Origin of the sequence: Photorhabdus cinerea, from assembly GCF_011189575.1 — a bacterium.
GTDB lineage: Bacteria > Pseudomonadota > Gammaproteobacteria > Enterobacterales > Enterobacteriaceae > Photorhabdus > Photorhabdus cinerea.
Genome location: NZ_PUJW01000023.1, coordinates 1 through 57,671, shown reverse-complemented (window position 1 = coordinate 57,671; position 57,671 = coordinate 1). Strand labels below are relative to the sequence as shown.

50 protein-coding genes and 4 pseudogenes (1 of these 54 running past the window's edge) are annotated in these 57,671 nt (G+C 43.4%); 27 read left to right on the top strand and 27 right to left on the bottom strand.

Annotated elements, in window-relative coordinates:
• From slyD to kefG, 4 genes are all read right to left on the bottom strand, one after another.
• Positions 1–259 carry the start of a peptidylprolyl isomerase gene (gene slyD / locus C5469_RS18325; protein WP_166309681.1) on the bottom strand. Its footprint begins 320 nt before the window's first position, so only the first 259 of its 579 coding nucleotides appear in the window; its start codon is at positions 257–259; the stop codon falls past the left edge of the window.
• Positions 260–346: 87 nt separating this feature from the next.
• Positions 347–550, bottom strand: a complete 204-nt coding sequence (locus C5469_RS18320; protein WP_054481083.1) for a YheV family putative zinc ribbon protein — start codon at positions 548–550, stop codon at positions 347–349.
• Positions 551–562: 12 nt separating this feature from the next.
• Positions 563–2,368: a glutathione-regulated potassium-efflux system protein KefB gene (gene kefB, locus C5469_RS18315; protein ID WP_166309679.1), complete on the bottom strand. Its 1,806-nt coding sequence runs from the start codon at positions 2,366–2,368 to the stop codon at positions 563–565.
• Between the two features lie 3 nt (positions 2,369–2,371).
• Positions 2,372–2,923 (bottom strand): glutathione-regulated potassium-efflux system ancillary protein KefG, encoded by a 552-nt coding sequence (gene kefG / locus C5469_RS18310; protein ID WP_054481078.1) that lies wholly within the window; start codon positions 2,921–2,923, stop codon positions 2,372–2,374.
• 121 nt (positions 2,924–3,044) lie between these two features.
• On the opposite strand from kefG, the gene C5469_RS18305 reads away from it, so the two are divergent.
• Positions 3,045–4,970: an ABC transporter ATP-binding protein gene (locus C5469_RS18305; RefSeq protein ID WP_166309677.1), complete on the top strand. Its 1,926-nt coding sequence runs from the start codon at positions 3,045–3,047 to the stop codon at positions 4,968–4,970.
• A gap of 387 nt (positions 4,971–5,357) precedes the next feature.
• On the opposite strand, the gene C5469_RS18300 is transcribed toward C5469_RS18305, so the two are convergent.
• The 5 genes and pseudogenes from C5469_RS18300 to C5469_RS18280 form a co-directional block, all read right to left on the bottom strand.
• Positions 5,358–6,260, bottom strand: a complete 903-nt coding sequence (locus C5469_RS18300; protein ID WP_166309675.1) for a LysR family transcriptional regulator — start codon at positions 6,258–6,260, stop codon at positions 5,358–5,360.
• 402 nt (positions 6,261–6,662) lie between these two features.
• Positions 6,663–6,953: a DUF1240 domain-containing protein gene (locus C5469_RS18295; RefSeq protein WP_339414578.1), complete on the bottom strand. Its 291-nt coding sequence runs from the start codon at positions 6,951–6,953 to the stop codon at positions 6,663–6,665.
• 124 nt (positions 6,954–7,077) lie between these two features.
• Positions 7,078–7,480 (bottom strand): annotated as a pseudogene (locus C5469_RS18290) (DUF1240 domain-containing protein).
• A pseudogene (locus tag C5469_RS18285) lies at positions 7,470–8,107 on the bottom strand (hypothetical protein). The pseudogenes C5469_RS18290 and C5469_RS18285 overlap by 11 nt, the downstream one beginning before the upstream one ends.
• Before the next feature lie 274 nt (positions 8,108–8,381).
• Complete coding sequence (locus C5469_RS18280; RefSeq protein WP_166309673.1) at positions 8,382–8,582, bottom strand: hypothetical protein; 201 nt, start codon at positions 8,580–8,582, stop codon at positions 8,382–8,384.
• Between the two features lie 391 nt (positions 8,583–8,973).
• Here C5469_RS18280 and C5469_RS18275 point away from each other — a divergent pair, with 391 nt between their 5' ends.
• Complete coding sequence (locus C5469_RS18275) at positions 8,974–9,453, top strand: Hcp family type VI secretion system effector (protein ID WP_166309671.1); 480 nt, start codon at positions 8,974–8,976, stop codon at positions 9,451–9,453.
• Between the two features lie 595 nt (positions 9,454–10,048).
• Here the strand turns inward: C5469_RS18275 and C5469_RS18270 are convergent.
• Both C5469_RS18270 and C5469_RS18265 read right to left on the bottom strand, forming a co-directional pair.
• Positions 10,049–10,762: a hypothetical protein gene (locus C5469_RS18270; protein WP_166309669.1), complete on the bottom strand. Its 714-nt coding sequence runs from the start codon at positions 10,760–10,762 to the stop codon at positions 10,049–10,051.
• Positions 10,763–10,804: 42 nt separating this feature from the next.
• Positions 10,805–11,005: a hypothetical protein gene (locus C5469_RS18265; RefSeq protein WP_166309668.1), complete on the bottom strand. Its 201-nt coding sequence runs from the start codon at positions 11,003–11,005 to the stop codon at positions 10,805–10,807.
• An 872-nt stretch (positions 11,006–11,877) separates the two neighbouring features.
• Between C5469_RS18265 and murQ the strand changes: the two genes are divergently transcribed.
• Positions 11,878–12,783, top strand: a complete 906-nt coding sequence (gene murQ, locus C5469_RS18260) for an N-acetylmuramic acid 6-phosphate etherase (protein WP_166309666.1) — start codon at positions 11,878–11,880, stop codon at positions 12,781–12,783.
• Between the two features lie 30 nt (positions 12,784–12,813).
• On the top strand, positions 12,814–14,265 hold the full coding sequence (murP, locus tag C5469_RS18255; RefSeq protein ID WP_166309664.1) for a PTS N-acetylmuramic acid transporter subunit IIBC: 1,452 nt from the start codon (positions 12,814–12,816) through the stop codon (positions 14,263–14,265).
• A 15-nt stretch (positions 14,266–14,280) separates the two neighbouring features.
• On the opposite strand, the gene C5469_RS18250 is transcribed toward murP, so the two are convergent.
• Positions 14,281–14,889: a LysE family translocator gene (locus C5469_RS18250; protein ID WP_166309662.1), complete on the bottom strand. Its 609-nt coding sequence runs from the start codon at positions 14,887–14,889 to the stop codon at positions 14,281–14,283.
• 102 nt (positions 14,890–14,991) lie between these two features.
• On the opposite strand from C5469_RS18250, the gene C5469_RS18245 reads away from it, so the two are divergent.
• The 3 genes from C5469_RS18245 to C5469_RS18235 are packed head-to-tail and all read left to right on the top strand — an operon-like array spanning position 14,992 to position 17,077.
• Complete coding sequence (locus C5469_RS18245; protein WP_166309660.1) at positions 14,992–15,972, top strand: hydrolase; 981 nt, start codon at positions 14,992–14,994, stop codon at positions 15,970–15,972.
• Complete coding sequence (locus C5469_RS18240) at positions 15,969–16,187, top strand: YheU family protein (protein WP_166309658.1); 219 nt, start codon at positions 15,969–15,971, stop codon at positions 16,185–16,187. The genes C5469_RS18245 and C5469_RS18240 overlap by 4 nt, the downstream gene beginning before the upstream one ends.
• A 20-nt stretch (positions 16,188–16,207) precedes the next feature.
• Positions 16,208–17,077, top strand: a complete 870-nt coding sequence (locus C5469_RS18235; RefSeq protein WP_054478477.1) for a phosphoribulokinase — start codon at positions 16,208–16,210, stop codon at positions 17,075–17,077.
• A 125-nt stretch (positions 17,078–17,202) separates the two neighbouring features.
• Here the strand turns inward: C5469_RS18235 and C5469_RS18230 are convergent, their stop codons facing one another.
• A complete protein-coding gene (locus C5469_RS18230; protein ID WP_054478475.1) occupies positions 17,203–17,610 on the bottom strand; it encodes an OsmC family protein in 408 nt (135 codons plus the stop codon).
• A gap of 321 nt (positions 17,611–17,931) precedes the next feature.
• Between C5469_RS18230 and crp the strand changes: the two genes are divergently transcribed.
• Positions 17,932–18,564, top strand: coding sequence for a cAMP-activated global transcriptional regulator CRP (gene crp, locus C5469_RS18225; protein ID WP_004240730.1), 633 nt, complete (start codon positions 17,932–17,934; stop codon positions 18,562–18,564).
• A 49-nt stretch (positions 18,565–18,613) separates the two neighbouring features.
• Here crp and argD read toward each other — a convergent pair whose 3' ends face one another.
• The gene (argD, locus tag C5469_RS18220; RefSeq protein WP_166309656.1) at positions 18,614–19,825 is read right to left on the bottom strand and encodes a bifunctional acetylornithine/succinyldiaminopimelate transaminase; all 1,212 of its coding nucleotides are present in this window, start codon (positions 19,823–19,825) and stop codon (positions 18,614–18,616) included.
• A 123-nt stretch (positions 19,826–19,948) separates the two neighbouring features.
• Entirely contained in the window at positions 19,949–20,524 is a 576-nt protein-coding gene (locus C5469_RS18215; RefSeq protein WP_166309654.1) for an aminodeoxychorismate synthase component II, read from the bottom strand.
• A gap of 242 nt (positions 20,525–20,766) precedes the next feature.
• Here C5469_RS18215 and C5469_RS18210 point away from each other — a divergent pair, with 242 nt between their 5' ends.
• Positions 20,767–21,117, top strand: a complete 351-nt coding sequence (locus C5469_RS18210; protein ID WP_166309652.1) for a YcgJ family protein — start codon at positions 20,767–20,769, stop codon at positions 21,115–21,117.
• 115 nt (positions 21,118–21,232) lie between these two features.
• Here C5469_RS18210 and ppiA read toward each other — a convergent pair whose 3' ends face one another.
• Positions 21,233–21,802, bottom strand: coding sequence for a peptidylprolyl isomerase A (gene ppiA / locus C5469_RS18205; RefSeq protein WP_036772934.1), 570 nt, complete (start codon positions 21,800–21,802; stop codon positions 21,233–21,235).
• A gap of 306 nt (positions 21,803–22,108) precedes the next feature.
• On the opposite strand from ppiA, the gene yihA reads away from it, so the two are divergent.
• On the top strand, positions 22,109–22,741 hold the full coding sequence (gene yihA, locus C5469_RS18200) for a ribosome biogenesis GTP-binding protein YihA/YsxC (protein ID WP_166309650.1): 633 nt from the start codon (positions 22,109–22,111) through the stop codon (positions 22,739–22,741).
• A gap of 79 nt (positions 22,742–22,820) precedes the next feature.
• Here yihA and spfP read toward each other — a convergent pair whose 3' ends face one another.
• From spfP to C5469_RS18180, 5 genes and pseudogenes are all read right to left on the bottom strand, one after another.
• Positions 22,821–22,868 (bottom strand): small protein SpfP, encoded by a 48-nt coding sequence (spfP, locus tag C5469_RS24705; protein ID WP_438361642.1) that lies wholly within the window; start codon positions 22,866–22,868, stop codon positions 22,821–22,823.
• Between the two features lie 726 nt (positions 22,869–23,594).
• The gene (polA, locus tag C5469_RS18195) at positions 23,595–26,384 is read right to left on the bottom strand and encodes a DNA polymerase I (protein ID WP_166309648.1); all 2,790 of its coding nucleotides are present in this window, start codon (positions 26,382–26,384) and stop codon (positions 23,595–23,597) included.
• A 378-nt stretch (positions 26,385–26,762) separates the two neighbouring features.
• Positions 26,763–27,386 carry a thiol:disulfide interchange protein DsbA gene (gene dsbA, locus C5469_RS18190; protein WP_166309646.1) on the bottom strand — a complete coding sequence of 208 codons (624 nt, stop codon included), beginning with the start codon at positions 27,384–27,386 and terminating at the stop codon, positions 26,763–26,765.
• Between the two features lie 20 nt (positions 27,387–27,406).
• Positions 27,407–28,399, bottom strand: a complete 993-nt coding sequence (locus C5469_RS18185; protein ID WP_166309644.1) for a serine/threonine protein kinase — start codon at positions 28,397–28,399, stop codon at positions 27,407–27,409.
• Between the two features lie 21 nt (positions 28,400–28,420).
• Positions 28,421–28,558: pseudogene (locus C5469_RS18180) on the bottom strand (DUF1040 family protein); the annotation flags it as partial.
• Between the two features lie 239 nt (positions 28,559–28,797).
• Here C5469_RS18180 and mobA point away from each other — a divergent pair.
• Positions 28,798–29,388: a molybdenum cofactor guanylyltransferase MobA gene (gene mobA, locus C5469_RS18175; protein ID WP_166309640.1), complete on the top strand. Its 591-nt coding sequence runs from the start codon at positions 28,798–28,800 to the stop codon at positions 29,386–29,388.
• Positions 29,385–29,906, top strand: coding sequence for a molybdopterin-guanine dinucleotide biosynthesis protein MobB (gene mobB / locus C5469_RS18170; RefSeq protein WP_166309638.1), 522 nt, complete (start codon positions 29,385–29,387; stop codon positions 29,904–29,906). Before mobA ends, mobB begins: the two co-directional genes overlap by 4 nt.
• 106 nt (positions 29,907–30,012) lie before the next feature.
• On the opposite strand, the gene C5469_RS18165 is transcribed toward mobB, so the two are convergent.
• The 6 genes and pseudogenes from C5469_RS18165 to C5469_RS18140 form a co-directional block, all read right to left on the bottom strand.
• Positions 30,013–31,404 carry an amidohydrolase gene (locus C5469_RS18165; RefSeq protein ID WP_166309636.1) on the bottom strand — a complete coding sequence of 464 codons (1,392 nt, stop codon included), beginning with the start codon at positions 31,402–31,404 and terminating at the stop codon, positions 30,013–30,015.
• 383 nt (positions 31,405–31,787) lie between these two features.
• A pseudogene (locus C5469_RS18160) lies at positions 31,788–32,174 on the bottom strand (hypothetical protein); the annotation flags it as partial.
• A gap of 134 nt (positions 32,175–32,308) precedes the next feature.
• Positions 32,309–33,235, bottom strand: a complete 927-nt coding sequence (locus C5469_RS18155; protein WP_166309634.1) for an Rpn family recombination-promoting nuclease/putative transposase — start codon at positions 33,233–33,235, stop codon at positions 32,309–32,311.
• Between the two features lie 165 nt (positions 33,236–33,400).
• On the bottom strand, positions 33,401–34,753 hold the full coding sequence (gene gorA, locus C5469_RS18150; protein WP_166309632.1) for a glutathione-disulfide reductase: 1,353 nt from the start codon (positions 34,751–34,753) through the stop codon (positions 33,401–33,403).
• A 111-nt stretch (positions 34,754–34,864) separates the two neighbouring features.
• Positions 34,865–35,707, bottom strand: coding sequence for a 23S rRNA (adenine(2030)-N(6))-methyltransferase RlmJ (locus tag C5469_RS18145; RefSeq protein WP_166309630.1), 843 nt, complete (start codon positions 35,705–35,707; stop codon positions 34,865–34,867).
• Between the two features lie 676 nt (positions 35,708–36,383).
• Positions 36,384–36,902 carry an Hcp family type VI secretion system effector gene (locus tag C5469_RS18140; RefSeq protein WP_036772379.1) on the bottom strand — a complete coding sequence of 173 codons (519 nt, stop codon included), beginning with the start codon at positions 36,900–36,902 and terminating at the stop codon, positions 36,384–36,386.
• Positions 36,903–37,825: 923 nt separating this feature from the next.
• On the opposite strand from C5469_RS18140, the gene tssB reads away from it, so the two are divergent.
• The 15 genes from tssB to C5469_RS18065 are packed head-to-tail and all read left to right on the top strand — an operon-like array spanning position 37,826 to position 57,559.
• Positions 37,826–38,323 carry a type VI secretion system contractile sheath small subunit gene (gene tssB / locus C5469_RS18135; protein ID WP_036772378.1) on the top strand — a complete coding sequence of 166 codons (498 nt, stop codon included), beginning with the start codon at positions 37,826–37,828 and terminating at the stop codon, positions 38,321–38,323.
• Positions 38,324–38,346: 23 nt separating this feature from the next.
• Positions 38,347–39,825, top strand: coding sequence for a type VI secretion system contractile sheath large subunit (tssC, locus tag C5469_RS18130; protein WP_166309628.1), 1,479 nt, complete (start codon positions 38,347–38,349; stop codon positions 39,823–39,825).
• A 6-nt stretch (positions 39,826–39,831) separates the two neighbouring features.
• Positions 39,832–40,272 (top strand): type VI secretion system baseplate subunit TssE, encoded by a 441-nt coding sequence (gene tssE, locus C5469_RS18125; RefSeq protein ID WP_166309625.1) that lies wholly within the window; start codon positions 39,832–39,834, stop codon positions 40,270–40,272.
• 1 nt (position 40,273) lies between these two features.
• Positions 40,274–42,103, top strand: coding sequence for a type VI secretion system baseplate subunit TssF (gene tssF, locus C5469_RS18120; protein WP_166309623.1), 1,830 nt, complete (start codon positions 40,274–40,276; stop codon positions 42,101–42,103).
• The gene (gene tssG, locus C5469_RS18115) at positions 42,067–43,116 is read left to right on the top strand and encodes a type VI secretion system baseplate subunit TssG (RefSeq protein ID WP_166309621.1); all 1,050 of its coding nucleotides are present in this window, start codon (positions 42,067–42,069) and stop codon (positions 43,114–43,116) included. The genes tssF and tssG overlap by 37 nt, the downstream gene beginning before the upstream one ends.
• Before the next feature lie 6 nt (positions 43,117–43,122).
• The gene (gene tagH / locus C5469_RS18110) at positions 43,123–44,409 is read left to right on the top strand and encodes a type VI secretion system-associated FHA domain protein TagH (RefSeq protein WP_166309619.1); all 1,287 of its coding nucleotides are present in this window, start codon (positions 43,123–43,125) and stop codon (positions 44,407–44,409) included.
• Positions 44,409–44,969, top strand: coding sequence for a type VI secretion system lipoprotein TssJ (gene tssJ / locus C5469_RS18105; RefSeq protein ID WP_166309617.1), 561 nt, complete (start codon positions 44,409–44,411; stop codon positions 44,967–44,969). Before tagH ends, tssJ begins: the two co-directional genes overlap by 1 nt.
• Before the next feature lie 2 nt (positions 44,970–44,971).
• Complete coding sequence (gene tssK, locus C5469_RS18100) at positions 44,972–46,324, top strand: type VI secretion system baseplate subunit TssK (protein WP_166309615.1); 1,353 nt, start codon at positions 44,972–44,974, stop codon at positions 46,322–46,324.
• Complete coding sequence (gene icmH / locus C5469_RS18095) at positions 46,324–47,094, top strand: type IVB secretion system protein IcmH/DotU (RefSeq protein WP_422615868.1); 771 nt, start codon at positions 46,324–46,326, stop codon at positions 47,092–47,094. Before tssK ends, icmH begins: the two co-directional genes overlap by 1 nt.
• Positions 47,095–47,104: 10 nt before the next feature.
• Positions 47,105–49,744, top strand: coding sequence for a type VI secretion system ATPase TssH (gene tssH / locus C5469_RS18090; RefSeq protein ID WP_166309613.1), 2,640 nt, complete (start codon positions 47,105–47,107; stop codon positions 49,742–49,744).
• Complete coding sequence (locus tag C5469_RS18085) at positions 49,741–50,541, top strand: Fis family transcriptional regulator (RefSeq protein ID WP_166309611.1); 801 nt, start codon at positions 49,741–49,743, stop codon at positions 50,539–50,541. Before tssH ends, C5469_RS18085 begins: the two co-directional genes overlap by 4 nt.
• Complete coding sequence (gene vasI, locus C5469_RS18080; protein ID WP_166309609.1) at positions 50,538–51,185, top strand: type VI secretion system-associated protein VasI; 648 nt, start codon at positions 50,538–50,540, stop codon at positions 51,183–51,185. Before C5469_RS18085 ends, vasI begins: the two co-directional genes overlap by 4 nt.
• Before the next feature lie 5 nt (positions 51,186–51,190).
• Positions 51,191–52,618, top strand: coding sequence for a type VI secretion system protein TssA (gene tssA, locus C5469_RS18075; RefSeq protein ID WP_166309607.1), 1,428 nt, complete (start codon positions 51,191–51,193; stop codon positions 52,616–52,618).
• A complete protein-coding gene (tssM, locus tag C5469_RS18070; RefSeq protein ID WP_166309605.1) occupies positions 52,615–56,160 on the top strand; it encodes a type VI secretion system membrane subunit TssM in 3,546 nt (1,181 codons plus the stop codon). The genes tssA and tssM overlap by 4 nt, the downstream gene beginning before the upstream one ends.
• A 52-nt stretch (positions 56,161–56,212) precedes the next feature.
• Positions 56,213–57,559 (top strand): VasL domain-containing protein, encoded by a 1,347-nt coding sequence (locus C5469_RS18065; protein ID WP_166309603.1) that lies wholly within the window; start codon positions 56,213–56,215, stop codon positions 57,557–57,559.
• Positions 57,560–57,671 lie beyond the last annotated feature (112 nt).

The following is a 57,671-nucleotide window of genomic DNA, read 5'->3' as shown; positions in this document are numbered from 1 at the left end:
CACCAACAAAGACATCTTTTGGCACACGTTGAACCAGATTGTCATCATACTGACCATAGGCATCATCAGCTTGCACGCTGACATCAAAACTCTCACCAGCCTCACGACCTTCCAGCGCTTTTTCCAAACCACTGATCAACGAACCACGGCCATGCAGATAATCCAACGGTGCACTCACCGGTGACTCATCAACTAAAACACCCTCTTCTGTTCTTACTTGATAAGCCAAGCTGACTACCAAGTCTTTTGCTACTTTCATTACATCTCCTACCCGTGGGTCTAAAAATTTTACCGATTGTAGCGGAATTCTAAGCCCCTGTACTCACCGGCATTAAAATTCACACCATTATTGTGGTGTAAAAATACCAATAACCTGCTCTTGCTTTCTGATATGAGAGGTTACTTTATCATCAGTCTGACGTTGCTGATGACCACAATGGACGCATTCCACCACATCCACCTGATCTTCCTGCCACATTGCCAATGTGTCCTGAGAATGGCATTCCGGACAGACAGCACCAGCAATAAATCTTTTTCGGCTTATTGACATGATTCGCTCCACTTATTCATATTCATTCCAACCATCCGGTTGGCGACGCTCATTCAGCATTTCCCGTTCAAACAGCTCTTCTAATTCTCGCCGTGCCTCTTTTATACGGGATATGTGAGCCACATCACCCTGTAGCTGTGGCATCAGTTCTCTCAACATCCGCATATCTAATCGCTGAAAGTGTTGTTTTGCACGATAAGCCTTATGTGGATGCATTCCCAACCCGACCAACGTTTTACGGCCCAATTCCAATGCACTGGAGAAAGTTTCACGAGTGAAGTTTTCTACCCCACTTTGCAACAGTTCATGCGCTTCCAAGCGCCCTCTGGCCCGCGCCATAATATGCAGATTCGGGAAATGTTTCTGACATAAATGAACAATCATCATGGTATTTTCCGGCTCATTACCAGTGATAACAATCGCCTTAGCTTTATCTGCACCTGCCGCACGTAGCAATTCTAATTCAGCCGCATCACCATAATAAACCTTGTAGCCATAACGTCGCATGGTACTGATAACACTGACATCACGTTCCAACACTGTTATGCGGATTTTATTCACCATCAGAAGACGGCCGATTACCTGCCCGAACCGACCAAAACCCACTAAAATCACTTGCGGATCATTATCTTCCACAAATGGCTGTTCATCCATCTCATCCTGGGCATTATAACGGCGTGCCAGAATAGCATCTATCAATTGCATCACCAGCGGCGTTGTCATCATTGATAGTGTTACCACTACTAACAACAAAGCCATCTGCCCGCTATTAAGGACATTTTGACTCAGTGCAGCAGAAAACAGCACAAAGGCAAATTCTCCGCCCTGGCTGAGTACACCGGAAAATTGCAAGCGAGATGAATTCCTTAAACCAGCAATCAACGCGATGAGATAAAGAACGATGCCCTTTACGACGACCAAAACCAGCACACCAAGTAACACATCTGTCAGATGTATCAGTAGTACTCCCAAATTTAAGGACATACCTACCGAAATAAAAAACAGCCCTAACAGCAAGCCCTTAAACGGCTCAATGGATATTTCCAGTTCATGGCGATATTCACTATCAGCCAGTAACACTCCGGCGATAAAAGTCCCCAGTGCCATGGAAAAACCGAGCACCTCCATAAACAGCGCCGAGCTGAGTACAACCAGTAATGCTGCCGCAGTAAATACCTCACGTACTCCGGATCTTACAACCAGACGGAACAGCGGGCGTAACAGATAACGACCTCCCAGCAACATGCCAGCAAAAGCGGCAATTTTCAGCATGATCCGATACCAGTCACTGGATGCGGTTTCACCGGCCAGAAGCGGGATCAATGCCAAAGCCGGGATCACCGCGATATCCTGAAACAGCAAAACTGAGAAACCAAGCTGCCCGCCCTCATTGCGGTTCATCCCCTTCTCTTTCATCAGCTGCAAAGCCATTGCTGTTGAGGACATCGCCATACCGATACCACCGATAACCGCCGCCTGCCATGCAAAATCTGTCAGATATAAAAGCGCGGCCAGCACTCCCGCCGTCAGAATAACCTGAGCCGCACCGACACCAAAAATAGATCGCCTGAGTTGCCAAAGTTTGGAAGGGTTAAGCTCAAGGCCGATGATAAACATCAGGAAAACAATCCCAAGCTCGGAGAAATGAAGAATATCATCAACATCTCTGATAAAGCTCAATCCCCATGGACCCAGAACGATCCCTGCCAATAAATAACCTAATACTGCACCAATCCTGAATTTCTGTGCGATTGGCACTGCCACTACAGCAGCAAATAAAAACAATATACTGGCGCTTAGTTGCGCTGAATGCTCCATAAGCTATAGCCCTCCGAATGACAATGGCGATTTGAGCCACTCACGATAAGCATTAGCATGGATGGCAAGAAGTTCAGGTTTTTGACGACGAGCCCAATAAATCACTATTGGCGGTAGCCAATGCATACGGCACATAGATGCTGTTTGTTCAAAAGGGCGAAGAATCTCTTCCATCGGATAGAGGTTATAACCATCAGGCTGGAAAGCCCCTTCTGGCTCTCCGGTTGTGATCACTGAACGCCAGTATTTCCCCTGTAACGCCAACCCGGTAATACCACTGGCAAATCCCCGTGTCAGCACACGATCCATCCACTCTTTTAATAAAGCTGGACAACTGTAAGTATATAGTGGATGTTGAAAAACAATCACTTGGTGCTCACGCAGCAGCTGTTGTTCATAATGCACATCAATAAAAAAATCCGGATAAGCTCCGTATAAGTCGTGAACCGTAACATGCTCTAAATCCAGCACAGGTTGTAACAAAACGCGGTTTGCAACTGAATCCTGTGACTCTGGATGGGCATACAGCAGCAGGACTTTAGGCGGCTGTAACATCATTACCCCCTGAAGAACGTGTCAGAACACGTATTTTCCGTTACCATGCATACAAAGTTATAAAACCGGACACTTATTGTCCGTTATTCCTAATTTAACATATTATATACAAACGGCACTTATGATTGTTTTCTCTTCATTACAAATTCGTCGCGGAACTCGTGTTTTGCTGGACAATGCCAGCGCCACTATCAATCCCGGACAGAAAGTTGGTCTGGTAGGGAAAAATGGCTGTGGCAAATCTACCTTACTCGCATTACTAAAAGATGAGCTTCAGGCTGAAGCAGGCACATTCACGTTTCCCAGTAACTGGGCATTGGCTTGGGTGAATCAGGAAACACCCGCACTAGAAACGCCAGCGCTGGAATATGTCATTGATGGTGATCGAGAGTTCCGTCAATTAGAACAGCAATTGCAGCTAGCCAATGAAAAAAATAATGGCAATCTCATCGCCCATCTACACAGTCAATTGGACACGATTCAAGCCTGGACTATCCGTTCAAGAGCATCCAGTCTGCTTCACGGTCTGGGTTTCTCTCAAGAACAACTTGATCAACCTGTGCGTGCATTCTCTGGTGGATGGCGTATGCGCCTCAATTTGGCTCAGGCACTACTCTGCCGTTCTGATTTATTATTGCTTGACGAACCCACTAACCACCTTGATCTGGATGCGGTTATTTGGTTGGAAAAATGGCTGACAAGCTATCCCGGCACATTAATCCTCATCTCCCATGACCGGGATTTCCTGGACCCAGTTGCCGACAAGATCCTCCATATTGAGCAACAATCTCTGTTTGAATACAGCGGTAATTACTCCTCTTTCGAACGCCAACGTGCTACCAAACTGGCACAACAACAGGCGCTTTATAAGAGCCAGCAGGAGAAAGTCGCCCATCTGCAAAGTTATATTGACCGTTTCCGAGCCAAGGCCAGTAAAGCCAAACAAGCTCAGAGTCGTATCAAGATGCTGGAGCGAATGGAGTTAATCGCTCCTGCTCATGTTGATAACCCATTCCATTTCAGTTTCCGTAAACCGGAAAGTCTGCCAAATCCACTACTAAAAATGGAAAAAGTCAGTGCAGGCTACGGCGAACGGACAGTTTTAAGTTCGATCAAATTGAATTTGGTTCCCGGTTCACGCATCGGTCTGCTTGGACGTAACGGTGCCGGCAAATCCACCTTGATTAAACTACTAGCTAATGAACTGAAATCCCAGAGTGGAAAAGTAGAATTAGCCAAAGGCATCAAACTGGGATATTTCGCCCAACATCAGTTGGAATATTTGCGTGCTGATGAATCGCCATTACAGCATATAGCACGTATTGCGCCACAAGAAACAGAACAGCAACTCAGGGATTATTTGGGTGGTTTTGGTTTTAAAGGCGATCAGGTAACTGATCCAAGTGGACGTTTTTCCGGGGGGGAGAAAGCACGTCTGGTTTTGGCATTGATGGTTTGGCAACGCCCTAACCTTCTGTTGCTTGACGAACCAACCAACCACCTCGACCTGGATATGCGTCAGGCACTAACAGAAGCATTGATTGACTTTGATGGTGCGCTGGTTGTGGTTTCCCATGACAGACATTTACTACGTTCAACAACAGATGAGCTATATTTGGTTCACGATGGCCGGGTAGAATCTTTCAATGGTGATTTAGAAGACTATCAACAATGGCTGACGGATCAACAGCGCCAACAAAATCAGCAATTGCGTGAAAACAATGATAAGGAAAGGGAACCTTCCAGCCAAAGTGCTCAAGAGAGAAAAGATCAAAAACGGCGTCAAGCTGACTTCCGTAACCAAACGCAGCCATTGCGCAAACAGCTTACTCATCTGGAAAAACAAATGGAGAAACTGAGTGACGAATTGGTTACATTAGAAAATCAGCTTTCAGACAGCGCTATTTACGATAACAGCCGTAAAGCCGAATTGACTGAATTTCTACAAAAACAAAATCAGGCAAAATCAAAATTAGAAGAAACTGAATTAGAATGGATGGAAATTCAGGAACAACTAGAGCAAATGACACAGGAATTTAATGGATAAATATTCTCATCAATGATACTTAATAAAGCGGAGGAAATAATCCGCTTTATTTTTCAATAATATCAATATATTACCTAAAATTTCCATATTACCCCCTTAAATCTACAGTTTATAATTACATTTCATTCAATCTAAATATCTTTGTTATTAACACCACTTATTTTCACTGTATTATATAATAAATCCACCTAAAACCCTCTATTTAATCTCCCATCTATATTGATATTTCCCGCTATAAGATCTTATTATTATCAATTAATAAATAACATTTTAACTTATTATATGAAGATATTATCCGGGATAATCTTTATATTTAAATAAACAGCCAAAACATCTTATTTTCACAAGTTTTATAAAAATAAATTTAAATTCATAACAAAAACAACATTATATCTTTCTCACATTATCAATTAATGAAGAAAATAGTTCTGCTTCATTTATTAATTCACAATCGATCACTGGACTCCATAAGATACCAAAATCAATCTCCATATCGGTTTCTAACACCTCTAATAAATTCAAGTATTGTGATGGAATTGAACGAATCACCTTTTGCGGAATTAATGAAAAACCATTATGTTTAATTATCAACTCAGTCATTACCATAATATCATTAGTTTTCAATATTAAGCTCATATTACTATTATCATAAATAGAAAATATATTAATACCATCGGCAAGGCCAATAGACATATTATTCTCATCCATATCAACAAGCTGATACAACGAGGCTATTTCCGCATTCAATTCAGAAAATTTCTGATTAAAATCAATGCCTTTTTTAAAAAGGTAAACAAGTTTTTCAGTGAAAATCTTCTTTGGTATAAGTGATGAAGTTAATGGTAAAGGAACGATCGCAATATGTAACAAGCCAGAGTTTAACAGACTCATTTGCTGTTCAAATGTCAGACCAGTAATTAATACAAGCACGACTTTTTCCCGTTTACCTAAACAAAGCTGTTCTTTCATTTTCCCAGAATCATAAATAGGAAAACAAGAGCTAATATAAAGATAATGTGGCGAATCATCTTGCAAATCATGATTAACCTGAATCTGAAACTGTTCAAAATGACCCAGTAATTTCTGAGCATTCTCAAAAGTTTTTTGTCCAAAATCAGTCAACCTGGTACCATTTGGTCCTCTGGAAAACAAAAGAGCACCAAACTCCTCTTCCAGTGCATTAATTTTCTTAGTCAACGCAGGTTGTGAAATATGTAATATTTGAGAAGCCTTATGATAATTAAGTGTTTCGGCTAACACGACAAAAGCTTTGAGATTACGTATATCCATATCTCCACCGTTCAGGTTTATTTTGCATATTTTCTTACGTTACTATTTCATAAATAAACTAATTTATTTAAACTAAATTTGATTAAATAGAGATTAAACAACAATTATAAGTTGATCAATTAATTTATTATAAAAACGTTAGCGACATATACAGCATTACATTTGTTACCATACATTCCGTCTATTCTCTAAGATAAATGAGTAAGTAATCCACTTAAATAAGATGTATTGAAGATAATAAATTTTCCGATTTTTAGGTATTTTCCTATCCAAATTATTATGCCCCCTGTGACATGAGTCTGTCAGAAATTCATCTTATGAAAATCAATTTCAAAAGTTCAGTAACAATGCCTCTTCCGATAAGTAATAGATAAAATGGCTAAGGTCAATCAAGCAATAATATTAGTCACATAGCTTAATATCTTTTACATAGGTATTTGGGGACATCCAGGATATTCTTGGACATACCAAATAATTATCACTTTTCAGTTTATAGTCCACATAGAAGGAGACGGGAAAACTCAAAAAAACTGAAGCAGTCGTTATCACAAATAAATATTTTGCACAGGTGTCATAGTGTTTTGGAAAACACTTTGCTAAAGAAAGATAAACAGCCGAGACCACAAAATAAAAAACAAAAGGAAATGAAAAAAATATCATAACACTACCTGAAAATGTTATTTTTTCATCCATTAAAATCAACGAAAGCAAATATTCACTTACTATATACATAGAAAACGACATCAAAGACAATATGAAAATCGCGCAAATAATGTGTATTATTTTTCTTTTATTATCTATGGCTATCTCGCTCATATTAATCACACAACTTAACATCTTTTACATAGGTATTAGGCGACATCCAGGATATCCTTGGACATACCAAATAATTATCACTTCTTAATTTATAATTCACATATAAAGATGTGGGAAAACTAAAAAAAAAACAAAAAAACCCATATCGAACCTAAATATTTCACAAAACCATCATGATATTTAGGATAATAACCAGTTACATTAACAAAAACAATAAAAAATATAGCATAAGAAATTAAAGGAAAAGAACAAAATACAATAAATACACTGCTCGAAAATGTTATTTTCTCATCCATTTTAACTAAAGAGATCAAATCATTTCCTGAAAAGAAGAAAGACACTAACGTTAAAATAAAAATAGCAAGAGCACCGATAATGCGTACAATCTTTCTTTTATTTTCCATAACGACCCCAATTATGAAGAAATTGATTGAAATTAGCTTCTGGTATTCTCGGTTTTCTCTCCATTTCTTTTTTAATTAAATTAATAATAGTTTCGCTAATTTTGAATTTTGTATCCAAAACATTAAGTTCGTATACCGTTATAAAACCTACACCAACCACAACACCGGCTACAAAAATTACGCTAGCACCAGCGGCAAATGTGATCATTACCAAAGACCCAATAGTCCAAGAAACAAAGGCTGCTACTGCTGTCTTAGCCAGATCTACCGCAATATTACCTAAGAAATCAGCCAGTTTGTATTCGTCCTTAAATATAAGTTCAACCGTTCGATAAGCTGCGGAAAATAATATACTGAATTTTATTCCCTTAACTATGCCACTATTTAATCCTTGTTGTCCTATCCCCATAGATATTATCTTCATGTTAGAAGCTTTGTACCTTGAAGCAGTAATAATCTTTCTAACGCCTGCATGACCTGAAATTTTAATATATTTTTCACCATTCTGCCAACATACTCTGTGGCTTTAATACCTAATCTTTTAAACTCTATTACTACATTTGTAAAGTCAAAAGCATCATGTATATTACCTGCATATGATGATATTGGATCTGCGACTGAGAACACTTTCTTCATAAATGGGCTTTGGGGTTTTGGCGAATCAATATCTTCCAAAACATTTTTCGCTTCTTCTAATGATAGCAGGGCAATATAAACGTCATTCTCTCTTAACTGCTTCTCAAGACCAATAGCATCAAAGAACTCATGTTGGGGTTTTAATTGATTAGTCCCAACATGACCTCTCAGGAAATCCCCCATCTCACCTTCCCAAGAGGGGTTGTATTTTCTATATGTCATCGTGAAACTTCCTCTAATATTCTTAAAATAAAAAATCGTCACATCAGTGTTTAACGGACGGTATTCCCAATTGGAGTGAAAGAGTACGACCATCTGAAGCTCTCATATTGATCATATGAGTTTCAGTTGACGACATCAATTGAAAACATAGCATCATCATTAATGCCAGTTTTTCCTCTGAAACTAACGGGCTATTCACTAATGCATTATCTAGTTGTTGTAATAACTGTTCTCTCTCGTCCATACGGTTAAACCCATTAATTATTAAGAATTAGAGTACAACACTATATTACATAAGAAATAGCCATGTCTATTATATAATAGCAAAACGTTAAATAAACGCGGAGTACCCGAAGCTGGTGCTGCATAATACGAAAATAACGCCTAATTTATAAGTATGATAATGATAAATATAAAGCGATTGGAATATTTTAAATTTCGTTTTCTAAGAACTGCTACAGCACAATCCATTCCATAAAATAAATATGTAAATCGAGTAAATCCTTCGTGATTTGGGAAATAAATTCGATATTGAACTATTAGTTTTTTTATATTCTAATGCTACAGTTATACTTCCGTAGCCTAGGCAAATAGCTTCAGGTCGTTTAGACAAAGCACTTGTATGGTAATTATTTATGTCTTATATGATTTACTTATCGTTAAACGGTAAGAAACAAGGTTTAATTTCTGCTGGTTGTTCAACTCTGGACTCTATAGGAAACCGATACCAAAAGGGGCACGAAGATCAAATACAGGTCTTGAGTTTAAATCACATGCTAACTCGAGAACAACATATCGATCATCACCCGATTCAGTTCATCAAACCTGTAGATAAATCATCCCCATTATTATCAGTCGCAATCTCTTCAAACGAACTACTGAATGCGATTTTTCTCTTTTATAGAACAAACACCGCTGGTCAGTTAGAACTTTTTTATGAGGTCAAATTAACAGAAGCAAGCGTTGTTGACCTGTCTTGCACCTATCCGAATTCGATAAATAATAATGAAATGATGCCGTATGAAAAGGTCCTTCTCAAATACAGATCCATATCCTGGGATCACGTAATCGCAGGTACATCAGCCTATAGTATATGGGACGATAGAATTTATTAAAAACAAACCGAGTTAAGCATATATATGCTTAACTCTTACTAATACGCAAAAAAACAAAAATAGTAACAACAACAATACCCAATAATGTCAATCGACCCCACATATCTGGAAAAAAACCTGCAGCCATAGCCGACCAAGATATAATCACCATAAAAGGAATTGTGCTCCACAAGAGATCCTTAAACCATATTAAAAAAAGATCCTTGAACCATGCCTTACTAAAAAGTTTTTTACTCATATACTAATCGCATTCGATAAACAATAATAAAATGATGCAGAATGAAAAAGTACTTCTTAAATACAAATCTATATACTAGGATAACATAATGTCAGACACCTATAACATTTACTAAAAACAAACTAAGATAAGCATATATATTTATATATGCTTAACAACGTTTACCAATAAACCACATAGCAATGAAAACAACAAAAATACCAACCAAGGTTAAACTAAACCATATGTCTGGAAAAAATATACCAGATATAAATGCCCAAATAACAATAATCCCAAAAGGAATCACCTCCCACAAGAGATCCTTAAACCATATTAAAAAAAGATCCTTGAACCATGCCTTACTAAAAAATTTTTTACTCATACATTAATTACTTTGATAATTGTAGAAACAATATCATCTTCACTGCTTTTTGTTCCAATAAGACCAACGCCTTTTGACAATCCTGGTTCAACTAAAAAATATAGCATTTCCAGTCTCTTACTATACAAAACCCAGTAAAAATACGGGTGCTCCCTCTTTAATTTATCTGCTGACACAGCAGCTTTTTCAAAAAGACCATATGATTGAAAAGCCGTTAGAATAACATTACCATATCTTCTAATACCTTCCCTTATAATCACATTCATAATTAAAGATTGATATATAACCTCTGCTACCGCAGTAGCTATAGAGTTTTTTGCAGTTCTAGATGCCACGAATGTTGATGAAAAATTTAATGACTTTTCCACTAACTTAATATATATCCTTTCTTTATCTTCATCACCTTGGTTCTTTAATAACTCTTCAGAAAACACCTTTGTTATTTCCTTTATAACATTTCGTCCTTTGACCATACTCCATACAGCCGAAATAAACCTCTCATCTTCACTATTTATTTTATCATTTATATCACGATAACCATCAAAGAAATATGACCCTCTCCTGACGAATCTATCGAACCCATCTTCCATTGTATTTACTGTATCTTCCGCTACTTCTCTTACTCCATCAACAGCCTTTTCTAGCCTTAAAGCCAGAATTCGGTCAGCCTCAAGTTTCATTCTTATATAATGTTCAATATAGTCTGCCATTTTTTATTTTCCTAAAAAACCAATTCGTCAAAAATCGTCACATCAGTGTTTAACGGACGATATTTCCAATTTAAGTGAAAGAGTACGACCATCTGAAGCTCTCATATTGATCATATGAGTTTCAGTTGACGACATCAATTGAAAACATAACATCATCATTAATGCCAATTTCTCCTCTGAAACTACTGGACTATTCACTAATGCATTATCCAGTTGTTGTAATAACAGTTCTCTATCGTCCATACGGTTAGACCCATTAATCATTAAGAATTAGAGTCTAACACTATATTACATAATAAATAGCCATGTCTATTATATAATAGCAGAACGTTAAATAAATTCGGAGAGCCAACAGTTGGTACTGTATAACACTAAAATAACGACTTTCTTTATAAGTATGATAAAGATAAAAAACGAGAAAAATATTTTAAATTCCATTCCATAAAAACTGATATAGCAAAATCCATTCCATAAAATAAATATGTAAATCGAGTAAAGCCTTATAAATATATATGTTTAATGCTTAACCTTTACTCTTTTGACTTATATATAAAGAAACAAAAATAACTATTACAGATATCGTTAACCAAAAAAAATCCTTAAACCACATTAGAAAAAGTGCTTTAAACCACCCTCTACTAAAAATTTTTTTATTCATATTCATACTTATATCCATACTAATATACTGATTACTTTAATAATCGTAGAAACAACTCATCCTCACAGTTATTTTTATTTCCCTCAATATAGTCTTATTATAACCTTTATTTCCTATACAACGCAGATTTTTAGCATTTTCATTTTCTCCGCTGCCTAAGAAATAATAAAGACAAATAAATTAATCGTTTCATAAAATTATTATAAAATTAAGATATAATAAAAAATTTAATATGTCTTATTTATTTGATTGATAAATCTTTTATTTATTTAATAAATGTGATAAATATCGAAAAATATTTTTGGATAATTCATCTAAATATTCACCTTACTTTAGCTAAAAAAGAATTCTATTGAACCGACTCGTATTTCCTGATTCATGGCCAAATTTGCTCTTTATGACAAAGAAGAGTAAATAACTATTTATCATTTCAAGAATATTCCATCAGGAACACAATATGAAAATCAATCTCAACAATATGGTCACCGAAAGCTGCAACCCAGCCAGCGCCAACATTGATACTTTGCCAACCCTTGAAATGCTAAAACTCATTAATGATGAAGATAAAAAAGTCGCACTGGCCGTAGAGCAAACTTTGCCGCAAGTCGCGGAAACAGTAGATAAAATTGCCGAAGCTTTCCATCAGGGAGGCCGTTTAATTTATAGCGGTGCCGGTACATCAGGCCGGTTAGGGATTCTGGATGCCAGTGAATGCCCCCCCACTTATGGCACCAGACCGGAACAAGTGGTTGGCTTGATTGCCGGAGGGCATCAGGCCATCTTAAGGGCCGTTGAAAATGCAGAAGATAACCGGCAACTGGGCGCAAACGATCTTAAGGCGCTACACTTTAACTCAAAAGATGTACTGGTTGGTATTGCCGCAAGTGGTCGTACACCTTATGTATTGGGTGCAATGGAGTATGCGAAATCAGTTGGCGCCACCGTCGCCTGTATCAGTTGTAACCCTGACAGCCCCATGACACAGGCCGCCGATATTGCTATCACACCTGTCGTTGGACCTGAAATTGTCACCGGTTCATCACGCATGAAAGCGGGTACTGCACAAAAGCTGATCCTGAATATGCTGACCACCGGTGCTATGATCCGCACAGGTAAAGTTTACGGCAACCTGATGGTGGATGTAGAAGCGACAAATGCCAAGCTGGTTGAAAGGCAGAAAAATATCATTATGGCCGCTACAGAATGCAACCGTGAACAAGCTGAGCGAGCATTAGCTGAATGTGATGGACATTGTAAAACCGCCATTGTGATGATTCTGGCAGGCATAGATGCTCAACAAGCAAAGGCGTTACTGGACAAAAATCACGGTTTTATTCGTCCGGCAATCTTAACCGTTCGGTAACAAACTCTCTTCCGTGAAGGAATAAATAAGATGGCTAAGATTAATCAGGTAATAGTTGTTCAGATCCTTAAAGCTATCGGCAATGCAGATAATGTTATCCAATGTGGCAACTGTATGACTCGCCTACGACTAACCCTGCGTGATCATACTCAAGTGGATAAAGCCGCACTGAAACAGATCCCCAGTGTGCTGGGTATTATTGAAAGCGATAATCAGTGTCAAATCGTACTTGGACCAGGAAAAGCTCAAACTGCGGCTGACATAATGAACAAACTGCTGGAATCTTCCGACCATCCACAACAATCAGAACAGGATAGCGCTGATTTAACCAATATTGCCTCCGCTAATAAAAAGCAGCTTAAAGAGAAACAAGTTAGTGCTATACATAAATTCCTGACGAAATTTGCCACTATTTTTACCCCACTTATCCCCGGTTTTATTGCCGTCGGTCTACTTCTGGGCGTTGCCACCTTACTTGAACAGATAGCCATTCAGGGCGTTGAACACCCTAACTCTGTTTTGGTTGAAATCATCGGCTATATGAAAGTGTTCAGTAAGGGAATGTTCAGCTTCCTTAGTATTTTGATTGGCTATAACGCGCAAAAAGCCTTTGGTGGTTCTGGCATAAACGGCGCGATTATCGCCTCGTTGTTTGTGCTGGGCTATAACCCGGATGCCACTAGCGGGTTCTACTCCGGCATTTCCACTTTCTTTGGTTACAGTATCGATCCACGCGGTAATATTATCGGCGTTCTGATCGCCGCTATTCTGGGAGCATGGGTAGAACGACAGGTTCGTAAGGTCATTCCAGACAATCTGGATATGATCCTCACTTCCGCGATCACCCTGCTGATTATGGGAGCCATTGCCTTTATCCTTATCATGCCGCTGGGAAGTTATCTGTTTAACGGCATGTCATGGTTGTTCCTTCATCTCAACGGTAATCCTTTTGGCACAGCGATATTGGCAGGGCTGTTTCTACTCGCTGTGATGTTTGGTGTTCATCAGGGGTTTGTTCCGGTCTATTTCGCGCTTATGGATGCACAGGGCTTTAATTCTCTGTTCCCAATCCTTGCCATGGCAGGAGGTGGACAAGTTGGCGCTGCACTGGCGCTGTATATAAAAGCTAAAAAAGATTCTCTGCTACGTACTCAAATAAAAGGCGCCATTATTCCAGGCTTTCTCGGTATCGGTGAGCCGTTGATTTACGGGGTAACACTGCCACGAATCAAACCTTTTATTACCGCTTGCCTAGGAGGCGCTGCCGGTGGTTTCTTTATCGGTCTGGTCGCTTATTTAGGTTTACCCATTGGACTGAATACGGTTTTTGGTCCATCTGGATTGGTCGCACTGCCGTTGATGACCTCCAACAACGGAATTTTTGTCGGCATGGCAATTTATGCAGCGGGGCTGATGGTTGCTTATCTCAGTGGTTTTGTACTGACGCTGCTATTTGGCTGTAAAAATGTCAATTTAACCTAGAATTAATGGATTGAATTACCCAATCCAAATCAATGGCACACAAGCTGCCGTCAATATTCCCATCATGATATTGAAAATAAACCAAGCATTACGACTACGAAGTAATGTTCCAATCAACGAACCAAAACCCGCCCACACGATACTGCTCAGGAAACTTATTAATACCATTGCGCCACTAATAACGATGATGGAATAGAGATACTGTTCACCAGCAATACTGTAACTGCCAACCGATCCTAATCCCATTAACCAGGCTTTAGGATTCAGGAACTGCAATAACCAGCCCTGATACCACCGCACCGGCTTTATAACAGCGCTACCTTTGGTATCCAGACGCCGGTAACTGGCGGTTACCGTTTTCCATGCCAACCACAGCAAATAGAGGCTACCCGCAATTTTCATTATCGTGTGAATAGCTGGATAAACCAATAGTAACGCAGCTATACCGAACGCTGCCAAATACAAAATAGTCTGCATTCCCAGAAGAATACCGAATATCAGTCCCAAAGAGCGAATAACACCAAAATTAGCGCCCGATGACGTCAGCAACATGTTGTTTGGACCAGGCGTAATGGAAGAAATAAACAAAAAAGTTGTTAATGAAAAAATCAGGCTTGCTGTCATGAATAGTTACCTTTCATCCTGAATAATGGCGTTTCCCTTTCACAGAAAATATCAGTATGTTATTCATCATACAATATAACTAATCATTAAATCGGAACCGTTATGTCTGATATCTTTCGTCCTCTAACCGGAGCCAGTAATCCACATTTGCAAACATTACTTCCGCGTTTGATGCGGTGGTATCCTACATTGCAACCCTACTGGCAACGACTTAATCTGCCAGATAACGATTTTGTTGACCTGGCATGGAGTGAAGATCCAACAACTGCGACCCACAAGCCACGGTTGATCCTGTTTCATGGGCTGGAGGGCAGTTTCAATAGCCCTTACGCCAACGGCTTGCTCCATATCTGTCAGAAAAAAGGCTGGCTTGGTGTTGTTATGCACTTCCGTGGGTGCAGTGGTGAACCAAACCGCCAGAAACGTCTCTATCACTCAGGCGAAACAAACGATGCCCGTTATTTTTTAAACTGGTTGAAACAGACCTACGGTGATGTACCAACCTCAGCTGTGGGTTATTCAATTGGTGGTAATGTACTGGCCTGTTATTTGGCAGAAGAAAAAACAAATGCTCAAGTCAATGCCGCAGTCGTTGTCTCCGCTCCTCTGATGCTGGAAGCCTGCTCCAACCGGATAGAAAGAGGATTTTCCCAAGTTTATGAGCGCTATCTGCTTAACAGCCTGAAACGTAATATTACTCGCAAATTGCTACGCTACCCAAATTCATTGCCAATCAATCTATCTCAGGTAAAAAGATTGAAACGTATTCGGGAATTTGATGAAATTGTAACCGCAAAAATCCACAATTTTAAAGATGCAGTAGACTACTATCGCCAGTGCAGTGCACTGCCACGTCTGCCTGACATTACTGTGCCACTGCTGATTATTCATGCCAAAGACGATCCCTTTATGTCTCCGGAAGTCGTCCCTGATCTCAAAACTCTGCCTAAGAATATTGAGTATCAAATGACAGAACATGGTGGACACGTCGGCTTTGTCAGTGGTTCACTGAAGAAACCACAAATGTGGCTGGAACAACGTATTCCAAGCTGGCTGTCATCTTATCTGGAGCAACCGCAATGATTATTCCATGGCAACAACTGGAACCAGAAACTTTGCTAAATTTGATAGAGAGCTTTGTCCTGCGGGAAGGTACTGACTATGGCGAACATGAAAAATCGCTTGAGCAGAAAGTCGCTGACATACGCCGTCAGTTAGAACGAGGGGATGTTATGCTGGTGTGGTCTGAACTGCATGAAAGCATCAATATTATGCCGAAAGAAATGTTCCATTTTTAATACTATGGAGTTTACTGTTTATGTCAGCCAAACATCCGATTATCGCTATTACCGGCTCCAGTGGGGCCGGAACAACAACAACGAGTTTAGCTTTCCGTAAAATTTTCCAGCAACTTAACATCAGTGCGGCACAAATAGAAGGAGACAGTTTCCACCGTTACACCCGCCCTGAAATGGATGCAGCAATTCGTAAAGCCAAAGAACAAGGCAGACATATCAGTTACTTTGGGCCAGAAGCCAATGATTTTGGCATGCTGGAAAAAACCATGATTGACTATGGTGAAACGGGTGAAGGTCGTCGTCGGAAATATCTTCATACTTATGACGATGCCGTTCCTTACAACCAGCTACCCGGTACATTTACTCCATGGGCATCCTTACCCAAGCAAACCGATGTGCTGTTCTATGAAGGTCTACATGGTGGCGTTGTAACACCACAACATAACGTTGCCAGCCATGTCGATCTGCTGGTAGGAGTAGTGCCGATTGTCAACCTTGAATGGATACAGAAACTTATTCGTGATACCGGGGAACGAGGACATTCACAAGAAGCGGTGATGGATTCCGTTGTTCGTTCTATGGATGATTATATCAATTACATTACGCCACAATTTTCGCGAACACATATCAACTTTCAACGTGTCCCTACCGTTGATACCTCCAACCCCTTTTCAGCCAAAGCCATTCCATCACTGGATGAAAGTTTCATTGTAATCCGTTTCCGTGATCTGACTCAGATTGATTTCCCGTACCTGTTATCAATGCTACAAGGCTCATTCGTTTCCAGTATTAACACCATTGTGGTTCCAGGCGGAAAAATGGGATTAGCAATGGAATTAATTATGACGCCATTAGTACAACGATTGCTGGAAGGGGAAAAGATTTGCTGATCAGAACCTGGGATAAATGTAAAAAATCCAGTCTCTGAATTCACATCTTTACATTATTCAGTTAATAAAACAGGTAACTGAAATGTTAGTTACCTGCCGTTATTTTTTAATCAATAAATAATATCTTAATCTGCATCTTTAATTTCAAAACTGTGGGTGATTTCAACTGACTTGCCCAGCATCAACGAAACAGAGCAATATTTTTCTGCGGAAAGTATAACTGCACGTTCAACCGCTTTATCTGTTAAATCTTTGCCTGTCACAATGAAATGCAGATTAATATGAGTAAACAAGCGTGGCGCTTCTTCACGACGGCGGGAAGTTAATTTTACCTCACAATCTATTACGTCATATCTACCTTTCTGCAAAATAGAAACAACATCAATCGTACTGCAACCACCGGCTGCCATTAATACCATTTCCATTGGGCTTGGTGCCTTATCGCCGGCATTTCCATCCATCATTATCTGATGACCCGAAGACGACTCCCCCAAAAGAGATAACCCTTCAACCCATTTTACCCGCGCTTGCATAATCCCCCCTTAAACCATTTTTTGCATTAAAGCCTACCCTTTCGGTATTAAACTGGCAATCTAATGCTCAGTTCATTATGCTGAAACAATACAAGACAAGACAGAAACCTTTTCCTGTGCTACAAACAGAAGCAGGTCAGGTATATATTAGGTTAGGATCAATACTCAGGGTTCAAATTTCAGATAACCTATATAAAACTTTCACCTGTCGGTTTTTCAACAAACTAATATGTTAAGCTAGTGTCTTTATAAGCCAGCCTGATGAGAAATTTTTAGATTCTCATGTTATTTAGGCAGCGATAACAACAGAGGATGAAGCGAATGGTTCTCGGCAAGCCACAAACAGACCCCACTCTTGAATGGTTTTTGTCACACTGCCATATTCATAAATATCCATCTAAAAGCACGCTTATTCATCAAGGCGAAAAAGCAGAGACGCTTTACTACATCGTAAAAGGCTCTGTTGCAGTTTTGATTAAAGATGAAGAAGGCAAAGAGATGATCCTCTCCTATTTAAATCAGGGAGATTTCATTGGCGAACTTGGATTATTTGAAGAAGGGCAAGAGCGTACAGCCTGGGTACGGGCTAAAAGTGCCTGTGAAGTGGCTGAAATTTCCTATAAAAAATTCCGCCAACTGATTCAGGTAAACCCGGATATTCTAATGCGTTTATCTGCCCAAATGGCAAGCCGTTTGCAAACGACTTCTGAGAAAGTCGGTAATCTAGCCTTTCTGGATGTTACCGGCCGTATTGCTCAGACCTTGCTGAATCTGGCAAAACAACCAGATGCTATGACCCACCCGGATGGGATGCAAATCAAAATCACACGTCAGGAAATTGGCCAAATTGTTGGCTGTTCCCGTGAAACGGTTGGTCGTATCCTGAAAATGCTGGAAGATCAAAACCTGATCTCCGCACACGGCAAAACAATTGTTGTTTACGGTACACGTTAATACCTGATGAATCAGCGCATTATATTTGCGCTGATTTTTCTTGTACTCGTTATACCAACTGGCTAATCGTCTTTTCCAACCGTTCCATTCCCTGGGCAATCTCTTCTTCATTGATAATCAACGAAGGTGTGAAACGCAGTACATCACTGCCAGCACTCAGTAACATCAACCCATTTTCAGCAGCCAGTTGCAGGATATCTTTAGATTTCCCCAGATACTGCCCTTTTAGTTCCGCACCAATCAGTAATCCTTTTCCACGGATCTCACCAAATACGGAATATTGCTGATTAATACCGTTCAAAAAATTCACAATTAAATTGTGACGTTTTTCAACCCCATCCAGAACCTCTGGTGTATTAATAATATCAAACGCAACATTTGCAACTGCACAAGCCAGCGGATTACCACCGTAAGTCGTACCGTGAGTTCCCGGCACCATAACTGAGGCAATATTCGCGGTGGTCAGCATAGCACTGACAGGAAAACCATTTCCTAGTGCTTTCGCTGTGGTGATAATATCCGGTGCAACATCATAATACATATAAGAAAACAGTTTGCCGGTACGTCCCATCCCACTTTGTACTTCGTCAAACACCAGCAGCACCTGATGCTTATCACAAAGCTCACGCACCCCATGAATAAACGCAGATGTTGCAGGAGTTACTCCCCCTTCTCCCTGAACAGGTTCCAATACAACAGCACAAGTATGGTCATCCATGACTGCCTTTACCGCCTCTAAGTCATTAAAAGGCACATGAATAATATCTGCGGGTTTTGGCCCAAAACCATCAGCATATTTTGGCTGACCACCAACAGAGACAGTAAAAAGGGTACGACCATGAAATCCCTGATGGAACGCAATAATTTTGGTTTTATATGGGCTGTGACGGGTAATTGCATAGTGACGAGCCAGTTTAAATGCAGCTTCATTCGCTTCTGCACCTGAATTAGCAAAAAATACCCGTTCAGCAAACGTAGCATCAATTAATTTCTGCGCCAGTATTAAAGCCGGTTCATTGGTGAAAATATTACTGATATGCCAAAGTTTCTCCCCTTGCTGCTTCAAAACATCAACCAACTCAGGGTGACAATGTCCCAAAGCCATAACAGCAATACCACCCGCAAAATCAATGTATTCCTTCCCTTGTTGATCCCATACACGACTACCTTGCCCTTTCACCGGTATAAACTGTGCCGGTGAATAGATTGGCAACATGACTTGATCGTAGGTATTTCTATTTACTGCGGCATATTCTGTCATTTTCCCACCCGATTTTTATATATACATTATTTAAAAGTGAAAATATAATCACAAAATACGCATGAAAAATCAAAGATGGGCCAATGAAAAAGATGAATAAATGAAGAAATTATTGGTATCTGGTTAATATCTAAGGAAGTTTCTCAGTAGCTGATGCCCTTGCTCGCTGAGAATGCTTTCTGGATGGAACTGCACACCTTCCAGAGGCAACGTGCGGTGACGAATTCCCATGATTTCATCTACATTGCCGTCATGCTGGCTCCATGCAGTAACCTCAAATGAAGCAGGTAATGTTTCCGCAGCAATCACCAATGAATGGTAACGGGTAACCGTTAATGGCCGATTAAGACCTTTAAACACACCTTGCTGATTATGATGAATAGCAGAAGTTTTCCCATGCATGACTTCTCTGGCTTTTACTACACTGGCACCAAATGCTTGTCCAATTGCCTGATGTCCAAGGCAAACCCCCAAAATCGGCAACTGCCCCGCAAAATGCGAAATCACAGTCAAAGAAATTCCTGCTTCATTTGGCGTACAGGGGCCTGGGGAAATAACAAGATGAGTGGGAGCCAATCTCTCAATATCCTCAAGCAGTAATTCATCATTGCGCTTAACTAAAACATCTGTTCCCAATTCACAAAAGTATTGATATAAGTTATATGTAAAAGAATCGTAGTTATCTATTATTAATAACATAGGAGACTATCCTACTCATTTATCGCTGTATTTGCTGTCCTGCCACTCCTGCAATTTATTTATCATGAACAACATGATTTTCAGGTAAAACGGCCTAACGACAACGGGGCGGCTATCATAGCACATCAATATTTGTAGCATAGCACAACAAAATTAATGGCTATCTTTTCCTCAATCAACTTACCCTCGCACCTACAAAATATATGCTCTATTTTGATATTCCATAAGTAAAGGTAACTGTTATGAAGACAAAACTGATTATAGCATCTCTTCTTTTGCTGTCCTTCCCCACGCTGGCTGTTACTAAAAATGCCAACATCTTCTTCCCGGAAAAAGGAGTTATTTGTGATAAAAAAGGAAAATATTGCGCTGATCAACAAAGTGTATCGCTAAAATTAACCGAAAGATATTTAGGGAAAAAAGCAGCAGAGCACCTGAAAAAAGAGTTTGGTGATGGGAAAAATATTGACTTTTCATCCTTCACTTTAAGTAACAGCGTACACTGTGAGAGTAAAGAGAAGAAGTGCTACAAAGATAGATATTTTCCACGAACCGAAGTGAATAAAGAATTTACCCAAAAGATGTATGAATAATGGCGAAACCGGCCTTCATTCATTCAATGAAGGCCACATTTTTAATCAGATGTAAGTTAACCAAAAGACTAAAAACTGCCGCAACCACCGTAATAGTTCATGTCTCAGAAAAAAATCAGGGGATAATTTCAGCAGATAGGATAACCACGGGTTTAACTGGTACATTCTGATATGGACCAACATTTTCAGTCTTCACCTGAGAAATTTTATCTACAACGTCCATACCTTTTACGACCTTACCAAATACTGCATAACCAAAATCACGCTGACCATGATCAAGAAAAGCATTATCCGCTACATTGATAAAGAATTGGCTAGTGGCACTGTCTTTATCGGCGGTACGCGCCATAGAGATAGTTCCACGTAAATTACGCAGCTTATTATCTGCCTCATTTTTAATTGGTGCTTTCGTCGCTTTCTGCTGCAAGTCTTTGGTAAAACCGCCACCCTGAACCATAAATCCTGGGATCACCCGATGGAAAATTGTATTGTTGTAATAACCCTCATTAACGTATTCAATAAAGTTTTTTGTTGTAATCGGTGCTTTCTGACTATTTAATTCCAGTTCAATATTACCCTCTGTTGTCGTCAGCTTTACATGAGTTTCACCCGCAGCCAAAGCCAGAGGTGCCATTGCGCTCAGAGAACATGCAGTTACAAGCGTCACTAAAATACGTTTAAACATTCTGGGTTCCTATACTATTAAGGTCAACAACACAAGCTGAATCAATTCTAATAATCTCCTCAGCATCGTGCTCAATATTTACTTACATTTACGCTATCAATCGGATGGTGCTTTAGATAAGAATTAATCTTCTCACAATAGGTCAGATTTTATTTCCCAAATAGAGCAGTCACTGACGGCAAAATAGCGGGTTTAACTCAGTCCGCCAGAAATATGTCATTATTTTTAATTCTGTCAACAAGCAGCGGCTATCGGTATAATCCTCTTTGCCATATATTCAGCGCATTTCTCAGGGAGATAATCATTTTGACCATCAAAAACTACAACTATCATATGACCCGTTTTATCACGAGCGCACCTGATATTCGCCATTTGCCTCAGGATGTGGGCATTGAAGTCGCGTTTGCCGGTCGCTCGAATGCAGGTAAATCCAGCGCTCTGAATGCCCTGACGAAACAAAAAAGCCTCGCTCGTACCAGTAAAACACCAGGCCGTACTCAACTGATCAATTTATTTGAAGTCGAGGAAGGCATTCGCTTGGTTGATTTGCCAGGTTATGGTTATGCTGAAGTACCAGAAGAGATAAAGCGTAAATGGCAAAAAGCACTGGGTGAATACCTGCAAAAACGTGAATGTCTACTTGGACTCGTCGTGTTGATGGATATCCGTCACCCACTGAAAGATCTTGATCAACAGATGATCCAATGGGCGGTGACAATGAATGTACCGATCATGGTGCTGCTGACTAAAGCCGATAAATTGACATCCAGCGCCCGTAAGAGCCAGTTGATTAAAATACGTGGAGAATTGGCAAATCTTAATGGGGATATTCAGGTGGAATACTTCTCTGCCTTGAAAAAGATCGGGATTGATAAGTTACAGCATAAACTAGACATATGGTTCAACCAAGCAGCTGTTCAGATTGAAAGTGACATCTAATCCAACCTTTCCTTATCCTAATATAATTAAATGCAGATAAAAAAACGCCCCAGTCAAAATTGACTGGGGCAGCTAATATTCAGCTAAATCCGATTACGTGAAGTAAAAGGTCTGAAAGATAGAACATCTTACCTCTGTACCCTACGCCGACAACTCTACCCTATTTTATTTCTCAGAAAAAGCTTTTTTGTAATTTATTTTCAATGATTATCTCGATTCAGCTTAGGTTTTTGATTCTTTTACCGCCATTAATTGTAGTTTAATTACATATTTATGCGATCTGGATCTAATATGTATCGAACGACACAATGGCCTACATCTTGCAAGTACAAAAATCATTACATTAGTTATATTTAGTTTACAGAAACACCAATACACATCCCATCTAATGACGACTTTACATTACCCATACATACACCTAACGAGTAATATTACGTAATGAAAAAATGGAAATTGCCCTGTTTCATCTACAGCTGAAGCCATTTTTCACCGTTGTTAATGAAACAATGAATAATGTACAAAAAATATTCCAAAATATGGAATATCTGTGGATTCCAGTCGAAATTTGCAGGCTTTCAGAATAAGCATATTAATTCAGGGTGTCCTATCATATTTCCGCACTATTACAGACCGGGTGGTTATTTTCGATACAGAAATACACCATCAACCGTTCCCGATATGCCGCCTTCTATCAGTATGAGATGGCAAGAGAGTCGCTTGGGGAGGCGGGGATACCAGCGCACATAGTCACTATGATTAACAGAACTATTGAACACTGTTGTTTATTATGAACAAATTAAAAAAGGCTGAACCAAATACCTCGGCTCAGCCTATCGCTTATTAAGCTGGCATATTAGTGTGCCTGATCCCAGTTGTCACCGATACCCACGTCTACTTTCAAAGGAACATCAAGAACCAAACTCTTCTCCATCAATTCACGAATTTTCTGTTCCGCATTTTCAAGTTCTGATTCATGAACCTCAAATACCAGCTCATCGTGAACCTGCATGATCATACGAACTTTTGGCTCTTCACTCATAATCCAGTTATCCACCGCAATCATTGCTTTTTTGATGATATCCGCCGCCGTCCCCTGCATTGGCGCGTTAATGGCTTCACGCTCTGCTGCCTTACGACGCATACCATTGCGAGATTTGATATCTGCCAAATAAAGACGACGACCATCTAGCGTTTCAACATAACCCTGTTCTTCTGCCTGTTCACGGGTACGCTCCATATACGCCAATACACCCGGATAACGCTCAAAATAGAGATCCATATAGCGCTGAGCTTCGCCTCGCGGAATACCCAACTGGCGGGAAAGACCAAATGCACTCATACCGTAAATCAAACCAAAGTTAATCGCTTTAGCACTACGACGCTGCTCGCTAGTTACCTGCTCCAATGGTAGACCGAATACTTCCGCCGCCGTTGCCCGGTGAATATCTTGCCCTTCGGCAAAAGCCTTCAATAATCCTTGATCCTGAGACAAATGGGCCATAATCCGTAGTTCAATCTGAGAGTAGTCAGCAGCCATAATTCGATAACCTTCAGGAGCCACAAATGCCTGACGAATGCGGCGGCCTTCTTCATTACGGACAGGAATATTTTGCAGATTAGGATCACGTGAAGAGAGACGCCCGGTTGCAGTTACCGCCTGATGATAGGAAGTATGAACCCGTTTAGTCAGCGGATGGACCATCTGCGGCAATTTATCTGTGTAAGTGGATTTCAGTTTCGCCAACCCACGATGCTCTAAAATCACTTTCGGTAATGCATGGTTATCCGCCAACTCTTCTAGCACCTCTTCATTAGTAGATGGCGCACCACCTGGCGTTTTCTTCACTACCGGCAAATGTAATTTTTCAAATAATATCGCTTGTAACTGTTTTGGCGAAGCCAGATTGAAAACCTCACCTGCCAATTCATGTGCTTCTTTTTCCAACTCATCCAAACGAATAGTAATCTCTTTTGAATGCTCAGCCAGAATATTTGAATCAATCAGTACGCCTGTACGTTCCATACGGGAAAGTACCATTACCAGTGGCATTTCTGTTTTCAGGAATACTTTTTCTAACGTCGGCGCTTGCTGCAATTGCGGCCACATCGCCTGATGTAGCAACAAAGTAACATCTGCATCTTCGGCGGCATACATTGCGGCCTGTTCCACCGGGACCTGATTAAAAGTGAGCTGATTTTTACCTTTACCAGCAATCTCCTCAAAAGTCGTGGTCTTATGATTCAGATGACGTTCAGCCAGACTATCCATATCATGTCGGCCCATACCTGCAACGCTGTTGAGCACATAAGATTCCAGCATAGTATCATAAGCAATACCTTGCAGTTCAATGCCATAGCGAACCAGAACACCACGATCAAACTTAATATTTTGACCGATTTTCAGTAGGTTGCTATCTTCAAGCAGCGGTTTTAATGCTGCCAGTACCACATCTCTGTCAAGCTGTTCTGGCGCACCCAGATAGTCATGTCCCAGAGGCAGATAAGCCGCATCCCCGGCAGTAATCGCAAATGATATACCCACCAGATTCGCTGTCAAAGTATCCAGGCTGTCAGTTTCAGTATCAAAAGCGAAAACCGGCGCTCTTTTAAGCTTCTCAATCCACTCATCAAAGCTTTTCTGATTGAGAATAGTTTGATAATTATCGGTAGAGAGTGTGGTCGAAACAGATGTATCCTCAGTCGGAGATGATTCATCATTGCTAGTCGATGCTGGTTTTTTACCTTTAACTGCCAACCAATCGCCATTTACCACATCACTCAACCAACGTTTGAATTCATAACGGGAAAACAGCTCATGTAGTTTCTCTGTATCCGGTTCTGCAACTGATAGAGCAACACAGGTTTTATCCAATTCAACATCGGTTTTAATTGTTGCTAATTTATAAGAGAGATAAGCCACATCTTTATACTGTTCCATCTTATTCGCCAGCGTTTTTGCCCCCCGGAAACTCAGCCCTGCAATTTTATCCAGATTGGCAAAAATATCATCCATGCCACCAATCCCTTGCAGTAATCCCAGTGCAGTTTTCTCCCCGACGCCGGGTACACCAGGAATATTGTCTGAAGAGTCCCCCATCAGTGCCAGAAAATCGATAATCAATTCTGGCGGCACACCATACTTCTCAACGACTTCTTCCGGTCCCAGAATGGTGTTATTCATGGTATTGATCAGCGTGATATTCGGTGTTACCAATTGCGCCATATCTTTATCACCCGTGCTAATAAGCACCGCACGGCCCTCTTTTTCCGCCTGTAACGCCAGAGTCCCAATAACATCATCAGCTTCTACTCCCGGAACCACCAGCAATGGTAATCCCATAGCTTCTACCATCTGATGCAACGGTTCTATCTGCGCACGCAAATCATCCGGCATAGGAGGACGATGGGACTTATACTCAGCAAACAATTCATCACGAAAAGTTTTACCTTTGGCATCGAATACCACCGCTACATGGCTCGGTTTATATTGCATGACCATACTACGCAGCATATTCAATACGCCATACATAGCTCCGGTAGGTTCACCTGCACTATTGGTTAGTGGAGGGAAAGCATGATACGCACGATAAAGGTATGAGGAACCATCAACCAAAATCAGGGGATTGTCTGCTATCTGAGCCATAAGTCTTCTTCATTTATCTGTTACAGGTGTAAAAGAATAGGATGCCACAGCAAGGAGCAGGAAACGAATTTTGTATGAACTTTCTTTACTGAGAACAAATTCAGATATTCATATCTTGCTATAAATTCTGTGGATAACTTTGTGTATAGATATTATAGGTTTTATTTTAATATTGATCGTTGATAAAAAATACTTATCAACTGCGTGTAAAAATCAATGACTTATAACCTGAGTCATTAAATTGTCATATTACCTTATAGATCACGGAGTTGTGGATATAACCAGAGTTTGTCTTATGAAAAAGTCTTTCTAACCTGCATTGTGCCAAAGCTTCTCACTTTGGCACATACCCATGTTATTCTATTTCAGTCGTTAACATTATTTCTTATTTAACAAAAAGTTAACAACGTCTGAATATGATTTTGCATAATGATCATCAGAAGTTGCATCGATACCGTTATTTCTCACCATATATTTGCCGTTAACAAACATTGCTGGTACACCACGCAGTTGCAAATCCTGAGCAGCTTTTTGCTGCTTAACAACTAAGGATTTCACAACAAAACTGTTCATAGCCGCATCATAGTCTTCAGCCGTCACCCCAACGTTGATAAAAGCATTGCGAATATCGTTCGGAGTTTTAATAGCATGAGTTTTCTGAAGGCCCTCAAACAGTGCCAGAGTCACTTTATCTTCAACACCCATTGCCATTGCAACTGCCCAAGCTGTCGTCAATTCTTTACCCAATGGCCCTAAAAAATCCACATGATAACGGACAAGTTTTGTTCCTGCCGGCAAATTCTGTTTCACAGTCTGAGGAACTTTAAAAATCTCTTCAAATTGATAACAATGAGGGCAATAGAAAGAAAAGAATTCCAGAACCTGTGGTTGATCTGCCACCGGCGATTTTAATTCAACAAACTGTGTCCCTTCAGTGAAACTAACAGCTGATGCACTAAATGCCATTACCATTCCTACTAAAACTAACCAAAATTTTTTCATAACTATCTCCATGATAAACATTAATACATTGGGCTAAGCTGCAAAGGAGGCTCCTGTAACAACTTAATCTGTTCAGAAAAAAGTGACGTCTGTTTTAACCAAAAATCGGTGTCTGCCATCCAAGGAAATGCCTTGGGAAAAGCAGGGTCCTGCCAACGGCGAGCTACCCATGCCAAATAATAGACCATTCGCATAGCCCGCAGAGGTTCTATTAATGACAACTCTCTTGGGTCAAAATTCGTAAACTCACTATAAGATTCCAGCAGAGTATCTAACTGTAATAACTGTTCCTGACGGGAACCATGAAACAACATCCATAAATCCTGCATTGCGGGGCCATTACGCGCATCATCAAGATCAACAAACCAGGCTTCGTCACGCCACAGGATATTACCCGGATGGCAGTCACCATGAAGCCTCAATATTTGCCAATCCTCACGCCAATTTGATTCCACGATGTTTATCAGATCATCCAATATCGCTAAAAATTGTACTTTCTGTTTCGAAGGAACTAATTCACATTCAGCCAAGAAATGTCGTGGCTGATACAGATACTCATTTAACCCGATAGTTGGGCGAGTTATGAATTTTTGCTGGTAGCCAATCTGATGAATTCTACCCAGCAAACGCCCTACATCTTCTAACTGAAAGAGATTATCGGATTCATACTGGCGGCCACCGATGCTTGGAAAAACAGCAAAAAAGAAATCTTTAAAAATCAGTACAGTTTGTTGATCAAATACCAACGGTGCCGCAACCGGTAAATCAGCCTGTTGTAGTGCCAGGGAGAAATCATGTTCTTCCTGAATCTGCGGCCGATCCCAGCGCAATGGCCGATAAAATTTCACAACATAACGTTTACGCTCTTCATCTGTAAATTGATAAACACGGTTCTCATAACTGTTTAGTTCTGTCAGCCCGGAATCTATATATAATCCAGTCTGCGTCAATGCATCCATAATCAAATCCGGTGTTAATTCCCGGAAATTAAAAGCCGCCTGATTTGTTAGCACACTCTACTCTCTTGATTTTGATTAATCTGTCATAATGCCACGAGCATGCAATAACGCGGTTTTAAAATCTACTTCATCATCTTTTTTTAGCCCCGGAATTTCTGCCGTTGCCTCCAAACCGCGCATTTTCAAGTGATAAATCAAAACATCATCGGTCAAAGCTCATTGATTTCATTAAGCCGACGAGATTGCATATCAAATTTCTTATAAACAACCTATACAAATTAGCAGGGATAGCTCCCCAGAGAAAGAATTGCTCTGTCAATAAGCGTAAAGGTCGCTCTTTTATCAGTAAGTTATACAGTAATGATCGTTTTAAAAACGCTAAGTTAAACTCAGATAACCAATCCGAAAAAGGTTATATTGGTGGCAATAAGCGCATTATTGATAGAAACATTATGCAACCAAAAATAAGTGGTGTGATCCTCGCAGGTGGTCGAGCGACTCGTATGGGCGGAAATGATAAAGGACTCATTCTTTTAAATGGGCTACCTCTGTATCAACATATTGCAAATAAGCTGCACCCACAGGTAGATGAATTAATTATCAACGCTAACCGGAATCTGGAAATTTACCACCAAAGTCGTTACCAGGTTGTCACTGATCTAACGCCAGATTTCTCTGGGCCATTAGCTGGAATGTTAGCAACATTGAAATCAGCCAGTCACGATTGGGTGGTATTTGTTCCTTGTGATGTGCCGGATTTCCCGGCTGATTTAGTCGCCCGCTTATGGCAAGGCAAGCAACACGCATTGGCAGCCTATGCAGATGATGGCAACCGCCCTCACCCTACCCTCTCTTTACTACACCGCAGTTTGTTATCCCAATTGGGAAATCATCTGACTAATGGTGATCGTAAGCTGATGTTATTTATGCATAAGATCGGGGCAGTAACCGTTCAGTTTGCTGATAATCCAGCTGCTTTTGCCAATCTGAATACTCCGGAAGAATGCCAAAATTGGGAGCATATACAGGAGATCAAAAAATGAGCGCAAAACCACCTCTTCCACTACTTGGTATCACAGCATACAGCGGTACAGGAAAAACCACGCTTCTCAAGAAAGTAATCCCATTATTACGCCAACAACAAATTCGAGTTGGTCTGATAAAACACACTCATCATGATATGGATGTAGATAAACCGGGCAAAGACAGTTATGAACTGCGCAAGGCCGGTGCAGAACAAACCCTGGTCGCCAACCAACAACGCTGGGCGTTAATGACAGAAATATCAGATTCGCGGGCATTGGACTTGAGCTATCTTGCCAACCGCTTTGACTCAGATTCTCTGGATCTGATCTTAGTAGAAGGCTTCAAAGATGAGCCAATTAATAAGATCGCGTTATACCGCCGTATTATTAACCGACCATTAAACGATCTTCTTGATCAACATGTGATTGCTGTTGCCAGTGATGAAAAATTAGAGACAACCCTGCCACAACTGAATATCAATCAACCTGAACAGGTAGCTGATTTTATTGTGAAGTGGCTGAATATAGAACGTTAAATGGTTTCCACCTGTGATAAGGAACATAACAGTACGCTAAAACACAGGCAGAAGACCAAAAACAACCATTGCATAGTAATTATCAGCTTACTTCATCCTCTCAGGCTCAAGCCATGACTACCGTACCCGCCACCAGACGTCCTTGATGGAATGTTGCTTGACGGACTGGTAACCGCGCCACCGCTTCAGCAGAACAACTGGCTGCTACCAGAACAAATTCAGCCTTATCACCCGCCTGCGGCCAAACACGCTGGCCCCGATCGTCAAGCGGTAACACACCACCAGTAGCAATAGCCATAGCACGAGAAAGATGATATTCATCTGAACCACGGTATAACTGCGCGTATAGATTAGCCTTTTCTAACATGTCACCAGTGCCGAATGGCGACCAGTGATCAATCACACTGTCAGTACCGGTCATAATAAATACTCCTTTGGATCTGAGTTGCGGCAATGGCATCATCAAGCTTCCGATCGGCACTGTAGAGGCAATAGTGATTTGCTGCTCTGCTAAACGAGAAGCAGTTTCTATCAACTCACTTTCATCCAGAGTGGTCAACGCGAAGGCATGACTAATTGTCACCTTGCCACGCAAACTTGGCGTTTTTTCCACTATATCAATCATGTAGTTAATGGCAGCAACACCTGCCGGGCTGATCTCATGCAAATGAATGTCTACACCAGCGTTATTGTCCAACGCGATCTGGAACATAGTATCCAGTGATTTCTCCATCGCTGCATCCACGTTAGTCGGGTCCAATCCACCAACGTATTGCACACCCATTTGCATCGCCTCGCGCATTAACTCTTCTACTCTGGAATGCAACAGACCATGCTGCGGGAAGGCAACGATCTCACAAGTGAAATCATCACGATGGTTCTCCAACGCATACTGCAAATGTTCTAGACTTTTCAAGCCACTAACTGGATCGATATTGCAATGGCTGCGCGCCACTGTGCTCCCCTTAGATTGCAGTAGGGCAATTAGGCCCTCCGCCCGCTGCTGCGAAGTGGGTAGCAGTTTGGGGATCAACGTTTGCTCCTGGGTAATCATATCCATAATAGTTTTACCCTGGCTCAGTCGCGGTGCCTGCCACGGACCACCGTAGAAAGTCTTATCCAAATGAATGTGCATATCGCGAAAGGCGGGCAACAGCAACTTCCCTTGTGCCTGATAGCACAGCAGATTCATGTTAAACAGCGTACCAGCAGCATGAATAGCAGCTATCCGACCATCTTTAATTTCCAACGTATAAAGCGCAGTACGAGTGCCAATCACAGTATCGCCCTCATACTCAAATCCCTCCTCCAACAGCACATCACTCAAATAGTAATGGCGATCAGTAAGGGTAGTCTGCACCTGTGATGTACTAGATAAAGCGGCTGGCGGCATTGCCTGCGCGATCCCTCCTGTTAGAGAGATGACCGCACAAGCGGTGGTAAGTTTACCTGTTTGACCAAGAAAATCCCTGCGGCTTTGATGTTGAAGTTTTTCCACATTCAATTCCTTACTTAAAAAAATCGCCTCAAAAAATGCCAGGCAAGTGCGAGTTTTGAAAGGATATTTTCCAGAATTTAAAACATATATATAGACAAGTTTCCAACAATATCACAACCCATTCTTACAAAATTGCTGTGTAACAATGGAAAGCTCGATGAGTCATATGGATAAGGAAGCGTTTATTCTGGTTTTCCAGAAAATGAATACAGAGGATGGTGCTTGTAACAGAGTTTTGTGGAGATTCTCCAAATACTGCTTTTAGTATAACCCGGCGAACATATTATTATTTTCATCGGCTTGTAATAGGAGTTGATAAAACCTTCTATTCTAATGTCGACCGTAGTTGGCCAAACAAGCCCTTAAATCTATGCAGTGCGCATTTACACACAACTCCTTTTGATAAAGACTTTCAGTGAGAATTGACTGTGTATTTGTTCAAGCCCGTTTTGGCTCAAGCCAGTGGTTTTCATCACTGTTTCACGATCAACTCCACTGCCTAGCAATGCATGCGCGATTTTTAGAGTCGCCTCTTGGTACCCTTCTAAACGTCCTTCTAGACGTCCTTCTTGGAGTCCTTCTTGGAGTCCTCTTTGGAACCCTTTCTGCTCCAGTTTCTGTGCTATTGTCATCAGTACTTCCTCATACTTCGGGGACTGCTCTGCCAGTCGCCGGATAAAACCCTCTGGATAGGCGGTATCTCCCGCCTATAACAGGTAGTTATATACGCTTTTTAGCTGCTTATCCGTGTCGATAGTGACAACAAACAAATCTTCAATTTTATTTAAGGACCGAATGCCAGAACAATTATGATTGTGCACTTACCAAAATAACGTACCATTTCTATGCATTGCATGCATTTACGCATGCATCTCTACACCGATAGGGACTCTCTAGCACGAAATTAGTGGCGTATTTGCTCAAGCTCATTCTCGCTCAGGCCAGTGGTTTTCATCACTGTTTCACGATCGACTCCGCTACCCAGCAATGCATGCGCGATTTTTAGAGTCGCCTCTTGACGCCCTTCTTGACGCCCTTCTTGACGCCCTTCTTGCCACCCTTCTTGACGCCCTTTCTGCTCCAGTTTTTGTGCTATTGTCATCAGCACCTCCTCATACTTCGGGGACTGTTCTGCCAGTCGCCGGATAAACCCCTCTGGGTCGGCGGTATCTCCCGCCTGTAACAAGTAGTTTAACACGCTTTTCAACTGCTCATCGGTATAGTAGTCATACGCTAGCAGCACAACCAGCTCTTGCAACCGCTCTGCCATATCACGCTGTCGGATATGCTTTTGTACCATCTCCAACAACGCAATCCGTTTGTGTGTCAAGATTTCATCGTCCGGGATCACTGTCACATCCACTAAGGGAAACATAGTGGAATAGACTTCCTTTGCCAATGCCGGATCATTGAAGCAATCAAGCCAGTTGGTACTCCATGGATACGGCCGTGTTTTGCCATGATAGAACAATATCGGGATAACCAATGGTAATTTTTTATGTCCCTGTTCCAGATGTCGCTGCATTGCTGAAATACTATATCGCATCAGCCGGAATGCCATCATCTTGTCTGGAGAACTCTGGTGTTCGATCACGCAATACACATAACCGTCACCCTGCGCCGTTTTCAGCGAATATAGGATATCGGAATAATGCGCACGTAGATCATCCTCAATAAACGACTCTGGTTCCAACCGAAGTGTACCAAGATCACAAACTGCCCGTAATCCCACCGGCAAGTGTATCTCCAGAAAGTCCCTGGCAGTATCCACATGACTTAAAAACTTTTTAAAAACAGCATCATGTGGCGTTGGTGTATTTTTTCTCTTCATAGATGAATGGTAGCATACTTTCTTTTATGTTGAAGAAATATTAAGCAAGAAAGCAGCCCCCACTCTTATCCTTAAGAGAGATTGATAATCTAAAGACCGGATGAACCGGTCTTTAAAGTATCTTTCAGCATGGGGGAAAGGTATGAAGGCAAGTTTTCGGCAACATCACCGCATCGTGACAAACTCTTCCGCCGCAGTTGGATGAATTGCCACAGTGTTGTCAAAATCTTTCTTAGTTGCGCCCATCTTCAATGCAACAGCGAAACCTTGCAACATTTCATCCATCCCAAAACCGATACCGTGAATGCCAACAATCTTCTCTTCCGGTCCGACACACACTAGTTTCATCCGGCATGGTTGGCGATGTTGAGTGACAGCGATATACATCGCAGTGAAAGAAGATTGATATGTTTTCACCTGATCTTCACCAAATTGCTCTTTCGCCTGCGGCTCAGTTAACCCCACAGTTCCAATCGGTGGATGACTGAATACGACGGTTGGAATATTAGTGTAATCCAAATGCTCTTCCGGCTTATTATTAAACAAGCGTTCAGACAAGCGACGACCGGCAGCCACTGCAACAGGCGTTAACTCCACCGCTCCCGTATTGTCACCTACAGCATAAATGCCTTTCACATTGGTATTCTGGTATTTATCAACCTTAATATAGCCTTTTCCATTCAATTCAATACCAGTTACTGACAGATCCAGATTATCTGTTGCCGGTTCACGGCCAATAGCCCAGATCAAGGTATCAACTGTCTGCTCTTTACCATTTTGCAGTTGCAAAGTCAGACTACCATCTGCATTTTTAATCACCGCTTTTGGCACAGATTCAGTATGTAAAGTAGGCCCTTCTGTATTAATAATTTCCAATAGTGTTTCAACAACCATCGGGTCAAAAGAGCGCAATGGCGCATGTTGACGCACAAACAGATGAGTTTCACTACCAAGTGCATGCAATACGCCGGCAATTTCCACCGCAATATAGCCCGCACCAACAACTGCAACCCGTTTTGGCATCTCTGTCAGTTCAAAGAAACCATCAGAATCAATACCATATTCCGCACCTGGTACATCAGGGCGTATAGGACGACCACCCGTCGCAATCAAAATATGATCTGCGGTGATTTCTTCACCATTCACTTCGACAGTATGTGCATCAACAAAACGGGCGAAACCTTGGATCACATCAACTTTATTGTTACCCAAACCACGTTCATAAGACTGGTGAATACGATCAATATAAGCAGTACGACTGGCAATCAGTGTCTTCCAGTTAAAGTGGTTAACTGTGGTATCAAAGCCGTAATCTGGCCCGTACTGGTGAATAGACTCAGCAATTTGTGCTGCATGCCACATCACTTTCTTTGGTACACACCCCACATTGACGCAAGTTCCACCTAATGCCTTAGCTTCAATCAGGGCACATTTTTGTCCGTACATAGCCGCACGGTTAATTGATGCAATGCCGCCGCTGCCACCACCAATCGCTATATAGTCGTAATGTTTGCTCATCTGGATTGTTTCCATCTAATCAGTTTAGGGGGGTTAATACCCGAAAGCCTATTATGGCAAAAAATATCAAGTAGTCGTGATGGTTCTGGCTCTTTCTGCCATTGTTAAAAGCTATTCTGGTGCAATCCATTTAACCATAGTGTGACCTATCCCTTCCGGAACCAGAACCTGATGTAACCACGGCAACACCGATTTCATCTGCTGTTCCAGTTTCCAAGGTGGATTAATCACGATCATGCCAGAAGCAGTCATCCCCCGTTGATCACTATCAGGACGAACAGCCAGCTCAATTTGTAGAATACGGCGAATGCCTGTTGCTTCTAGATCTTTAACCAAGCGTTTAATCTGCTGGCGTAATACCACCGGATACCACAACGCATAAACACCCGTTGCAAAACGTTTATAACCTTCCTGAATTCCCTTAACAACCATCTGGTAATCAGATTTCAGTTCATAAGATGGATCAATAAGAATAAATCCGCGGCGGCTCTGTGGGGGCAATTGTGATTTTAATTGCTGATAACCATCTTCACGCACAACCTTGGAGCGGTTATCACGGGAGAATTCATTACGTAATAAAGGAAAGTCACTCGGATGCAATTCAGTCAGATTGAGCTTATCATTCTGCCGTAACAAATGTTGGGCAATGAAAGGCGACCCCGGATAGTAACGTAAGTTGCCACTCGGATTCAGCGCAGCTACTGCGCTCATATAAACTTTCAACTCCTGCGGTAAATCTTCACGCTGCCAGACGCGAGCAACCCCTTCCAGATATTCACCGGTACGTTCAGCATATTCACCGCTGAGTTGATAGCGACCCGCGCCAGCATGAGTATCCAAATAGAGAAAAGGTTTTTCCTTTTCTTTAAGCGATTCAATGATCAGGCTTTGTACAGTATGTTTCAGTACATCGGCATGATTACCGGCATGAAAACTATGGCGATAACTAAGCATTAGGTTTAAGACCCCAGAGCAGAGATAGAGATTGCTTGTCAGATGGAGTATCTGACAATTAAAAACCCATCTCAGTAGATGAGACAGATGGTAAGGCGTCATTATAGCCCTATTAACCACAAAAATGGCAGAACTCTGAATCTCAAACCCCGAAAACAAAAACCTGTCAGATTAGTTATAATTTAGGATAAGTTAAAAGTTTAACCCAGAAAAAATATGACATTCAAAAAAATGATATTACCTACATCCTACCAACAATCATAAGTAATTCTTATGAAAAATAAATAACTAAAGGTTGTGCAATCAAACACAAGTATTGAGTAACAACTGAAATATGAAAATTTCTATGAATGATACTCGGCAAGTTGCCAGTCTGAAACAAACACTGAAAAACGTTGACATCTACTAATGACCAAGAAAATAGCTAAAAAAGAACAAAAAAAGTAGTTGAGAAAAGAAAATATGACTAAGTATTAACGAAACAGTTAAATAATTTCACTAAATAATTCCGTTAAATAAACATGTAAAAAAAATAGAAAATAAAAAGAAGAAAATAAAGAAATAAGCTGAAAAAAAATTGAAGAAGGTTATTAACAATCTTCAATTTCAATAAATAAAAATTAAGATTTTCAGCCAATGGAGAAACACTCCATTGGCTGAATAATTATATTACCTATCAGGCAACAATAGGTGCGCGCCAGTCATCTGCACCAGAAGTACCCGCAGTTGTATGTTCCCAAGTAATCTTACGATAAGACAGAGAAACACGAACTAATTGAGTAAATTCAGATTTTGTTGGGTCCTGACAATGTGGCATTTTGCAATCAATGTCGATAATAGTGGCATCTTCCAACTGAGTCGTGAAGAAATGCTCTTGTTTACCTTCAACAGAAGTGCGATACCATTTCAATTCTACTTTTGTCAGCATTTCACCAGAAGCCAATGCATTATAAAGCAATGGAACAGATTTATTTAATGCAACTGTAAAACGGAATGGTTTATGAGCACGCTGACCCGAAGGCTGACCAGATTGAGGATCAGTTGGTACAGTAACTACGTGATCAAATTCCTGAACCAGCATTTCATCCTCGTGCCCCTGAACGAAAATATTACCCACTGATTCAGCAGTGAATGAACCAGCCGTAATATTACCCTGGGTTTTTCCATCGATGGAAATATAACATGGAGTTGGCATGAAAATATCCTTTAAGAGATTGTGTCAAAATTAACGTAGTGTTCATATTACTTTCAGTAGTGATTATTTCATCTTGGAAAAAATCACTTATAAATACATTGAACACTGAAATGAATAATAAATACCAATCAGCTCATTTCAAAATAAAATCTAAATTGCAAAATAGTGCACCTATCACAATCAAATAAAAATATTAAAACTAACACCAATACAACATAAAAATTTAAAAAAATAAAATATTAAGAATAATTAACTGAAATAAATAATTGCACTCAGCGGAAAAATCACATATCTATGTGAAATATAATGATTTTAATAAATAAAACTAAAACTATTTTTTGGTCAATTAGAAAATGATAAGTAGATCAAAAAATTCAACTTTATCACTTGGTTAATAACGGAGATAACATTTACAATGCGAAATTAACTCCAAGATGTAAATGAAAATACACTTAGAAACACTTTTTTACACAATGAAACAAAAAATCATTAAATTTCCATAAATACAAAGAAATAGATATATCCCTTACCTATATAGTGGGATTTATAAATGATCAAAAAAAACACTAAATCGTAAATTATTGCCAAATCTAATAAAATTATCAAAGGTCTGAATAGAGAGGTATATCTACATATGTTTTAGCTTTACAATAAAAAAACAAAATGCGAAACTCTGCTTTGCAGAGCGGTCTATATTGATGCTATTGCTCGATGAGTAAGAATATTCTGAATTCGTCTTTATCTATATGCTAATAAAAGTCGACTTACTATCCAATTCAATGCAGTGAATCCCCCGCTATTTTATCCGGGGGGAATTTTATGTTCTCTGTCACATATAGGTAGGTATCAGGGGCAACTCTCTCATCAATATTGTTACCAAACAATTCCTAATTGCCTAATTGTATTACCCGAAGGATTTTAATATGAGTAAAAATAGCCCAGGTAGTGTAGCGCCAAAGGAAAGGATTAATATCAAGTATGTTCCGAATACTGGCGATCAAGTCGCTGAAATTGAATTACCACTTAATCTACTTATTGTTGGTGATCTGAAAGGAACAAAAGAAGACACGCCAATTGAAGAGCGGCAAGCTGTTTCTGTACACAAAAATAACTTTAATGCCGTGATGAATGAAGCAAATATCAACCTAACATTCAGTGTCCCTAACCGTCTCAATGATAATAGTGGGGATGACCTGCCAGTTAACTTAGAAATAAAATCACTGAATGATTTCTCACCCGATAACGTGGCGAAGAAAGTTCCTGAATTAAATAAACTTTTAGAACTGCGTGAAGCGCTTGTCGCGTTAAAAGGACCACTGGGCAATATTCCGGCATTCCGCACCCGTTTACAGGAATTACTGGGTGATGAAAAAGTTCGGGAACAACTTCTAAAAGAACTTGAAATCGTCAACCAAAAGTAATTGGCTAAAAAGGAGTTTTTAACATGTCCTTGCATGAAGAGAGCAGTACAACATTAGCCCTAGGAGCCACCACCTCTTTGCTAGACGAAATCATGTCTCAAGCAAGAATGACTCCGGAAAATGACGGCTACCATATTGCAAAACAAGGTGTTGCCGCTTTTATCAGCAGCATTTTAGATACAGGCACTAACGAAGAACCTATCAACAAGCTTGTGGTTGACAGAATGATTGTGGAGCTTGATAAAACGCTCAGCACTCAGGTAGATGAAATCATGCACGCCAAAGAATTCCAAGAGCTGGAATCATCATGGCGTTCACTGAAGTTATTGGTTGATCGCACGGATTTCCGTGAAAACATTAAGATCAATATCATCCATGCCACCAAAGAAGAATTACTGGAAGATTTTGAGTTCTCTCCAGAAATCATCCAATCCGGCTTATATAAACATGTTTACTCAACAGGTTATGGTCAGTTTGGTGGTGAACCCGTTGCAGCAGTCATCGGTAACTACGCCTTTAGTAATAGCTCACCTGATATCAAACTGATGCAATACGTCAGTGCGGTTGGCGCGATGGCTCACGCACCCTTCCTCTCTTCCGTTGCACCTGATTTCTTTGGCATCAGCAGCTTTACAGAACTGCCAGCGATTAAAGATCTAAAATCCGTTTTCGAAGGCCCAGCCCATACCAAATGGCGTGCACTGCGCGAATCTGAAGATTCACGTTATCTCGGACTAACAACACCGCGCTTCCTGTTACGTCTGCCATATTCAACAATCGAAAACCCAATTAAAAACTTTAACTACCAAGAAGATGTCAGCAAAGATCACGAGCATTTCCTGTGGGGTAATACCGCTTATCTGCTAGCAACCTGCCTGACTGACAGCTTCGCCAAATATCGCTGGTGTCCGAACATTATCGGCCCACAAAGCGGTGGTACTGTCAGCGATCTACCCGTTCATCTGTTCGAAGCCATGGGGCAAATCCAGGCCAAGATCCCAACAGAAGTTTTAATTACTGATCGCCGTGAATTCGAATTAGCGGAAGAAGGGTTTATCACCCTGACGATGCGTAAGGGTAGTGACAATGCGGCCTTCTTCTCTGCCAACTCAGTTCAGAAGCCAAAAGTGTTCCCTAATACCCGCGAAGGGAAAATGGCTGAAACCAACTACAAATTGGGTACTCAACTACCATATATGTTCATTATCAACCGCCTTGCACACTACATCAAAGTATTGCAGCGCGAGCAAATTGGTTCCTGGAAGGAGCGTCAGGATCTGGAACGTGAACTAAATACATGGCTGAAACAGTACATCGCCGATCAAGAAAACCCACCAACAGATGTCCGTAGCCGTCGTCCTCTACGTTCCGCCCAAATTCAGGTTTTGGATGTAGAAGGAGATCCAGGTTGGTATCAGGTGGCAATGCAAGTTCGCCCTCATTTCAAATACATGGGTGCCAGCTTTGAATTGTCACTGGTAGGACGTTTGGATAAGGAATAATCAGTCATGGCTGCGCTGTACAGTTGGAATAGAGAGGGCTCTGCCAGCTTGTTTGAGCGTATTCAGGGGAAGAACTCCGGTTCTTCCCGTCAGTCAAGAATGCGTGAGCTGCTCAACTCCATAAGACGGCACCTGAATAATGTTCTCAATACCCATCCGGGTGCTTGTCAGAGTGCGGTTGATCTCGGCGTTATTGATCTCAATGATGCCACAACCACTACAACTGACTTTAAACAGAGTATTGAGCAGGCAATAGAGCACTGCATCATAAATTATGAACCAAGAATATCGTCAGTTTCTGTCAGCGCAATCCATGATGACAGTGACCCATTGCTGTTGAGTTTTCACATCAGTGCCCAGGTATCCCTGGATGATATTCACGACGTCGTTGAATTTAACATTCAATTGGATAACAACCGGCGCTATTGCCTAGAGCGGACTCAATAAAATGTCACTTGAAAAATACTTCAGAGAAGAATTGGATTACCTAAGGCAACTGGGACGGGAAGCCGCAGTTGAACATCCTCATCTCGCTTCATTTCTGTCTGAACAAGGCTCTGACCCAGATGTTGAGCGCCTGCTGGAAGGATTCGCATTTCTTGCCGGTAACTTACGAGCAAAAATTGATGATCAGTTCCCTGAACTGACCCATGGATTACTGCACATGCTATGGCCAAATTATCTACGGCCAACACCCAGCATGACAATTATCCAGTACACACCCGATGAAAGTGTCGTCACAAAAGCCACGCAAGTTAAACGCGGAGTTCAAATCAAGAGCCATCCGCTGGCAGATGATGACGATGATATTTACTCAAATAATACCGATCCGAAAAAAACAGAGATAGACAACCGCTGTACTTTTACTTTATGCCGCGATGTCTGGCTGTTCCCGATGTCAATCCAAGACATTTCTGTCAATAACAGTAATGAACAAGGTGTCATCGGTTTGAATTTTACCTCAAAGACAGCACTCAACTTACAGGAATTACAACTTGATAAGTTACGTTTTTATCTGAGCGGTGATGACTACAGCAGTACACAGCTCTATTTCTGGCTCAGTTACTACCTTGAAGACGCAAAGCTCGTCGTAGGCGATATCACAATTCCATTGCCAGATTTTGATTTCGTTCCAGTTGGTTTTAATCGGGAAGATGCCCTGCTGCCTTACCCAAAAAACTCCTACATGGGTTATCGCATCTTGCAGGAGTATTTCTGCTTTTCTGAAGGTTTCCTGTTTTTTGATGTCACCGGTTTCCCTAAATTACCCGCAGATCTTAAAGCCAGCGATTTCACGCTGAATCTCTATTTCTCGGAGGCACTCCCGCCAGAAATTAAAATTCGTCAGGATACTTTTCGACTGCATTGTGTTCCGGCAATCAATCTTTTCCCAATGGATAGCGAAGCGATTCGATTAGATAACAGCCAAGCTGAATACCCATTGAGGGCTAGCTATAGTCATCCCGATCGTTACGATATTTTCTCCATTGATAAAGTGGAAAGTTGGCTACTCAATGCCGATGGCACACCCAACCGCGCCAAAGGTAGTGAACGGATTTATGTACCATTTGAAAGTTTTCATCATCAAATCGAACATGAAAGTGAGCTCAATACCCGCTATTTCCGTATCAGAGTCAAAGAATCCCCTTTCCGCAAAGGGCTTGAACACTATATCTCTTTTGTCCGTGGCGATGAATCCCAACTTCTGTTAAATAATGAAAACGTCTCTGTCAGACTGACATGTACCAACCGTGAGCTGCCACTGCAACTACGGGTGGGTGACATTAATTTCCCGTCACTGGGCAGTCCATCATTTGCAACATTCCGCAACATAACCCGGCCATCGGTTCCACTTTATCCATTAATGAGCGGTAAGTTTCACTGGTCCCTCCTTTCCAATATGTCGCTGAATTATATGACATTGCTGGATAAAGATGCACTAAAGCAGGTACTGAGGACCTATGATCTCCCCAGCAGGCATAATCGACAATCATCACGGTCATCACAAAAACGGCTAGACGCGATTGAACGGATTGAAACTCAACCAATAGACCGCCTGTTAAAAGGGCTTCCAGTGCGTGGACTAGAATCAACATTGTATATCCGGCAACAAGCTTTCAGCTCTGAAGGTGAGCTCTATCTGTTCAGTACCATACTGTCACGCTTCTTTGCATTATATGCCAGCATCAACTCCTTCCACATATTGAAGGTGATCAATTTAGATAATCAGGAATGCTATCAATGGCCGGAACAGATAGGTCAACACGCGTTGATGTAATGGATAAAAACTCACCAGATAATCTGGCGCCAGATTTATCAAAATATAACTTTTACCAATTGGTTGAGTTACTCAACCAATTGGCGGTAGCGTGGGAAAAAACAGGTCAAACCAATCGCCCTGATCGAGAATCAATCCGTTTCAAGTCCAGTGCAAGTCTGGCTTTTCCAACCAGAGACGTTGTCTCTGTGAACCGTACCGAGCAAGGCCGTTTTCAGGTGAAAGTCTCCTTTCTTGGATTACACGGTAGCCAGTCTCCTATGCCTGGCTACTACCTTGATTCGTTGGCATGGGAAGAAGCTCAGGACGAAAACCGACTGACTGACTTTTTGAATATTTTCAACCACCGTTCAGTCGTCATGCTTCATCAAATCTGGCGGAAATATCGCTATTACATCTGTTTTGACAAGAACGGACTGGATGATTTTTCTCAGCGTATGTTCGCGCTGGTAGGGCTTGGCAGTGATGTGAACCGCGCTCACTTGCAGATCAATCACAGCAAAATGCTAGCCTATGCCGGTCTGTTAGCCAGCCCCGGTCGATCGCCGGAAGTAATATCCAGTCTGGTCTCACATTGCTTTGATCTATCGGACGTCACGGTACATAGCTGGCAAATTAGAAAAGTCGCTATCGTTCCATCACAACAAAACCGCTTGGGTGGAATACTGAAAATAAATGGTCAGAAAAAAATTCAACAATCAGTGCTGGGGGGAAACTTTTGTCTCGGTTCATGGGTGAAAGGTTGCAACGGTAAATTCCTGTTATGTATCAATAACCTCTCTCGTGAACACTTTCTGTCATTTCTCCCGGATGGCAAGAATTTTCTACCACTGGTGATGTTTATCTGTTTTGTCCTACGTGATCAATTGGCCTGGGATCTACGCCTTGGACTGGCCGAAAACCAGGCTGACGGCATGGTACTTGGCACGAAACAAAACAATAACCTGGGGTGGACCAGTTTTCTCGGCAAGCCGGAAAAGAAACCCTTTATCACAATTTCAGTTGGCAGATAAAGAATTATGGAAAAACAACAACCAACCCTTTCATTACGAGTGCTCAACAGCGATCAACTGGAAAGCGGTAAATCTGCCAGTTGCTTGTTCTCCATTCAAGGCGGCACAGTCGGTAGCAGCGAAAGCCACCTTTGGTCAGTTCAGGATCAGCAGGGCAATATCAATCCGTCACAATTTACTATTCAGTGGCGTGATGGCGCATTTTGCCTGCAAATGATCGCCGGCCCTCTATTTGTGAATAAGTCACCGCTAACCTCCGGCGCCGGCCTGATCCGACTGCAACAAGCAGATGAAATTACCGTCGGTAAGCTGGTGATTAAAAGCCATATCAGTTTTTCCGACGCAGATCGTATTGATCCAATGATGGTGTCACCAGAATCACTGGTCTCCAGCTATAGCAATCCATTAGACGCTATGATGGAAAAAACTCCCGTCCAGGATAACGCTTTTACAGAGTGTAATTCTCTGGCGCCAACGATAAACCATGATTTAAACCACGACCCACTTAAGGTTCTCGACAGCGAAAATCTGACCACACTGAGTCAGACACCAATAAGTAACGAAGTAGACCAAAGCCTAGAACAAGGCCGTTACCGCGCACCATTATTTTTCTCTCCCCTCTCAGATAACAGAGGCAATGCTATGGATCGGGATTTTGTTGATTTACCGAGTATCTCTTCACCTTCAAGTGAACAATATCAGGACATGGAGCAACAGCATATTGCTATCACGCCGCTGATGCGAGGATTGAACACACAATTACCTTTGCATAACAGCCAGCAGGCCAACGACTTTCTGGAAGAAATGGGTAAAACCATGAAAGCGGCAATTGATGGTTTACTGGCACTACAGCGTGCACAGCATGGTCTGCGTGATAAACAACTACGTCCTATCGAAGATAACCCGCTACGGCTAAATATGGATTACAACACCACCATGCAAGTGATGTTCGCTGATCAAAAAAGCCCGGTACATCTTTCTGCGCCATCAGCCGTCTCTGAAAGCCTGCATAACCTGCAATTACACTATCAGGCTAACCGGATTGCGATCACTGCCGCATTGAACACGATGCTGGATGCTTTCTCACCAGAACACCTACTGAGCCGTTTTGCCCAATACCGTCGCAGTAATGAGACCCAAGAAAAAGATGCCGCCTGGGCATGGGAAATGTACTCCAGTTACTACCGCGAATTGGCTTCCAGCCGTCAACAGGGATTCGAAAAGCTGTTTGGTGAAGTTTATGAACAAGCTTATGACCGCGCTCTACGCCAAGGTTTAGAGGATACCCAGTAATGAAGCGCTCCGGTGGTAATACCTCATGGTCCGGCATATGGCTTGTATTGCTGGCAACGCTGATGTTGTTAAGCGGTTGCAGCAGTACATGGCAGGCAACGAAGAAAGTCGGACAGGTTGTCTGGGACCCATCGACTCCTGTCGGTCAACCTGCGGATTTACCTTCCACCGCAGCGATCACTTTGCTAGCAGAGCCTGATATCAACCCCAATAAAAATGGAGAAGCCACTCCGGTTGAAATGCACCTAATTTATCTCAGTGAAGATTCTCGTTTGCTTGCCGCGGATTATGACCAGCTTAAAAGTGACGAACTGGATAAAGCGTTGGGGAAAAATTACATCGACCATCAGGATTACACCTTATTGCCGGGGCAATACAAACCACTACCCGTCATCCCGCTGGAAAAAAAGAGCCGTTACATTGGCGTTATCGTTCGTTATGCCGATATCAATCAATCCGAATGGAAAAAAGTTATCCGTGTGAAAGACACGGGACAGCAATACCACATTCTAGTGCACATCAGAGCGAACGAAGTTGAACTTAGAAAAGAGGAGCAATAACTATGCCAGGCAAAAATCGGGTGATTTGGCGCGAAGGATTATTCATCAAGCCACAACACTTTCAACAACAACAAAAACATAATGACTATCTGGCACACAGCCGCCTGACGTCCCTCACCAGTTATGGTTACGGCTTCAGTTCTCTGACTATTGACAAAGATCTCCTCGCGTTGGGACGCATCGGTATCATCGAAGCCAGTGGTATCATGCCAGATGGTACCATGTTCTCCGTTCCGTATCAGGATGCCACTCCTCAGCCCCTTGATGTCATAGATCTTCACGAGAACAATAGCAAAGATATCTATCTGGCACTGCCAATAGCCAACGATACCCTCAATGAAATCTCCCATCCAGAATCCAATAGCGCCGGCGCTATGCGCTACCGCGAACATGTGAATGATATCCGGGACCTGCACACGGAGGGCGGTGATGTCAGCCAGGTCATACTGGCACAACTGACACCGGTTTTGAAACAGGGTTCAGAAGATCTCAGCGCTTTTACCGTACTCCCGCTATGCCAGATAATAGAGAAGCTTCCGACGGGAACCATCATATTAAATGAAGATTTCGTGCCAACCTGTACGTCTATTAATGTCTCAAATAAACTAAAAAGTTATATGGATGAAGTGGATAGAGCACTGATAGAACGAGCCAGATCACTCGCTAACCGGATTGGTTCTCCCGGTCAGCAAGGGGTAGCCGATGTTGCTGAATTTATGATGCTCCAGTTAGTTAACCGGATTCAGCCGTGGTTTACCCACTACGCCAGACAAACCATTCTGCATCCCGAACACTTTTTCACCCAATTGATCCAAACCTGTGGTGAACTGAGAACATTCACTCATGAATCCCGTCAAGTGGGCGATATACCGGAATATAATCACGACAGCCTGACGGATACATTCCATCAAGTCATGCGTTCCATCCGCGAAGCAATGGGTGTTGTCCTGACCCCACGAGCGATCCCGATTAAACTACAAACTCAGTCAAATGGCATTCGGGTGGCAAATATCCATGATCGCGATGTATTGACCAAAGCGGATTTCATTCTGGCCATCCGTGCCGAGGTCCCACAAGAACAATTACTCCGTCAGTTTGTTAAGCAGACCAAAATCGCGTCTCAGGAAAGAATCCGCGAAATGGTCAGCGTCCAGTTGCCTGGCGTAGGACTGATTCCGCTTCCCGCCGCTCCTCGCCAGTTGCCTTATCACGCCGGCTACACCTATTTCCGTTTTGATCAGCAAGGTGCAGCATGGCAAGACATTCTCAAAGGTACCTCCATTGCCTTCCATGTTTCAGGAGATTTCCCCGGATTAGACCTGCAATTCTGGGCAGTCAGAAATGGGAGTGACTAATGAAGAACAAAGCTATCAACGACAACGCCATTTTGATGCAAGTAGAAACTGATACTACTTTGCACCGTCAGTATCAGTTACCGTTGCGCGGAGAAAGCCTGAACCCGATGATTGATGCCGCAACACCGTTGCTCGGCATGGTTATGCGTCTAAAAGACATGGGTGATGAGCCACTACCAGACCAGCTTTATCAACAAGTCGTCACCGATATCCAGGCAATCGAACAATTTTTACAAACCAAAGGTTATGAACCGGGCGCAATTGTCTCTTTCCGCTACATGCTCTGTACTTTCATTGATGAAACTGCACTGGGTCATGGCTGGAACAGTCAGAACGGCTGGTTGCAACAATCTTTACTGGTGCAATTCCACAATGAAACCTGGGGTGGTGAAAAAGTCTTTCTGCTGCTGGAGCGTTTGATGGGTGAACTTCAACGCTACCAGCATCTACTGGAATTTATCTATCTCTGCTTTTGCCTCGGCTACCGTGGTCGCTACAAAGTGAGTTCGCAGAAAGGTGATGATTTTGAGCGTTTATTCCGCCGGTTACATCAACAGTTACACTCGCTGCGAGGCGAAGCACCGCCCACTATTCTGCACAGTAATGCCAACGAGCATGACAGCCGCTACCGTTTGGGTAAGCGTCTGACTATCAAACACCTCCTCTGGAGCGGTATTGGTCTGCTCGCCGTGGTTTATAGCTTTTATGCTGTCCGGCTGCACAACCAAACCCAGAACATATTACAACAGCTAAATAATTTACTGAGTTAGGAAATAACCGATGATTCAGATTGATCTACCCACATTAGTTAACCGCTTAAATCCGATGACCCGGCATGCTCTGGAAACGGCGGCAGCGCAGTGTGTCAGTCAGCAGCAACCTGAGATCACGGTCTCTCAGCTACTGTTGCAGATGATCAACACGCCTCTCAGTGATGTCAGAGCGATCTTCAGCCAAGCCGAAGTGGACAGTGACTTGCTGAAAGAACAGCTTGATCAGATGGTCCCTCACCATCAGGCAATGGTACAAGCCTATCCCAGCTTCTCACCCATGCTGGTGGAATGGCTACAGGATAGCTGGCTGTTAGCATCAACCGAGATGCAGCACCAGGAATTACGCAGCGGTGTCATGCTGATGACACTATTGTTCAGCCCATTACGCTACCTGACGCCACAATCTTCCCGTTTACTATCGGGAATTAACCGCGAATTACTGCGCCAGAATTTTACTCAGTGGACAGCAGGTTCAGCGGAACAACCGGTTGTAGAAAACGATAAAAACGGACAAGGCAAAAACGCAGCCAATAGTGACAGCCTACTCACCCGTTTTACCCAAAACATGACAGAACAGGCTCGTCAGGGAAAACTCGACCCAGTTTTGTGCCGTGACGCCGAAATCGACCTGATGATCGATATTCTTTGCCGCCGACGTAAAAACAATCCAATTGTAGTGGGTGAAGCGGGCGTGGGTAAAAGCGCGCTGATTGAAGGGCTAGCTTTGCGCATTATCGATAATCAGGTACCAGAAAAATTGCGCAACAGTGAATTGATGACACTGGATCTGGGTGCATTACAGGCAGGTGCGGCGGTAAAAGGTGAATTTGAAAAGCGTTTCAAAGGCATAATGAGTGAAATCAACCAGTCATCCGTACCGATTATTCTATTTATTGATGAAGCTCATACGCTAATTGGTGCGGGTAATCAACAGGGCGGACTGGATATCTCTAACTTGCTGAAACCCGCTCTGGCACGTGGTGAACTGAAAACTATCGCCGCAACCACTTGGGGCGAATACAAAAAATATTTTGAAAAAGATGCTGCTCTCTCTCGCCGTTTTCAACTGGTCAAAGTGGCCGAACCAACAGCGGAAGAAGCCATTATCATTATGCGTGGCCTGCGGGCAATTTATGAACAATCTCATGGCGTATTGATCGATGATGAAGCACTGAAAGCCTCCGCAGTATTAAGTGACCGTTACCTCTCCGGTCGCCAGTTACCAGATAAAGCTATTGACGTATTAGATACCGCCTGTGCACGCGTTGCCATTAATCTGACTTCACCTCCGCGTCAGATTTCCGCACTGAAAAATCAGCTCCACCAGCAGCAAATGGAATCGGATGTGCTGACGAGAGAGCAACGCATGGGGCTGAACCAACATACTGACCGGCTAGCTGAGCTTCAGCAACAACAGCAGGAAACGGCAGAAAAACTGGCTGAACTGGAAACCAGTTGGCAACAACAACAGCAATTGGTTCAACAAGTTATTGAACTGCGCCGTCAACTGTTAACAAATGAAGCAACCGATGAAACCGAAGAGAACGAAACACCTGCGGAAATCGTGACAGAAGAACTGGTTGCAAAACTGTCTGAACTTAATCAACAGTTGGAACAGTTACAGCAACAGCAAACGCTGGTTTCCCCTCATGTGGATAAAAACCAAATTGCGGCAGTTATCGCCGAATGGACTGGCGTCCCCCTTAACCGTTTGTCACAGAGTGAATTATCCATTGTCACTGAACTACCAATTCATCTGGGGCAAAGCATCAAAGGACAGGAGCTTGCTATCAAATGCCTGCATCAACATTTATTGACTGCCAGAGCAGACCTGCGCCGTCCTGGTCGCCCACTGGGAGCCTTCCTGCTAGTGGGGCCAAGCGGTGTCGGTAAAACCGAAACCGTTTTACAACTTGCGGAATTGATGTTCGGTGGCCGTCAGTACCTGACCACCATCAACATGTCCGAATTTCAGGAAAAACACACTGTTTCTCGCCTGATTGGTTCACCGCCGGGCTATGTCGGATATGGGGAAGGCGGCGTACTCACCGAAGCCATTCGCCAGAAACCTTATTCCGTCGTCCTACTTGATGAAGTAGAAAAAGCGCATCCTGACGTACTCAACCTGTTCTATCAGGCATTCGACAAAGGAGAACTGGCTGACGGTGAAGGCCGGGTGATTGACTGTAAAAATATCGTCTTCTTCCTGACATCCAACCTTGGCTATCAAACTATCGTTGATAATGCCGATAAACCGGAAGAGATGAATGACCTGCTCTACCCTGAACTGGCGGCATTCTTCAAACCGGCATTACTAGCGCGAATGGAAGTCGTGCCTTACCTGCCACTGGGATACGACACCCTGAAAACTATTATCCAAGGCAAACTGGCCCGCCTTGATAACCTGCTGCGTCAACGTTTCAATGCTGAGGTCACCATCAGTGATAACGTGATTGAAGAGATCCTGCAACGGGCAACTCGTGCTGAAAACGGTGCACGAATGCTGGAGTCAATCATTGACGGCGCTTTGTTACCACCGCTATCTCTGCTGTTGCTGCAAAAAATGGCCTCAGGGAAGCAGATCCGTGCTATCCAGCTAACCGTTGATGAACATGAATTCAACGCGGTGGTTGAGGAGCTCCAATGAAACAACGGCTGAAAAGCGCATTAGCGTTATTGGAAAATGACTCGATTGAGCAACTGGTTCACCATTTTCTTCAGGTGAATCACCAACGCCAGCGTTTTGATGCCTTGCTGGTTTCCCTACTTAACATGAACGAAAACCGTCTGGAATGTTATCGGTTACCAGCACCAAACCAGATAAGCGCCCTACAACTGGATGTCAATATCGGCGATATCAACCATCCGCTGGTACAAATTCTGTATAAAGGCACACCTATGACATGGGAATCACTCAATCAAGGGGTACGAATAGACAATCAGAACTTTCGCACCTTTATAGAAGAGTTGCCCTACCGCTGTGGCTTGCATGCCATCCCACTGTTCAACTGCAACGGACAAGCATGTGGTGTGATTGCTGTTTTCGCCGAAGATGCTCATCGCTTTGCTGACGATAACAACATGTTTTACATCTACTGCCATGTAATGCAGCACCGACTGAAAAAATTACAGGAGTTGGAACAACTGCGTGAACAACTACGCCAAATTCGTCAAGTTTTTCAAGCTCAACGCCAGAAAGAAAAACAGCTTGATGAGCTACTGGCTTCGTTGAGCACCACCTCAGAAAACAAAGCATCGGCCAACATCTCTCACGATTACAGCAAAATCGACAATTTGCCTCAGGCCCTTGAAGAGTTTGAATGTGCAGTATTGGTACAACGCCAACATATCTATGGCGATAACACCAAACGGATTGCAGAAAGCTTAGGCATTGCACCACGCACACTGACCTACAAGCTGGCGAAATACAGGTGTAAATTATGAGTTTCTTTTTACTTGTCAGTTCATTAATCGCATCCCTGACTGGCACACCTGAAATTCAGCCAGCTCAGGAAACCACAACGGAGCCCTCGCTACCGGCCTTACTGCAATGCCGTTCAGAACCTTCACCGCTGATCAGGCTGGATTGCTATGACCGTCTATTAGATAAAGTGGACAGTGCTGTCGTCATTCCGTTAGAAAAAACTGGCCCTGCCTGGCGACAAGCCATGGAACAGGAAATGAAACGGACTGACCACTCAACGGGTTTTATCACTACTCAATCCAAAGGAATACCGACCCGCGTCATACTCACTACACCTGCGATCGGCGTTCCACCTCCACGACCGGTACTTGTACTGAGTTGTATCGATAGCATTACCCGGATACAAGTCGCCCTGACTACGCCACAAGACAGTGGTACGGTCATGATTTCGACTGACATAACCCAATTCAGTGCTGACTGGTTTTTACGCGAAAACGGTTACCTGCTGGAATCCAGTCGTGGGTTACCGGGCATTGAAACACTCAAACGACTGATGACAGGTGACACCCTGACCATCAAAACCAGCAACGGAAACCGGATGACATTCAACATTTCTCAACTGGAACAGGCGGTGAAACCCTTACGCTCCGCCTGTCGTTGGTGATCCCAATGGATATCAGGAAACAATTTGACTGGCAGGAACTCCTGCTAACACCGCTATCAGATGAACTGACCAGCAAGGAACTGAATGAGAACGAACCTGCCTGGGAATATATTGATGGTGAAATGATTAAGCTGGGATCACTGGCCCATTCCACGATCAACATTGAAGAAATCCAACGCCAGGCGCTGCAACTATTCAGCGAAAAAAGTAAAGATTTCAGGCTGATGGTTCACCTGTTGCGGACACTACAACACAGCGGCAACCCCGCTGAGCTAATACTAGCAATGGAACTGCTAGCCGATTACATCAAACATTACTGGCAGATTGCCTGGCCACAAAAACCCCTGCTTAAGCGCCGTCTGGCACAACAGGCTATTAAACGTTTTGACTCTGCTCAGGCCAGCTTCTGTGAACAAGCGGATGAGACTCAACGGGAAGAAGCGCAAGGCGCACTAGCTCATCTGGCGCAATGCTGGCATACCGATGAACCGGCACTGGCTAAAGAGATCGATCAGTTACGTTCCCGTTATGCCCGCAAGCCGACACCAAAGCCGGTCGCAGCCTCCGCTGTACCAACAGAAAACACAACACAACCTACCATTCCCCCAGCGCTGACCCCAGCACCGGACATAACGGTAGACAGCTCCAGTGAAAAAGCCTGGAAACAGACGTTGCTGACTGTGGCCGATCTACTATGCGAACGCCAGCCTGACTCCCCTACGGGCTACCGGCTGCGCCGTTATGCGATCTGGCACACATTAACTACCGCACCGATAGCCAACGGCGAAGGCAAAACTCCACTGGCACCCATCTCAACAGACCGTACCGCGGATTATCTAACGAAACTGCCTGCTGCCGATAAGTCTTTACTGCAACAGATAGAGCAGAGCCTGACGCTCGCCCCTTACTGGCTTGACGGACATGCTATCGCAGCTCAAGCCGCCGAGAAACTAGGTTATACCGCAGTTGCCAACGCCATCCGCGATGAACTGAAAGCATTTCTTGACCGCTTGCCGGTTTTACAGACCCTATATTTTTCCGATATGAGCCCATTTATTTCAGCCGCAACCCTGAACTGGCTGCAACCCCCAGCCACCACTGCCTGCAGTGGTGGCTCAACTCAGGATCAAGAAGCTATCTGGCAATGTTTCCAACAACATGGACTGGAAGCGGCGCTCAACGCAGCAGAACAGCATCAGCAACAACTGACTGAACCCCGAGATCAGTTCTACGGTCAACTGCTCACGGCACAATTGCTTGAAAAGGCGGGAATGACCGCACTGGCGCAACAACATTACCGACATCTATTGCAGGCAGGACAACACATGTTACTCACCCATTGGGAACCCAGCCTGTTGGCAGGACTGGCAGAAAAAGCCTCAACTCACTGCCCGCCAAAGGATACGGCAGCAAACAGGAGTGTTAACCCATGAACTGGCTTTCTCTTCTTCTGAAAAATATCAAAAAACCGGCAATGCCGCGTCTGCCACCACTCAAAGCCACATTCTCGCTGATACTGGCTCTTCTGCCCTGCCTGGCTCTTATCTGGATATGGTGGTGGGGACCGGGCTGGCAGTTCAAGCAAACTTACCCGCTAGAAAATCTCTCTGCCCGCTGGCTGGCAACCGCTATCATTATCTTAGTGGTGCTGGGTTTTGTTGGCACAAAAATCTGGCGTCGTTTGCAGCAACTGGAAAAATTAAAACTAGATGTAGAACTGAAAGTCGTTGATCCGGTGCTGACCGACATTACTCGTCAGGACAGCTACCTCAACCACTGGAAAGCGCAGCTACAACGCCATCTCGGCACCTGGGATTACCTTTACCAACGCCCCTGGTACTTAATGATTGGTAACACCGACAGCGGCAAAACTTCGCTTATCCAGGAAGGTTACAAATTGACTGACATTTCCGCCCCAGACGCTCTGAAAGGGGAAGATGGTCTTCCACTGCGCCTACGCTGTTGGCTAGGAGAAAAAGCGGTCATTATCGACCCGGACGGTTTCCTTATTGACCAAACAGCCATGCCGGACAGCGACAAGCCCCAACTGCCCACCCGTCTGTGGCATGCCCTGCTTACCTGGCTGACCGAAAACCGTCAGCGTCAGCCTCTTAACGGTATTATCTTGACAGTGGATACCCACCGTTTACTGACCGACAACAAAGAACAACGTGAACGGTATATCGCTGCGCTCCACCTGCGCCTGCAAGATCTGCGGTTAACCTTACACAACCATCTTCCCTTCTATCTGGTACTGACCAAACTCGATTTGCTACACGGATTTGGTGCAGCATACCAGTCATTGGACAGACCACAGCGCGCACAGATCTTGGGGGTCACCTTCAGCCTGAACGCCTCAGATGAGGACGGCTGGCGCACCGAACTGGCACAATTCTGGCACCAGTGGATGCAACAGCTTAACGCCGCTATGCCGGATATGATGCTCAACAAAGTGGATATCAGCCAACGCGGTCCGCTATTCAGCTTTACCCGTCAGATACAGGGGTTGCACAGCTATCTGGTACAGCTACTGGATGGCCTGCTCTACAACGGCGGACCGGCACAACCCGGGCTGCGCGGTGTTTATCTCACTTCGTCGAAACAAATCGGCCAGATGGATGACACCTTCACCCAGTCTGCCGCCGTGCAGTATCATCTGGGGCCCCAGGCATTTCCAACCTGGCCGGTCGCCGATACCGCCCCCTATTTCACCCGAGCGCTGTTTGAAGAGGTCCTACTGGCCGAACCCAATCTGGCTGCGGAGAACCGCCTATGGTTAAGCCGGAACCGCCGAAAACTACTGACCTTCTCCACTGCCGGCTCAGTCGTAGCACTGACCCTATGGACCGGCTGGCACTACTACTATCAGAAAAACTACCGGGCCGGCGAAGAAGTCCTGACGCAGGCTAAAAACTTCCTATCCGTTCCCCCACCCAAAGGGGAAGACCGTAACGGCAATTTACAGTTGCCCCTGCTCAACCCTGTCCGGCAGGCCACCCTCGCCTACGGCGATTACCATCATAAAGGGCTGCTCGCTGATATGGGACTCTATCAGGGTTCGGACGTTGGTCCGTATGTCGAAAGCACCTATCTGCAACTACTGTCCCAGCGCTTCCTGCCAGCCCTGATGAACGGCCTGCTAGATGACCTGAATCACGCCCCCAAAGGCAGTGAAGAAAAACTGGAAGTACTGCGTATCATACGGATGCTGGAAGATGGCAGTGGTCGCAATAAATCGCTGGTCGAACAGTATATGCGGGAACGCTGGAGCCGCACCTTTAACGGCCAGCGCCCGATGCAGGAACAGCTGCTGACCCATCTAGACTATGCTCTGGACCACACCGACTGGCGGGCCGCACGGGAAGCCGGTGACCCGGCAGCCATTAGCAGCTTCGCGCCTTACAAGCTCCCACTCATCAATGCCCAGAAGGAACTCAGTCAGCTTTCCATTTACCAACGGGTCTATCAGAACCTGCGCCTGAAAGCCCAGGACTCACTGCCCCCACCGCTCAACCTGCGCGACCAAATTGGCCCCAGTTTTGACAGTATCTTTATCGCCAATAATGACAAACAGCTGATTATCCCACAGTTCCTGACAATGAATGGTTTGAACAACTACTTCGTCAAACAGGACGACCAGCTGATTGACCTCACCGTGATGGACAGTTGGGTGCTGAACCTGTCGCACAACGTCCAGTACAGCGAAACTGACCGTAAAGAAATCCAACGGCAAATTACCGAACAGTATCTGGGCGATTACACCGCCACCTGGCGCAGCGCCATGAACAATCTGGACATCCGCGATTTTACTGATATCCCGCAGGCCATCGGCGCCATTGAGCAGGTCATCAGCGGGGAACAGCCAATCAGCCGGGCGTTGCAAATCCTCAGCGACAACACCCGCCTACCGGTGATTAACGATACCCTGCCCGCCAAAGAACAACAGCAGTTACGTGATGCGCCGGACTACCGCCTGTTGGTGCGTGTCAACCGGGAATTCGCCCCGGAAACTGCGGTACTGATGGAATACGGTGAAAAAAACAGCACTCTACAGGAAGTTTACCAAAAACTAACTGCACTACACCGCTACCTGCTGGCTATCCAGAACGCACCGGTGCCGGGCAAAGCCGCCCTGAAAGCCGTTCAGTTACGGCTTGAACAGAACAACAGCGACCCAATTTTCGACGTGCAGCAGATGGCGAAAAACCTGCCAGAGCCACTTAACCGCTGGGTTGGCGAACTGGCCGAACAAACATGGCGGGTAGTCATGATGGAAGCCGTCCGCTCGTTGGAAGTCGAATGGCATGACAGCGTAGTCAAACAGTACCAGACCTATCTGGCCGGACGCTATCCGTTCAATCCGGATGCTACTCAAGATGTCCCGCTCAGTGAGTTTGACCGCTTCTTCCGTCCGGGAGGGACACTGGACTCCTTCTATCAGCAGAACCTCAAACCGTTTGTTGAAAACAACCTAACCTACAGCGCTGACGGTCAACAACTTATCCGTCCGGATGTGCTGGCACAACTGAAGCTGGCTGACCGTATCCGCGACACCTTCTTCACCCCGCAAAGTGGCCTCGGTACCCAGTTCGCCATTGAGCCTATCAGCCTGACCGGCAACAAACGCCGAAGCCTGCTCAATCTTGACGGACAGCTGCTTGATTATTCCCATGGTCGCAGCAGCATCGTGCATCTAGTCTGGCCTAACTCCATGCGCGCCGGGGTGGAAAGCCAGCTCACCCTGATACCGGATGCCAGCGGCAAATCCCCGCGTTCAATCAGCTTCACCGGCCCATGGGCTCAGTTGCGGCTGATTAACAGCGGCAAGCTGACCAACGTGCGTCAGGATTCGTTTGATGTGCTGTTCTCCGTTGATGGCGGCGATATGACCTACCGTATCTACGTGGATGAATCCGACAACCCGTTTGCCGGTGGCCTGTTTAGCCGATTCAAACTGCCTGACACCCTCTACTAATAAAAAAAGACCTGTCCCCCGCGTCAGCGGGGGCTGGCAAGGATGAACTGCCATGAGTGAACACCCTGAAAACCTGATTATCCGTGCCGGCGGTAATCCGATGAACCTACCGGCATTCACCGCAATACGCGAAGAAATTAATAAAATTAACCACCCATCTCAGCCGGCAGTGAACTGGCAACTGATTGAATCACTGGCCCTGACCCTGTTCCGCTCCCACGGCGTCGATTTACAAAGTGCAATTTACTACACCCTGGCCCGAATGCAGCTGAGCGGTCTGTCCGGTTTTACCGAAGGCTGTGAACTGTTGGCCGGCGTGATTGTCAGCCAGTGGGATGAACTATGGCCGCCACAGCCGACGGTACGGACCGAAATGCTCGACTGGTTTAACACCCGCAGCGGCAATGCGTTACGCCAGCACGATTACACCACGCGCGACCTGCGCATGATTTATCGAGCGGAACGGGCCTTACAGCTGATAGTTGACCGACTCCAACAATCCGATCTGAAACGCCTGCCTAAAGTCGAAAACCTGCTGTGGTTTTTCCAGAACACGGCGAAAAAACTGGAAAGTGCCCGCATCATACCCAAACCCGCAGCCAAACCGGTGCAGATGCCACCGCTGGTTTACCTCGCCAATACAGAGCCGGAACCGGCAGAACCCGAAACCGGCTATGATGCTAGCTATGACGATCAACCCAAAGTGCAGGTCCGTTTTCCTGAGCCGCCTCCCCGGTCAATGAGTGCCTTACAGGGCTTCGGACTGGGTGCGCTACTGGGAATATTTGTCCTGATCAGCAGCTGGCTGGGGTTTTACAAACCGTTACAACAACAACTCACGGCACTGACCAACACCCCGGACGGCGCGCGACTGGCTTGGCTATATCAACCCGACCTGCAAACCTATGGACAACAGTTAACCCGGTTAACAGACACCTCCCCGCTGGTCGTATTACAAAATGCCGAGCAACTAACCAATATGGCGCAGAAAACCTGGCCACTGGACAACAAACAACAACATGAAACCGGCCGCTGGCGGCAGTTACAGGCCGTAAGACTGGAGAACGCCCCGATACCCGGCAGCTGGAATCAGACCCGGCATCAGCTCCAGCAACTGGCCGACAAAATCCTTGAACAGGAGCGCAACCGGGGCAGTTTCACCCTCTCTTACCTGAAAACGGCTATCTATCAGATACAGAACAGCCACAACCGTGAAGTACCGCTGGAAGAGCTATTGCGCCAGTTCTCTGCGGCGATAGAACAGGGGCAAACCGTCTCCCCGGCACTGATAAAAAAGACCGACGACCGCTTTAACGCCCTGCTCAACCGTTACTACGCGTTGCAAAAAGACGCCGGACTGACCACACCGGAGCAACCGCTCAATCCGTTAAGCCAATAAACACCACATGACAATGTCATCAGGAGGAAAATAATGGCAGATTCAGGACTGATTTTTACCCTCACCGTGGGTAACCTCCCGGCTCAAACCTTTGCCGTGGTTGAATTTACAC

Coding starts and splice junctions, on each gene's coding strand:
- C5469_RS18320 (WP_054481083.1), bottom strand. CDS start 550: ATGTCAATAAGCCGAAAAAGATTTATTGCTGGTGCTGTCTGTCCGGAA.
- kefB (WP_166309679.1), bottom strand. CDS start 2,368: ATGGAGCATTCAGCGCAACTAAGCGCCAGTATATTGTTTTTATTTGCT.
- kefG (WP_054481078.1), bottom strand. CDS start 2,923: ATGTTACAGCCGCCTAAAGTCCTGCTGCTGTATGCCCATCCAGAGTCA.
- C5469_RS18305 (WP_166309677.1), top strand. CDS start 3,045: ATGATTGTTTTCTCTTCATTACAAATTCGTCGCGGAACTCGTGTTTTG.
- C5469_RS18300 (WP_166309675.1), bottom strand. CDS start 6,260: ATGGATATACGTAATCTCAAAGCTTTTGTCGTGTTAGCCGAAACACTT.
- C5469_RS18295 (WP_339414578.1), bottom strand. CDS start 6,953: ATGGATGAAAAAATAACATTTTCAGGTAGTGTTATGATATTTTTTTCA.
- C5469_RS18280 (WP_166309673.1), bottom strand. CDS start 8,582: ATGGACGAGAGAGAACAGTTATTACAACAACTAGATAATGCATTAGTG.
- C5469_RS18275 (WP_166309671.1), top strand. CDS start 8,974: ATGTCTTATATGATTTACTTATCGTTAAACGGTAAGAAACAAGGTTTA.
- C5469_RS18270 (WP_166309669.1), bottom strand. CDS start 10,762: ATGGCAGACTATATTGAACATTATATAAGAATGAAACTTGAGGCTGAC.
- C5469_RS18265 (WP_166309668.1), bottom strand. CDS start 11,005: ATGGACGATAGAGAACTGTTATTACAACAACTGGATAATGCATTAGTG.
- murQ (WP_166309666.1), top strand. CDS start 11,878: ATGAAAATCAATCTCAACAATATGGTCACCGAAAGCTGCAACCCAGCC.
- murP (WP_166309664.1), top strand. CDS start 12,814: ATGGCTAAGATTAATCAGGTAATAGTTGTTCAGATCCTTAAAGCTATC.
- C5469_RS18250 (WP_166309662.1), bottom strand. CDS start 14,889: ATGACAGCAAGCCTGATTTTTTCATTAACAACTTTTTTGTTTATTTCT.
- C5469_RS18245 (WP_166309660.1), top strand. CDS start 14,992: ATGTCTGATATCTTTCGTCCTCTAACCGGAGCCAGTAATCCACATTTG.
- C5469_RS18240 (WP_166309658.1), top strand. CDS start 15,969: ATGATTATTCCATGGCAACAACTGGAACCAGAAACTTTGCTAAATTTG.
- C5469_RS18235 (WP_054478477.1), top strand. CDS start 16,208: ATGTCAGCCAAACATCCGATTATCGCTATTACCGGCTCCAGTGGGGCC.
- C5469_RS18230 (WP_054478475.1), bottom strand. CDS start 17,610: ATGCAAGCGCGGGTAAAATGGGTTGAAGGGTTATCTCTTTTGGGGGAG.
- crp (WP_004240730.1), top strand. CDS start 17,932: ATGGTTCTCGGCAAGCCACAAACAGACCCCACTCTTGAATGGTTTTTG.
- argD (WP_166309656.1), bottom strand. CDS start 19,825: ATGACAGAATATGCCGCAGTAAATAGAAATACCTACGATCAAGTCATG.
- C5469_RS18215 (WP_166309654.1), bottom strand. CDS start 20,524: ATGTTATTAATAATAGATAACTACGATTCTTTTACATATAACTTATAT.
- C5469_RS18210 (WP_166309652.1), top strand. CDS start 20,767: ATGAAGACAAAACTGATTATAGCATCTCTTCTTTTGCTGTCCTTCCCC.
- ppiA (WP_036772934.1), bottom strand. CDS start 21,802: ATGTTTAAACGTATTTTAGTGACGCTTGTAACTGCATGTTCTCTGAGC.
- polA (WP_166309648.1), bottom strand. CDS start 26,384: ATGGCTCAGATAGCAGACAATCCCCTGATTTTGGTTGATGGTTCCTCA.
- dsbA (WP_166309646.1), bottom strand. CDS start 27,386: ATGAAAAAATTTTGGTTAGTTTTAGTAGGAATGGTAATGGCATTTAGT.
- mobA (WP_166309640.1), top strand. CDS start 28,798: ATGCAACCAAAAATAAGTGGTGTGATCCTCGCAGGTGGTCGAGCGACT.
- mobB (WP_166309638.1), top strand. CDS start 29,385: ATGAGCGCAAAACCACCTCTTCCACTACTTGGTATCACAGCATACAGC.
- C5469_RS18155 (WP_166309634.1), bottom strand. CDS start 33,235: ATGAAGAGAAAAAATACACCAACGCCACATGATGCTGTTTTTAAAAAG.
- gorA (WP_166309632.1), bottom strand. CDS start 34,753: ATGAGCAAACATTACGACTATATAGCGATTGGTGGTGGCAGCGGCGGC.
- C5469_RS18145 (WP_166309630.1), bottom strand. CDS start 35,707: ATGCTTAGTTATCGCCATAGTTTTCATGCCGGTAATCATGCCGATGTA.
- C5469_RS18140 (WP_036772379.1), bottom strand. CDS start 36,902: ATGCCAACTCCATGTTATATTTCCATCGATGGAAAAACCCAGGGTAAT.
- tssB (WP_036772378.1), top strand. CDS start 37,826: ATGAGTAAAAATAGCCCAGGTAGTGTAGCGCCAAAGGAAAGGATTAAT.
- tssC (WP_166309628.1), top strand. CDS start 38,347: ATGTCCTTGCATGAAGAGAGCAGTACAACATTAGCCCTAGGAGCCACC.
- tssE (WP_166309625.1), top strand. CDS start 39,832: ATGGCTGCGCTGTACAGTTGGAATAGAGAGGGCTCTGCCAGCTTGTTT.
- tssF (WP_166309623.1), top strand. CDS start 40,274: ATGTCACTTGAAAAATACTTCAGAGAAGAATTGGATTACCTAAGGCAA.
- tssG (WP_166309621.1), top strand. CDS start 42,067: ATGGCCGGAACAGATAGGTCAACACGCGTTGATGTAATGGATAAAAAC.
- tagH (WP_166309619.1), top strand. CDS start 43,123: ATGGAAAAACAACAACCAACCCTTTCATTACGAGTGCTCAACAGCGAT.
- tssJ (WP_166309617.1), top strand. CDS start 44,409: ATGAAGCGCTCCGGTGGTAATACCTCATGGTCCGGCATATGGCTTGTA.
- tssK (WP_166309615.1), top strand. CDS start 44,972: ATGCCAGGCAAAAATCGGGTGATTTGGCGCGAAGGATTATTCATCAAG.
- icmH (WP_422615868.1), top strand. CDS start 46,324: ATGAAGAACAAAGCTATCAACGACAACGCCATTTTGATGCAAGTAGAA.
- tssH (WP_166309613.1), top strand. CDS start 47,105: ATGATTCAGATTGATCTACCCACATTAGTTAACCGCTTAAATCCGATG.
- C5469_RS18085 (WP_166309611.1), top strand. CDS start 49,741: ATGAAACAACGGCTGAAAAGCGCATTAGCGTTATTGGAAAATGACTCG.
- vasI (WP_166309609.1), top strand. CDS start 50,538: ATGAGTTTCTTTTTACTTGTCAGTTCATTAATCGCATCCCTGACTGGC.
- tssA (WP_166309607.1), top strand. CDS start 51,191: ATGGATATCAGGAAACAATTTGACTGGCAGGAACTCCTGCTAACACCG.
- tssM (WP_166309605.1), top strand. CDS start 52,615: ATGAACTGGCTTTCTCTTCTTCTGAAAAATATCAAAAAACCGGCAATG.
- C5469_RS18065 (WP_166309603.1), top strand. CDS start 56,213: ATGAGTGAACACCCTGAAAACCTGATTATCCGTGCCGGCGGTAATCCG.